The 57062-nt window shown below is 70.5% G+C and carries 54 protein-coding genes (2 of these 54 only partly in view); 19 read left to right on the top strand and 35 right to left on the bottom strand.

Features of this window, described 5'->3' with window-relative positions; genetic code table 11:
• Window positions 1–295, bottom strand: the 5' end (the start) of a protein-coding gene (locus IE173_RS08520) for a YlbL family protein (RefSeq protein ID WP_229841978.1). Its footprint begins 833 nt before the window's first position; 295 of the gene's 1128 nt are visible here — the first part of the coding sequence; its start codon is at window positions 293–295; its stop codon lies off the left edge, out of view.
• A gap of 76 nt (window positions 296–371) precedes the next feature.
• Here IE173_RS08520 and IE173_RS08515 point away from each other — a divergent pair, with 76 nt between their 5' ends.
• Together IE173_RS08515 and IE173_RS08510 are read left to right on the top strand one after the other, a co-directional pair.
• Entirely contained in the window at window positions 372–1757 is a 1386-nt protein-coding gene (locus IE173_RS08515) for a zinc-dependent metalloprotease (protein ID WP_191283010.1), read from the top strand.
• 120 nt (window positions 1758–1877) lie between these two features.
• The gene (locus tag IE173_RS08510; RefSeq protein ID WP_229841977.1) at window positions 1878–3116 is read left to right on the top strand and encodes an alkaline phosphatase PhoX; all 1239 of its coding nucleotides are present in this window, start codon (window positions 1878–1880) and stop codon (window positions 3114–3116) included.
• Window positions 3117–4000: 884 nt separating this feature from the next.
• Here IE173_RS08510 and IE173_RS08505 read toward each other — a convergent pair.
• A complete protein-coding gene (locus tag IE173_RS08505) occupies window positions 4001–5704 on the bottom strand; it encodes an ATP-dependent helicase (RefSeq protein WP_191283009.1) in 1704 nt (567 codons plus the stop codon).
• The gene (gene nudC, locus IE173_RS08500; RefSeq protein WP_191283008.1) at window positions 5701–6669 is read right to left on the bottom strand and encodes an NAD(+) diphosphatase; all 969 of its coding nucleotides are present in this window, start codon (window positions 6667–6669) and stop codon (window positions 5701–5703) included. The genes IE173_RS08505 and nudC overlap by 4 nt, the downstream gene beginning before the upstream one ends.
• A gap of 34 nt (window positions 6670–6703) precedes the next feature.
• On the opposite strand from nudC, the gene IE173_RS08495 reads away from it, so the two are divergent.
• A complete protein-coding gene (locus tag IE173_RS08495; RefSeq protein WP_191283007.1) occupies window positions 6704–7687 on the top strand; it encodes a phosphotransferase in 984 nt (327 codons plus the stop codon).
• Between the two features lie 81 nt (window positions 7688–7768).
• Here IE173_RS08495 and IE173_RS08490 read toward each other — a convergent pair whose 3' ends face one another.
• The 3 genes from IE173_RS08490 to IE173_RS08480 are packed head-to-tail and all read right to left on the bottom strand — an operon-like array spanning window position 7769 to window position 10677.
• Complete coding sequence (locus IE173_RS08490) at window positions 7769–8242, bottom strand: GNAT family N-acetyltransferase (protein ID WP_191283006.1); 474 nt, start codon at window positions 8240–8242, stop codon at window positions 7769–7771.
• 3 nt (window positions 8243–8245) lie between these two features.
• Entirely contained in the window at window positions 8246–9463 is a 1218-nt protein-coding gene (locus tag IE173_RS08485) for a Zn-dependent hydrolase (protein ID WP_191283005.1), read from the bottom strand.
• Window positions 9460–10677, bottom strand: coding sequence for a pyridoxal-phosphate-dependent aminotransferase family protein (locus IE173_RS08480; RefSeq protein ID WP_308433091.1), 1218 nt, complete (start codon window positions 10675–10677; stop codon window positions 9460–9462). Before IE173_RS08480 ends, IE173_RS08485 begins: the two co-directional genes overlap by 4 nt.
• Before the next feature lie 46 nt (window positions 10678–10723).
• Between IE173_RS08480 and IE173_RS08475 the strand changes: the two genes are divergently transcribed.
• Window positions 10724–11206 carry a GNAT family N-acetyltransferase gene (locus tag IE173_RS08475; RefSeq protein WP_191283004.1) on the top strand — a complete coding sequence of 161 codons (483 nt, stop codon included), beginning with the start codon at window positions 10724–10726 and terminating at the stop codon, window positions 11204–11206.
• On the opposite strand, the gene IE173_RS08470 is transcribed toward IE173_RS08475, so the two are convergent.
• Genes IE173_RS08470 through IE173_RS08445 form a run of 6 tightly spaced genes read right to left on the bottom strand, consistent with a single transcriptional unit; the run spans window position 11203 to window position 16105 of the window.
• Entirely contained in the window at window positions 11203–12339 is a 1137-nt protein-coding gene (locus IE173_RS08470) for an amidase family protein (RefSeq protein ID WP_191283003.1), read from the bottom strand. The two genes, IE173_RS08475 and IE173_RS08470, sit on opposite strands and share 4 nt — an antisense overlap.
• Window positions 12336–13454, bottom strand: a complete 1119-nt coding sequence (locus IE173_RS08465; protein WP_191283002.1) for an acetamidase/formamidase family protein — start codon at window positions 13452–13454, stop codon at window positions 12336–12338. The genes IE173_RS08470 and IE173_RS08465 overlap by 4 nt, the downstream gene beginning before the upstream one ends.
• 9 nt (window positions 13455–13463) lie before the next feature.
• A complete protein-coding gene (locus IE173_RS08460) occupies window positions 13464–14156 on the bottom strand; it encodes a sulfate/molybdate ABC transporter ATP-binding protein (protein WP_191283001.1) in 693 nt (230 codons plus the stop codon).
• Window positions 14153–14980 (bottom strand): ABC transporter permease, encoded by an 828-nt coding sequence (locus IE173_RS08455; RefSeq protein WP_229841976.1) that lies wholly within the window; start codon window positions 14978–14980, stop codon window positions 14153–14155. The genes IE173_RS08460 and IE173_RS08455 overlap by 4 nt, the downstream gene beginning before the upstream one ends.
• On the bottom strand, window positions 14958–15692 hold the full coding sequence (modA, locus tag IE173_RS08450; RefSeq protein ID WP_229841975.1) for a molybdate ABC transporter substrate-binding protein: 735 nt from the start codon (window positions 15690–15692) through the stop codon (window positions 14958–14960). The genes IE173_RS08455 and modA overlap by 23 nt, the downstream gene beginning before the upstream one ends.
• Before the next feature lie 2 nt (window positions 15693–15694).
• Window positions 15695–16105, bottom strand: coding sequence for a TOBE domain-containing protein (locus IE173_RS08445; RefSeq protein ID WP_191282999.1), 411 nt, complete (start codon window positions 16103–16105; stop codon window positions 15695–15697).
• A 214-nt stretch (window positions 16106–16319) separates the two neighbouring features.
• On the opposite strand from IE173_RS08445, the gene IE173_RS08440 reads away from it, so the two are divergent.
• From IE173_RS08440 to IE173_RS08425, 4 genes are read left to right on the top strand one after another with little or no spacing between them, the layout of a single operon-like run.
• Window positions 16320–17414 carry a ThiF family adenylyltransferase gene (locus IE173_RS08440; RefSeq protein WP_191282998.1) on the top strand — a complete coding sequence of 365 codons (1095 nt, stop codon included), beginning with the start codon at window positions 16320–16322 and terminating at the stop codon, window positions 17412–17414.
• A gap of 13 nt (window positions 17415–17427) precedes the next feature.
• Window positions 17428–18618, top strand: coding sequence for a molybdopterin molybdotransferase MoeA (locus tag IE173_RS08435; RefSeq protein WP_191282997.1), 1191 nt, complete (start codon window positions 17428–17430; stop codon window positions 18616–18618).
• The gene (gene moaCB / locus IE173_RS08430; RefSeq protein WP_191282996.1) at window positions 18615–19571 is read left to right on the top strand and encodes a bifunctional molybdenum cofactor biosynthesis protein MoaC/MoaB; all 957 of its coding nucleotides are present in this window, start codon (window positions 18615–18617) and stop codon (window positions 19569–19571) included. Before IE173_RS08435 ends, moaCB begins: the two co-directional genes overlap by 4 nt.
• The gene (locus IE173_RS08425; protein ID WP_191282995.1) at window positions 19564–19977 is read left to right on the top strand and encodes a molybdenum cofactor biosynthesis protein MoaE; all 414 of its coding nucleotides are present in this window, start codon (window positions 19564–19566) and stop codon (window positions 19975–19977) included. Before moaCB ends, IE173_RS08425 begins: the two co-directional genes overlap by 8 nt.
• A gap of 86 nt (window positions 19978–20063) precedes the next feature.
• Here the strand turns inward: IE173_RS08425 and IE173_RS08420 are convergent, their stop codons facing one another.
• Entirely contained in the window at window positions 20064–20300 is a 237-nt protein-coding gene (locus tag IE173_RS08420) for a MoaD/ThiS family protein (protein ID WP_229841974.1), read from the bottom strand.
• Window positions 20293–21360 (bottom strand): GTP 3',8-cyclase MoaA, encoded by a 1068-nt coding sequence (moaA, locus tag IE173_RS08415; protein ID WP_191282993.1) that lies wholly within the window; start codon window positions 21358–21360, stop codon window positions 20293–20295. The genes IE173_RS08420 and moaA overlap by 8 nt, the downstream gene beginning before the upstream one ends.
• Before the next feature lie 74 nt (window positions 21361–21434).
• On the opposite strand from moaA, the gene IE173_RS08410 reads away from it, so the two are divergent.
• Entirely contained in the window at window positions 21435–22607 is a 1173-nt protein-coding gene (locus tag IE173_RS08410; protein WP_191282992.1) for a hypothetical protein, read from the top strand.
• A gap of 8 nt (window positions 22608–22615) precedes the next feature.
• On the opposite strand, the gene IE173_RS08405 is transcribed toward IE173_RS08410, so the two are convergent.
• From IE173_RS08405 to nirD, 5 genes are all read right to left on the bottom strand, one after another.
• Window positions 22616–24202: an NAD(P)/FAD-dependent oxidoreductase gene (locus IE173_RS08405; RefSeq protein WP_191282991.1), complete on the bottom strand. Its 1587-nt coding sequence runs from the start codon at window positions 24200–24202 to the stop codon at window positions 22616–22618.
• The gene (locus IE173_RS08400) at window positions 24195–26324 is read right to left on the bottom strand and encodes a molybdopterin oxidoreductase family protein (protein WP_191282990.1); all 2130 of its coding nucleotides are present in this window, start codon (window positions 26322–26324) and stop codon (window positions 24195–24197) included. Before IE173_RS08400 ends, IE173_RS08405 begins: the two co-directional genes overlap by 8 nt.
• Window positions 26324–27727, bottom strand: coding sequence for an MFS transporter (locus tag IE173_RS08395; protein ID WP_191282989.1), 1404 nt, complete (start codon window positions 27725–27727; stop codon window positions 26324–26326). Before IE173_RS08395 ends, IE173_RS08400 begins: the two co-directional genes overlap by 1 nt.
• Before the next feature lie 101 nt (window positions 27728–27828).
• Window positions 27829–28569: a sirohydrochlorin chelatase gene (locus IE173_RS08390; protein ID WP_191282988.1), complete on the bottom strand. Its 741-nt coding sequence runs from the start codon at window positions 28567–28569 to the stop codon at window positions 27829–27831.
• Window positions 28566–28943: a nitrite reductase small subunit NirD gene (nirD, locus tag IE173_RS08385; RefSeq protein WP_191282987.1), complete on the bottom strand. Its 378-nt coding sequence runs from the start codon at window positions 28941–28943 to the stop codon at window positions 28566–28568. Before nirD ends, IE173_RS08390 begins: the two co-directional genes overlap by 4 nt.
• A gap of 219 nt (window positions 28944–29162) precedes the next feature.
• On the opposite strand from nirD, the gene nirB reads away from it, so the two are divergent.
• From nirB to IE173_RS08370, 3 genes are read left to right on the top strand one after another with little or no spacing between them, the layout of a single operon-like run.
• Entirely contained in the window at window positions 29163–31766 is a 2604-nt protein-coding gene (gene nirB / locus IE173_RS08380) for a nitrite reductase large subunit NirB (RefSeq protein WP_191282986.1), read from the top strand.
• 1 nt (window position 31767) lies between these two features.
• Entirely contained in the window at window positions 31768–32829 is a 1062-nt protein-coding gene (cobA, locus tag IE173_RS08375) for a uroporphyrinogen-III C-methyltransferase (RefSeq protein WP_191282985.1), read from the top strand.
• A 13-nt stretch (window positions 32830–32842) separates the two neighbouring features.
• Window positions 32843–34006, top strand: a complete 1164-nt coding sequence (locus IE173_RS08370) for a uroporphyrinogen-III synthase (RefSeq protein ID WP_191282984.1) — start codon at window positions 32843–32845, stop codon at window positions 34004–34006.
• On the opposite strand, the gene IE173_RS08365 is transcribed toward IE173_RS08370, so the two are convergent.
• The 8 genes from IE173_RS08365 to IE173_RS08330 form a co-directional block, all read right to left on the bottom strand.
• Window positions 33976–37242 (bottom strand): lamin tail domain-containing metallophosphoesterase family protein, encoded by a 3267-nt coding sequence (locus IE173_RS08365; RefSeq protein ID WP_191282983.1) that lies wholly within the window; start codon window positions 37240–37242, stop codon window positions 33976–33978. The genes IE173_RS08370 and IE173_RS08365 overlap by 31 nt on opposite strands.
• 69 nt (window positions 37243–37311) lie before the next feature.
• On the bottom strand, window positions 37312–38337 hold the full coding sequence (ilvC, locus tag IE173_RS08360) for a ketol-acid reductoisomerase (protein WP_191282982.1): 1026 nt from the start codon (window positions 38335–38337) through the stop codon (window positions 37312–37314).
• A 22-nt stretch (window positions 38338–38359) separates the two neighbouring features.
• Complete coding sequence (gene ilvN, locus IE173_RS08355; RefSeq protein WP_191282981.1) at window positions 38360–38869, bottom strand: acetolactate synthase small subunit; 510 nt, start codon at window positions 38867–38869, stop codon at window positions 38360–38362.
• 5 nt (window positions 38870–38874) lie between these two features.
• Window positions 38875–40677, bottom strand: a complete 1803-nt coding sequence (locus tag IE173_RS08350) for an acetolactate synthase large subunit (protein ID WP_191282980.1) — start codon at window positions 40675–40677, stop codon at window positions 38875–38877.
• 60 nt (window positions 40678–40737) lie between these two features.
• Window positions 40738–42459, bottom strand: coding sequence for a dihydroxy-acid dehydratase (ilvD, locus tag IE173_RS08345; protein WP_191282979.1), 1722 nt, complete (start codon window positions 42457–42459; stop codon window positions 40738–40740).
• A gap of 49 nt (window positions 42460–42508) precedes the next feature.
• Window positions 42509–43345: an aldo/keto reductase gene (locus IE173_RS08340; RefSeq protein ID WP_191282978.1), complete on the bottom strand. Its 837-nt coding sequence runs from the start codon at window positions 43343–43345 to the stop codon at window positions 42509–42511.
• 13 nt (window positions 43346–43358) lie between these two features.
• Window positions 43359–44174, bottom strand: a complete 816-nt coding sequence (otsB, locus tag IE173_RS08335; RefSeq protein ID WP_191282977.1) for a trehalose-phosphatase — start codon at window positions 44172–44174, stop codon at window positions 43359–43361.
• Window positions 44171–45661 (bottom strand): alpha,alpha-trehalose-phosphate synthase (UDP-forming), encoded by a 1491-nt coding sequence (locus IE173_RS08330; protein WP_191282976.1) that lies wholly within the window; start codon window positions 45659–45661, stop codon window positions 44171–44173. The genes otsB and IE173_RS08330 overlap by 4 nt, the downstream gene beginning before the upstream one ends.
• A gap of 98 nt (window positions 45662–45759) precedes the next feature.
• Between IE173_RS08330 and IE173_RS08325 the strand changes: the two genes are divergently transcribed.
• From IE173_RS08325 to IE173_RS08315, 3 genes are all read left to right on the top strand, one after another.
• Window positions 45760–46623 (top strand): sugar phosphate isomerase/epimerase family protein, encoded by an 864-nt coding sequence (locus IE173_RS08325; protein WP_191282975.1) that lies wholly within the window; start codon window positions 45760–45762, stop codon window positions 46621–46623.
• Between the two features lie 62 nt (window positions 46624–46685).
• On the top strand, window positions 46686–46877 hold the full coding sequence (locus IE173_RS08320) for a hypothetical protein (RefSeq protein WP_191282974.1): 192 nt from the start codon (window positions 46686–46688) through the stop codon (window positions 46875–46877).
• Entirely contained in the window at window positions 46877–47125 is a 249-nt protein-coding gene (locus IE173_RS08315; protein ID WP_191282973.1) for a hypothetical protein, read from the top strand. The genes IE173_RS08320 and IE173_RS08315 overlap by 1 nt, the downstream gene beginning before the upstream one ends.
• A 3-nt stretch (window positions 47126–47128) precedes the next feature.
• On the opposite strand, the gene IE173_RS08310 is transcribed toward IE173_RS08315, so the two are convergent.
• The 5 genes from IE173_RS08310 to IE173_RS08290 are packed head-to-tail and all read right to left on the bottom strand — an operon-like array spanning window position 47129 to window position 52123.
• A complete protein-coding gene (locus IE173_RS08310) occupies window positions 47129–47851 on the bottom strand; it encodes a FadR/GntR family transcriptional regulator (protein WP_191282972.1) in 723 nt (240 codons plus the stop codon).
• Window positions 47851–48624 (bottom strand): 3-oxoacyl-ACP reductase, encoded by a 774-nt coding sequence (locus IE173_RS08305; protein WP_191282971.1) that lies wholly within the window; start codon window positions 48622–48624, stop codon window positions 47851–47853. The genes IE173_RS08310 and IE173_RS08305 overlap by 1 nt, the downstream gene beginning before the upstream one ends.
• A gap of 3 nt (window positions 48625–48627) precedes the next feature.
• Window positions 48628–50007 (bottom strand): aldehyde dehydrogenase family protein, encoded by a 1380-nt coding sequence (locus IE173_RS08300; RefSeq protein ID WP_191282970.1) that lies wholly within the window; start codon window positions 50005–50007, stop codon window positions 48628–48630.
• Window positions 50004–50759, bottom strand: a complete 756-nt coding sequence (locus tag IE173_RS08295) for a gamma-glutamyl-gamma-aminobutyrate hydrolase family protein (protein ID WP_191282969.1) — start codon at window positions 50757–50759, stop codon at window positions 50004–50006. Before IE173_RS08295 ends, IE173_RS08300 begins: the two co-directional genes overlap by 4 nt.
• Entirely contained in the window at window positions 50756–52123 is a 1368-nt protein-coding gene (locus IE173_RS08290; RefSeq protein ID WP_191282968.1) for a glutamine synthetase family protein, read from the bottom strand. The genes IE173_RS08295 and IE173_RS08290 overlap by 4 nt, the downstream gene beginning before the upstream one ends.
• Before the next feature lie 199 nt (window positions 52124–52322).
• Here IE173_RS08290 and IE173_RS08285 point away from each other — a divergent pair, with 199 nt between their 5' ends.
• Genes IE173_RS08285 through IE173_RS08270 form a run of 4 tightly spaced genes read left to right on the top strand, consistent with a single transcriptional unit; the run spans window position 52323 to window position 54979 of the window.
• The gene (locus IE173_RS08285; RefSeq protein ID WP_191282967.1) at window positions 52323–53876 is read left to right on the top strand and encodes an amino acid permease; all 1554 of its coding nucleotides are present in this window, start codon (window positions 52323–52325) and stop codon (window positions 53874–53876) included.
• A 54-nt stretch (window positions 53877–53930) separates the two neighbouring features.
• Window positions 53931–54386, top strand: coding sequence for a hypothetical protein (locus IE173_RS08280; RefSeq protein ID WP_191282966.1), 456 nt, complete (start codon window positions 53931–53933; stop codon window positions 54384–54386).
• A gap of 9 nt (window positions 54387–54395) precedes the next feature.
• On the top strand, window positions 54396–54662 hold the full coding sequence (locus IE173_RS08275) for a hypothetical protein (protein WP_191282965.1): 267 nt from the start codon (window positions 54396–54398) through the stop codon (window positions 54660–54662).
• Window positions 54659–54979 carry a hypothetical protein gene (locus tag IE173_RS08270; protein WP_191282964.1) on the top strand — a complete coding sequence of 107 codons (321 nt, stop codon included), beginning with the start codon at window positions 54659–54661 and terminating at the stop codon, window positions 54977–54979. The genes IE173_RS08275 and IE173_RS08270 overlap by 4 nt, the downstream gene beginning before the upstream one ends.
• A 9-nt stretch (window positions 54980–54988) precedes the next feature.
• On the opposite strand, the gene IE173_RS08265 is transcribed toward IE173_RS08270, so the two are convergent.
• The 3 genes in view from IE173_RS08265 to IE173_RS08255 are tightly spaced (at most 22 nt apart) and all read right to left on the bottom strand, a layout consistent with a single transcriptional unit that may run on beyond the window.
• Window positions 54989–55750 (bottom strand): class I SAM-dependent methyltransferase, encoded by a 762-nt coding sequence (locus IE173_RS08265; RefSeq protein ID WP_229841973.1) that lies wholly within the window; start codon window positions 55748–55750, stop codon window positions 54989–54991.
• Window positions 55751–55772: 22 nt separating this feature from the next.
• Complete coding sequence (locus IE173_RS08260; RefSeq protein WP_191282962.1) at window positions 55773–56609, bottom strand: carbohydrate ABC transporter permease; 837 nt, start codon at window positions 56607–56609, stop codon at window positions 55773–55775.
• Window positions 56606–57062, bottom strand: partial view of a carbohydrate ABC transporter permease gene (locus tag IE173_RS08255; protein WP_191282961.1) — the 3' portion only. The gene runs 503 nt beyond the window's last position; the window shows 457 of its 960 coding nt (coding positions 504–960); its start codon lies off the right edge, out of view — the gene reads right to left on this strand; its stop codon occupies window positions 56606–56608. The genes IE173_RS08260 and IE173_RS08255 overlap by 4 nt, the downstream gene beginning before the upstream one ends.

Below are 57062 nucleotides of genomic sequence, written 5' to 3'. Positions count from 1 at the left end.
CGACGTACACCGTGAGCAGGTCGAGTTGCCCCGAGGTCGGGTAGGTGGTCTCATCGGGGATCTCGATGAGCGGCACCGGCTCACCGCTCGACCCGTCGACCTCGCCGAGGGTGTCGTACACCGGGCCCGGCCGCTCGACGACATACGGCGACGGAGCGGTCGCGAACAGCACCGTGCCGACGACCGCGGCGATCAGCAGCCCGAACCCGAGGTAGGTGGTCCACGGCGCGACATCGGATGCCGGCGGCCGCTCCCGGGGAGGGCGCTCGGCCGCGAGCAGATCAGACAGTGACACCGGCCATCCTTCGTGTTCGCTTGGGGCGCAGATGAGAGCCGGGCCAAGCCGAGATGCTCGGGCTAGCGTAGTCGTCATGGCCGATAACCCGCCCGCCGACCGCGACCCCGATGGGGGTGAAGACGGCAGCGGCGACGACGGCAGCGAGGAGTTCCGCGACATGCTGCGCGACTTCCTCGCCGGCAACACCGACCTCGACCCGGCGAAGCTGGCGAGCGCCGCCGGTCTGCCCGACGACCCCGAGATGGTGAAGCGGCTCATCGGGCAACTGCAGCAGGCGTTGCAGAACAGCGGCGACGGCATCAACTGGGGTCTCGCCACCGAACAGGCGCGCGCGCTCGCCGCCCGGTCCGCCGTTCCCGCCACCCCTGCCGAACGCAGCTCGATGGAGCAGGCGCTGCACGTCGCCGCGCTCTGGCTCGACGAGGCCACCGCGATCAGCACCCTCACGACCGAACCGGTGCTGCTCACCCGCGCCGGATGGGCCGAAGCCACCATGCCGGTGTGGACCCAGCTCGCCGAACCCGTCGCCAACTCGATCGCCGACGCCCTCACCGAGGTGCTCGAAGACCAGGCCCCCGAAGAGCTCGGCGGCATGCTCGGCGGAGCCGGCAAACTGATGCGCAACATCGGCGGCACCCTGTTCGCGATGCAGCTCGGTCAGGTCGTCGGGCAGCTCGCCGGCGAAGCCGTCTCCGGCGGGGATGTCGGCATCCCCCTGCTCGACGGCGACACCAAGCAGGCCGCCCTCGTGCCGCAGAACGCCGACGCCTTCGGTGCCGGCCTCGACATCCCGATCGACGAGATCCGGCTCTACCTCGCCGTGCGCGAACTCGCCCACGCCCGCCTGTTCCGGCACGCCAAATGGCTGCGGCTGCATCTGCTCACCCAGATCACCGACTTCGCCCGCGGCATCCACATCGACACCTCGCGCCTCGAAGAGCTCGCCGCCGACTTCGACCCGCAGAACCCCGAGGAGCTGCGCGCCGCCGTCACGTCCGGTGCGCTCATCCCGCCGAAGAGCGACGAGCAGCTCGCCGCCCTCGCCCGGCTCGAGACGATGCTCGCCCTCATCGAAGGGTGGGTGGATGTCGTCACCGCCGCCGCCACGACGCGGCTTCCGCACGCTCTCGCCATCGCCGAGACCGTGTGCCGGCGGCGCGCGGCGGGCGGCCCCGCCGAGTCGGCGTTCTCGACCCTCGTCGGACTCGAACTACGGCCCCGACGCCTGCGCGAGGCCGCCGCGATGTGGCAGGCCGTGCACGACGCCGTCGGCGCCGAAGGACGCGACGCGCTGTGGTCGCACCCCGACGTCGTTCCCGGCGAATCCGACATCGACGACCCGGCAGCCCTCGTCGCCCGCGTCTCCGGCGGCGCGTCCGAGCCCGACGACGTCGACCGTGCCTTGGAAGACCTCCTCGCCGACGACTCCGGCGACCGCCCCTCCGAACCCGCGGGTTGAGCGGTCGGCCACCGGTCGTTCACTGAGCAGCCGGTGACCGGCCACCACCCGTCACCTCTGCGTTACGCGCGCTCACTAGCGTTGCCGGCTCCAGCAACCCACTAGTTGAGGAGACTCTTCGTGCGTATTCGCATCTTCGCCGGCGCCGCCATCTGCGCGACGGCGTTCGGACTCATGCCGGCCGCGGCCGGCCACGCCGCCAATGGTCCGATGGGATTCGATCCCATCGACGGAACCCCGTATGCCGACGCGACGGCCGACTGGACGCAGCCGTTCGTGATCCCCCAGGGCTACACCCAGCAGCTTCTCGTGGATGAGACGACGCTCGACATCTACGGCGGCGGCGTCGACGACCTCACCGACATGAACACCGTCAACGAGACCGGCCCGAAGGCGGGCCGCTACCTGTACCGCACGCACGAGGTCGGCACCAACGGCTCGCTTTCGGTCATCGACCTCCAGACGGGCGAGGCGAAGGTCATCGCGCAGGACCCGAGCTGGCGCCGCCTCGACGGGTTGCGCTGGACCCCGTGGGGCACGATCCTGTTTGCCGAGGAGACCGCCGGCGGACACCTGTTCGAAGCCTTCCTCGACCCGAAGGACCCGACGACGATCGTCAAGGTCGAGACCCGCGCCGAGGTGGGCGTCATGCGCCACGAAGGCATCGAGGCGCTCGCCGATGGCACCGTCTTCGTCATCGATGAGCTCAACGGTGGGTCGATCTACAAGTTCGTGCCCACGACGCGAGGCGACCTCTCGGACGGCCAGCTCTACGCCCTCAAGCTCACCGGCCTCGCCGACGCAGCTCAGACGTGGAACGCCGCCACGGTCAACGACAAGGTCGGCGCCTTCGAGTGGGTCGCGCTGGACATGGACCAGGTCGTGGTCGACACGGATGCTGCGGCCAACGCCGTCGCCGCGACCGAGTTCGGTCGCCCCGAAGATGTCGAGGTGATCGGCAGCACCCTCTATGTCGCCAACACGACGGAAGACCGGGTCGTGGCCATCGACCTCAACCGCAACACGCTGTCGAGCTTCGTGCAAGCCGGAAGCAACGTTCCCCTTGAGAATGCGGCGGCCGGTGTCACCGGATTCAACAACCCCGACAACCTCGCACAGGGCCCCGACGGGCGCCTGTGGATCGTCGAGGACAACTACCTCTCGGATGTCTGGGTCGCGGGCCGCGACACCGACCACGACGGAGCCGCCGACTCGGTCGAGCAGTTCGCGTCGCTGAAGGACACCGGCGCAGAGATCTCGGGGATCTACTTCGGCAAGGACCCGAAGACGCTGTTCCTCAACGTGCAGCACCCCGACAAGGCGCAGGCCGACGGCACCTGGACGATCACGCAGCGCTAGAGGTAGGAGGGACGGGCGCCCCGCGCCCCCGGTAACTCGGGGTCGGAGTGGGGGGGAAGCGACCTCCGAGTGAAGAGAGCGGGGACCCCTACCCCGATTCACTCGGAGATCGCTTCCCCCCACTCCTGTGGATGACGTCCGGTGCGGGTCACCCCGGGTTGGCATTCTGGCGGGCATGGTGTTGCGTCTCGACTCGCGGTGGCCGCTGTTGTGGCGCTCGCCGACGAGCGTGCAGTTCGGGTCGGACGAGCCTGCGGCCGTCCTCTCCGAGGTTTCGGAGGGGGAGGATCGGTTGATCGCGACGCTCGCTGCCGGGATCTCGGAGACGGGGTTCGCGATGCTGGCCGAGTCGCTGGGGGTTTCCGCCGATCGGTCCCAAGCTCTCCTTGAGGTGTTGGCGCCGGTTCTTGAGCGCGAGGGGGAGGCGCCGTCGCGGGTCGCCGCGGTTCTGGGGGAATCGGCGCTGGCGCGGTCGGTCGCGGCACTGTTGTCGGCCTCGAGGGCGTTGGGGTCGCCAGAGGATGCGGCGGTCGTCGTGCTGGTGGCGGATTGGGTCGTGGCGCCGGCGGATCACCTGCGGTGGCTGAACCGGGATGTGCCGCATCTTCCGGTCGTCGTGGGGGAACGGGCGATCACGGTGGGGCCGTTCGTCGAGCCGGGGGCCGGGCCGTGCCTGTACTGCGTGCACCTCGCCCGGGTCGACGCCGATCCGGCGTGGCTGGCGATCGCGACGCAGCTGCTCGGGCGGGCGGCTCGCGAAGCGGGCGCGCTCGAGGTGGCCGAGGCGGCGACGTTCGTGACCCGCAGGGTGCTGGCCCGGCTCGATGCGAACCACCACGATGACGACAGCGGGATGTCGTGGCGGCTCGACGGCGACGGTGCGGTCAGCGCGCGCGAGTGGGGGCGGCATCCCGACTGCCGGTGCGCAGTTCCTGTAGGAACCGACTGGGCTGCCGTTCCCGATCACGCTGACCGCGCCGCGCCCACGACAGCGTCAGCCGTCGGCGCGCCCGTGTGATGCCGACGTAGAACAGGCGGCGTTCCTCGTCGACGGCCGCTTCGCCGCGGGCGTGCGACACCGGCAGCAGCCCCTCGGCGAGGCCGACGAGGTAGACCGACTCCCACTCGAGGCCCTTCGCCGAGTGCAGCGTGCCGAGCACGACGGCGCTCATCGGCAGCTCGCCCTTGGCCTGCTCGCGGTCGTCGAGTTCGGCCGCGAACCGGGCGAGCGTCACGTCCTCGGGTGTGGCTTCGGCGAACCGCACGATCGCGTCGAGCCCCGCCCAGTCCTGCGGGGCGAGTCGCGAGTGCGAACGGTCGACCGTCCACCCGGCCGCCCGGGCGGTGTCGGCCACGAAGCCGCGCACGGGATCGTCGGGAAAGCGCTGCGCCTGCACCGCGAGGGCCGAGGTGAGTTTGCGCACCGCCGGGATCTCGAAGAACGGCGTGCCGGCGAGCGATCGCGTGACGATGCCGCGTGCGCCGAGGGCATCCTCGAAGGCACGCGCCTGGTCGTTGACGCGATGCAGCACGGCGATCTGCTCCGGCGCCGTTCCGGCGGCGAGTTCGGCGACGACCGCCTCGGCGACGCCCGCGGCCTCGGCGGCATCGTCGTCGTAGGCGATCGGCTCGGACACCACCCCGCGCACGGCGGTCGCCGCCCGCAGGTCGAGGGCTCCGGGCCGGCCGCGCATCAGCCGGTTGGCGAGGTCGAGCACCTGCGGGGCCGACCGGTAGTTGCGTTCCAGCCGCACGATCTCGGCACCCGGATGGTCGCGCTCGAAGCCCAGCAGGTAGGCGCTCGACGCTCCCGCGAAGGTGTAGATCGTCTGGTTGGCGTCGCCGACGACGCACAGGTCGGTGCGATCGCCGAGCCACAGCTTCAGCAGCCGATGCTGCAGCGGCGAGACATCCTGGAACTCGTCGACCACGAAGTGCCGGTACTGGGTGCGCACCCGCTCGCGGGCGATCGGCTCCGAGTCGAGCATCCCGCAGGCGACGAGCAGCACGTCCTCGAAGTCGATGCGGCGGCGCTCATCCTTGAGCTCTTCGTACTGCTGCTGCACCTCCGCGACCGCGTCGGCATCCAGCCCTCGCGGCAGCGGTCGCCCGCGCGCCGCCGTCACGTAACCCTCGATGCTCAACTCGGAGGTCTTGCGCCACTCGATCTCGCCCGCGACATCCCGCACCGCGCCCGGGCCGAGCCGCATCTTCGCGCGTTCCGCCGCTTCGACGATGTAGCGCGACTTGTTGTCGAGCAGGCGGGGCGCCGAACCGCCGACCAGGTCGGGCCAGAAGTAGCCGAGCTGCGCGAGCGCCTCGGCGTGGAAGGTGCGCACCACCGCCCCCGGGGCGCCGAGCACCCGCAGCCGGTGCCGCAGCTCCCCCGCCGCCTTCGAGGTGAACGTGAGGGCGAGCAGGGTGCCGGGCGAGTAGACGCCCTCCTGGATGCCGTGCGCGATGCGGTGGGTGATCGCCCGGGTCTTGCCGGTGCCCGCTCCCGCGAGGATGCAGACCGGGCCGAGCAGCGTCTCGGCGGCGTGCCGTTGTTCGGCGTCGAGACCGTCGAGGATGTCGCTGGTGCTCATGCCCTCGACCCGTCGGCGATCTCGCCCCCGTACCAGTGCTCGATGATCGCCCGCGCGATCGACGTCGGGCCGGGCAGCAGCACCTCGCCGGCCTCGACCGCGGCGGTGAGTTCGGCGCGGCTGAACCAGCGCTGCGCGATGATCTCCTCGCCGTCGGGGCGACCCGTCGTGTCAGCGCCGGGCGCGACGCGCGCCTCGAACCCGACCATGAGCGATGCCGGGAACGGCCAGGGCTGACTGCCGAGGTACTGCGGATGTTCCACCCGCACCCCCGACTCCTCGAACACCTCGCGGATGACGGCGGCCTCGAGCGACTCCCCCGGTTCGACGAATCCGGCGAGCAGCGAGAAGCGGTTCGCCTCCCACGACGCGTTCGATCCGAGCAGCAGCCGGTCGTCGTCATCCAGCACCCCGACGATCACCGCGGCGTCGGTGCGCGGGAAGAACTCCTTGCCGGTCTCATCGCGACGCACCCATCCGGCCTGCGCGGGCTGGGTCTCGACCCCGGCGACCGGCGAGAACCGCGAGACGGTGTGCCAGTTCAGGATGGCGAGCGCCTGCGTGAACAGGCCGGCGTCGCGTTCGTCGAGCCGCGCCCCGATGCGGCGCAGGTCGCCCCACTGTGCCGGCCCGGCGGGGATGTCGTCGAGTTCGTCGAAGCCGTCGGTGGAGTCGACGGCGAGCGCGACGATCGGGGTGCCCTGCGGCAGATCGGCGGCGGCAGTCGTCGTGCGTCCCAGGTACACCGCGAGCGCCGCCTGCGGCACCACCGACGGCGGCAGGATCGCGAGCGTCGTCGGAGTGGCGAGCAGCGCGCGTCCCTCGTGCAACACGATCGCGCGGGTGCGGGCATCGTCGAGCAGTGCGTCGATGCCACCCGCTCGGCTCAGATGGTCGCGATCGAGGGCCGCCCGTGACAGCGGCAGCCGCGACGAGAAGCTACTGAGAGCGGGAGTGTCGGACATCCGGACTCCCTTCGGCCCGACCTACCCTGTGGACATGGCCAGATCCCATCTCACTCTAGCGGCGCTCGCAACGTCCGCCGTGGCGGACCTGGACCTCGTCGGCGCCCAGAGCTTCGGCTCCCCCGGCGGCGACTTCGACGCCGCCCTCCTCACCGGACGCGACGGCCGGCACTGGGTGATCCGCGTGCCCCGCAGCGAACGCGCGGAGCAGGAGCAGTCCGCCGACCTCATCGCGCTGCGCGCCCTCAGCGCCGGCGTGCGGGCCCGGCTGCCGTTCACCGTCTCCACCTTCGCCGGGCAGGTGCCCATCGACGGCACCCGCGCCGTCGTCTCGGAGTTCGTCTACGGCTCCAAGGTGCCGCTGGGTTCGATGACCATCGAGCTGGCGGCATCCATCGGATCGGCCGTCGCCGCCATCCACGCCCTGCCGCCCAACGTCGTCATCGACGCCGGGCTGCCCGCGCAATCCCCCGTCGAATCGCTGCGCGCCGTCGTCGCCGTCATGGACCGCGCCGCCGCCACCGGGCTCGTGCCCGCCGCACTGCTCAGCCGCTGGGAGCGCGCGAGCGAAGAAGCGACCCTCTGGCAGTTCACCCCCGCCGTCATCAACGGGGCGCTCAGCTCGGACTCGTTCCTGTCGGCCAACGACGACGTCACCGGGATGCTCGGCTGGCACGCCCTCCGCGTCGGCGACCCCGCCGCCGATCTGCAGTGGCTCGCCGGCGCCTCACTCGACGTCGCCGACTCCGCGTTCGCCGCCTACTCCCGCGTGCGCGGAGCCGTCGACCGGCAGCTGCGGCAGCGCGCGTCGCTGCTCTCCGAACTCGAAGTGGCGAAGTGGCTGCTGCACGGCACCGAGACCCGCTCCACCGAGGTCGTCGACGACGCCGTCGGGATGCTCTCCGCCCTCGTCGACGAAACGCAGCGCGACCTCATGAACCCGATCGGCGGGCCTCAGGTGCCGTTGGGGGTCACCGAAGTCGAAGCGTTGCTCGAGCGCACGTCGCGTCTTCGCTGAGTCGCAGCAAGTTGCTCCGCCGAATCCGCGTTGCTCCGCAAGAATCTCGCGGAGTAGGGCGGATTCGGCGGAGCAAACCCCTCAACGCACCATGCGGATTTCGGCGAGGTTCTCCCAGTCGGGAGCGACCTTGCGGGTGCCGTCGAGGGTGAAGCCGTTACGGCGATAGAAGGCAATCGCCCTCGGGTTGCCCTCGGCGACCCAGAGGAATGCCGGGCGGTCGCTGACGACGGCGTCGAGCAGCGCCTGACCGGTGCCCGAGCCGTGGGCGCGGGCGTACTGGTAGATGAACCACAGTTGGAGGTCGCGCGGAGGATCGGGTTCGTCCTCGAAGGGTGTCGACGCGCACGCGAAGCCGACGACATCCCCGTCGATTTCAGCCACGACGACCGGGGTGCCGTTCTCTATCGACGCGCGGATTCGAGCGGGGTTCGAAGTCATCTGCTCGAGGAAACCCGCGCTCAGCAGGTGGGCGTAGGTCTCGCGCCAGCCGGTCAGGCGGATGTCAGCGATCCTTTCCGCGTCGTCGGGGACGGCGGGGCGGACAGTGATCACGGCTCAGACCAGCTCGGTTGCCAGATGCCGCACGGCGGCTTCGAGGGCGTCGATCGCGAGGGCGACGTCATCCTCGCGCACCGACTCGTCGGCGTGGTGGCTGATGCCGCCCGCGCAGCGCACGAACAGCATCCCGATGTCGGTGAGGTCGGCGACGGCCATCGCGTCGTGTCCGGCGATGCTCACCAGATCGATCGGGCTCTCGTCGCCGGTGGTGCGGATGCCGGCGGCGATCGCCTCCCGCAGGTGCGGGGCACACGGCGCCTCGGGGGCGATGTGGGTCGAGGCGAACTCCAGGTCGAGGCCGCGGTGCACAGCGATGTGCTGCAGCTCGTGTCGGATGAGACCCCAGGTGGCGTCGCGGCGGTTCGCGGTGGCGTCGCGCAGGTCGAGGCTGAACTCCGCGAACCCGGGGATGACGTTGACGGCGTCGGGCTCCACCCGGATGCGGCCGACCGTTGCGTGGCTGCCCTGGTCACGCGCGATGCGTTCGACCGCGACGATGCCCTCGCTGGCGCCGAGCAGGGCGTCGTGCCGCAACTCCCACGGGGTCGCCGAGTGCCGGGCCTCGCCGCGGAACGAGATCATCCGCCGCTCCGCCGCCGCGATCGTCGTGACGACGCCGAGGGCGCGGTCGAGATCCTCGAGCCGCGGACCCTGCTCGATGTGGCATTCCAGGTAGCCGACGAGCGACCCCGGCGGCCGTGCCGCGGCGCCGATGTTCTCGGGGATGAGCCCGAACGTCGTCGCCGCCTCCCGCAGCGAGACGCCATCGGCATCGTGCAGGTCGAGCCAGGCATCCTGCCACCCGCCGGCGAGCGCACGCGACCCGAGCAGCGTCGTGCCGAACCGCGTGCCCTCCTCGTCGCCGAACGCGACGACTTCGAGGGCGAACGGCAGCTCGGCATCCCGCAGCCGGTCGGCCACCTCGATCGCGACCAGAACACCGAGGATGCCGTCGTAGCGCCCCGCGCCGGGCACGGTGTCGAGGTGGGAACCCAGCAGCAGCGCGGGCCGCTCGTCGTCGTCGATCTGTCGCCGCCCGCACACGTTGGCCGCCTCGTCGGGCCAGGAGCGCAGCCCGGCTTCGCGCATCCACGCGGCGGCGATCGCGTTCACCCGGGACTGCTCGGGCGTGAGGTAGGCGCGCAGGATGCCGTCATCCCACGCCGAGTGGAGGCTCAGTTCGTCGGCGCGAGCGAGGACGCGGGCGGCGGTCACAACCCGTAACTCTCGAGCGCCGCGTCGGTGCCCGCACCCGCCGCCACCTTCGCGCCCGCCCGCCGCAGGACCTGCTCGAGCGCGGCGAGGGTGGTGAGCACGGCATCCTTGCGCGCGTTGTAGCCCATCACGCCGACGCGCCACACCTTGCCGTGCAAGGGCCCGAACGAGGTGCCGATCTCGATGCCGTAATCGGCCATCAGAGTCGCCCGCACGCCGTCGGGGTCGACCCCGTCGGGGATGTGCACGCCGATGACGTTGTTCATGCGCACGCTCTGGTCGCCGAACAGCTTCAACCCGGTGGCGACGAGTCCCGCGGTCATCGCGGCGCCGTGCACACGGTGGCGCTCGACGGCGTTCTCGACGCCCTCCTCGAGCAGGATGCGGGCGCACTCCCGCGCGCCGTAGAGCATCGTCGTCGCCTCGGTGTGGTGGTTCAGGCGCTTCGGCCCCCAGTAGTCGAGGATCTGCGCGAGGTCGAAGTAGTTGCTGCGGATCGGCGCGGCGAGCACCGGATCGCCTTCGGTGCGGATGCCCGCCTCCACCGACTTGCGCGCCTCGATGATCGCGACGGCCCGGTCGGAGAGGGTGATCGGCGACGACCCGGACGACCCGGCGAGGCACTTCTGCAGCCCGGCGGTGGCGGCATCCACCCCCCACGCGTCGGCGAGGAAGGTGTTGCCGCCGAGACTGGCCGTCACGTCGGTGTAGAGCAGAGCGCCGTGCTTCGCGGCGAGCGCCCCGAGCTCGTCGAGCGGCTGGGCGACGGTGGTGCTGGTGTCGCCGTGCACGATGGCGAGCAGCTTCGGCTTCACCGTGCTGAGCGCCTTCTCGATCTCGGCGGGCGTGAACACCGTGCCCCACTCGCGTTCGATGACGTGAACCTCGGCGCCGCAGCGTTCCGCGATCTCGCGCAGCAGGCTCCCGAAGCGCCCGAAGACCGGCACGAGCACCTTGTCGCCCGGTTCGAGCAGCGACACGAAGACCGCCTCGATACCCGCCCGGGCGGTGCCATCGACGAGCAGCGTCGCGGCGTTGCGGGTCTGGAACACCCCGCGGAACAGCTCCTGCGTCTCGGCCATGTAGCCCGTCATCGCCGGGTCGTACTGCCCGACGAGCTGGGCGGACATCGCCCGCAGAACCCGGGGATCCGCGGTGATCGGCCCCGGCCCCATCAGCAGTCGGGCGGGCGGGTCGATCTGGTTCGCGGTCACCCCCTCAGGATGCCACCCCGGCGTTTCGCGCGGATAACGTGGGGTAATGGCACTCGAACTGCGAGCGGCGACTGAGGCCGACATCCCCCGCATCGCCGAGATCTGGGGGCCGGCCTGGCGCGACGGGCATCTCGGCGGCGTGCCCGACGAACTGGTGCGGATGCGCACCCCCGAGAACTTCGTGCAGCGCTCGGCGGCCCTCCATCCGAACGCGACGCTCGCCGTGCTCGACGGATCGACGGTCGGGTTCGTCGCGGTGCGCGACGACGAGATCGACCAGCTGTTCGTGGATGCCGCCGCCCGCGGGGCCGGGATCGCCGACGCCCTGCTGCGGGCGGGCGAACAGCAGATCGCCGCGGCGGGCCACCCGGGTGCGTGGCTCGCCGTCGTAGCGACGAACGCCCGGGCCCGACGGTTCTACGAGCGCAACGGCTGGAGCGACGGCGGAGAGTTCAGCTACACCACCGACGCCCCCGACGGCACCATCGAGGTGCCCTGCCGGCGCTACGTGAAGCAGCTCTCGGCCTAGCCTCTTCCGGCGAAGAGTGCCGCGAGGTCGACGAGGGCGAGATCGCTGCCGCGTGGGCCGACGAGGCAGAGGCCCACCGGCTCGGGCACCTCCAGCACCGGAACCGAGAGGCCGGGCCGACCGGTGATGCCGGCGATCGCGGTGAGGCGCAGGGTCGCGCCGCGCACGGCATCCAGAACCTCCGCGGACGCGTCGACTGACGGGGCGGCCGAGGATGCCGACGGCACGAGCAGCACCCGGTCGCCGAGGATGCCGTCGAGGCGCTCGCGGTGGGCGGCGAGGGCCGCTCGGGCTTCGGCCTCCTGCTGCGCGGTGACCGTCGCCGCGAATTCGAAACGTTCCTTCGTGCCGGGGCCCACGGCATCCGGATGTCCCGCGACCCAGCCGCCGTCGGAATCCCATGCTTCGGCGGCCTGCGTCACCCGGAACGCCTCGAACATCGCGGTCGGGTCGCCGAGGTCGATCTCCTCGACATCGAGGCCCTCGATGGCGCGCGCGAACGCCTCGCGCACTCCCGGTTCGGCCAGCGCGACGAGACCGGGGTCGACGACGAAGCCGCCCGGGTCGACGGTGGTGTGGCCGAGGGCGACTTCGACGACGCGGTGCAAGGTGGCGGCGTCGCGGGTCAGCCAGCCGACGGTGTCGAACGTCGGCGCGAGCGGCCAGACACCCGCGAGCGGCACCGCACCGTGCGTCGTGCGCAGACCCCACAGGCCCTGGTAGGACGCGGGCACCCGCACCGATCCCGCGGTGTCGGTGCCGAGGCCGATGCTCGCTTCGCCCAGTGCGACGGCGGAGGCGGGTCCGCTCGAGGAGCCGCCCGGGAGGCCGCCGGGCACGGCGGGGTTCGGCGGAGGCCCGTAGTGCGGGTTGGCTCCGGCGATCGAGTACGCGAACTCGTCGGTCTGGGCGATGCCTTGGATGTCGGCGCCGGCTTCGAGCAACTGCGACACCGCGGGTGCCGTGCCGACCTCGAGCGTCGCCTCGGCGAGGAACGTCGGGTTGCCGACCCCGACCGCGAAGCCTTCGATCTCGTAGAGGTCCTTCACGGCGACGGTCTCGCCGGCGAGCGGACCCTCCGGCGCTCCCGCCACGAGGGGGGCGCCGAGTTCACGCCAGACGCTCGAGTTCATCCGAAGTCCTTCTTCCTGATGCGCGCGTGCACACCCGTGACGCGGTCGACGACCTGCGAGATGTCGAAGTCGGTCGCCGCGGAGAGGTACGCGTAGGCGTGCTCCTCATCCATGTCGTACCCGCCGACGAGGAACGCGATGGCCGCGCGCACGGCCTTCTTCATCGACTCACGGAGGTCTTCGTCGAGCCCGGTCGGCACCCAGTACTCGGGCGTCTCGACGACGGGGCCGTACCGGTGCACGAACGGCGCGAAGTCGTCGTCGGCCGGCACGATCCGGAACCGCAGAGTGGCGCGCAGCGACGCCTCCATCGCGGTGAGTGCCACCTCGCCGTCGCCTTGCGCGAAGTGCGGATCGCCGACGTACGCGAGAGCGCCGGGCACGAGCACCGGCAGGTAGAGGGTGCTGCCGACGGTCAGCAGGTTGATGTCGATGTTGCCGCCGTGCATCCCCGGTGGCACCGAGTGCGGTCGCTCGTCGCCCGGCACGGCGACCCCCATCGTGCCGAGGAACGGGTTCGCCGGGAAGCGCACCCGCTCGGCGGCGCCTTCTCGCAGCGGTATGGATGCTGTTTGCCCGACTTCGTGCCTATCTGGCGTCTCGAAGGCACGATCTTGGGCAGATAGCCGATCATCGGGGGCATCGAGGGTCGCGAAGATGCTGACGGTGGCGTCGCCGCGGGGGAACTCTCCGGGGAGGGCGCCGCGGCCGTGCCGGTTGGAGATGACGCCGTACGGCACCCGCGGCAGCAGCTCGACGACCTCGATCGCGAGGAGGTCGCCGGGCTGGGCCCCGCGCACGAAGATCGGGCCGGTGACGACGTGCGGGCCGTCGTCCGGGTTGCGCGTCCGGGTGGTCGTGAGGGCGACGGCATCCCGAAGCACATCGTCGGGGGCGACGCCGTGCGCCGCGAAGAACGCGATCGGGTCGGATCCCTGATCGTCGAGCACCCCCTCGTGGCTGATCGTGTCGATCGTGACCTCGACGCCGGGGTCGACCTCGAGCACGGGTGCGTCGGACGCGCAGGGCAGTCGACCCCAGAACACCGTCTCCGGGTCAGCCGGCAGGTACACGCCACGCATCGGCCCTTCGCCGGGCTGGAGGATCGCGGTCATCACCCCACGCTATCGGGCGAAGCGCTCGACCCACGGAGTGGCGGGGGCGGCCGCGAGTTCGGCGAGCGTTCCGCGCTGCACGACCCGGCCCCGCTCGAGCACGAGCACCTCGTCGGCGAGCGCGGCGGCATCCTCGCGGTCGTGGGTGACGACGATCGCAGGCCCGCCGAACTCGCGCAGGTGACGGGCCAGGTCGGCGCGCACGTCATCCCGGATCTCGACGTCGAGCGACGCCATCGGCTCGTCGAGCAGCAGCACCGCGGGCTCGGCGGCGAGCGCGCGGGCGACGGCGACGCGTTGCGCCTGCCCGCCCGAGAGGGCGTCGGGATGCCGCTGCGCCAGCTCGGTCAGGTCGAAGCGGGTGAGCCACGGGTCGGCTTTCGCTCGCGCCGCGGTCCAGCCCCCACCCCGCACCCGGGCCGCGAAGGCGACGTTGTCGAGCACGCTCAGGTGCGGGAACAGCAGGAAGTCCTGGAACACGACACCGATCCCGCGCCGCTGGGCCGGCACCGCGAGGAGGTCGGTCTCGCCGAGGCGGATCGCCCCGCTCGCGTCGACCAGCCCGGCGATCGCCGCGAGGAGGCTCGACTTGCCCGCGCCGTTCGGCCCGACGATGCCGAGTACGCGGCCGTCGGGCACCTCGAACGCCGCGCGCACGTCGAACGCGTCGCGGGAGACGGTGACGTCGACGGTGAGCGTCATTTCACAACCCCGGGCAGCCAGCGGTCGCGCAGGCCGAGCAGCACGACGAGCGACACCGCGAGCAGCACCAGGGCGAGGGCGATCGCGGTGTCGGGGTCGGAGTTCATCGCGAGGTACGAGGCGATCGGCAGCGTGCGGGTGACGCCGGGGAACGAGCCGGCGAACGTGATCGTCGCCCCGAACTCCCCCAACGCCCGGGTGAAGCACAGCACCGCCCCGGCGGCGATCCCCGGCGCGACGAGCGGCAGGGTGACGAGCCGGAAGGTCTGCCCCGGCGTCGCGCCGAGCGTCGCGGCCGCGAGTTCGCTGCGCCGGTCGGCGGAGCGCAGAGCCCCCTCGACGGCGAACACCAGGAACGGCATCGCGACGAAGGTCTGCGCGATGACGACCGCCCCCGTCGTGAACGGGATCGTGATGCCGATCTCGGCGAGCCACTGCCCGACGATTCCGCGGCGCCCGAGCAGCAGCAGCAGCGCGATGCCGCCGACGACGGGAGGCAGCACGAGCGGGATCGTGATGGCCGCTCGCAGCAGCCGCCGCGGCACGACACCCCAGTGCACGGAGTGCGACAACAGCACCGCGATCGGGATGCCGAAGGTCAGGCACAGCACGGTCGAGACGGCGGCGGTGCCGAGCGAGAGTCCCAGGGCCTGCAGCACCGCCTCGCTCGCGAGCAACCCGGGCAGCTCCGCCCACGGCGCGCGCAGCAGCAACCCGAGAAGCGGCAGCACGAGGAGCGCGAGGCCGACCGCCGCGAGCACGGCGACGACGGGGCCCGCACGGCCGCTTCTGCCGACGTGCTTAGGGCGCGACGAAACCCGCACGCTCGAACACCTCCCGCCCCTCGGCCGACCGCAGGAAGTCGAGGAACTCCTGCGCCGCGGCGGGGTCAGCGGCATCCGCCAGCAGAGCCACGGGGTACCGGTTCACGACGCTCGCCGCCTCGGGGATCTCGATGCCCTCGACCGCGTCACCGGCGGCGGCGACATCGGTGCGGTAGACGAGGGCCGCATCCACCTCGCCGAGCGCGACCTTGGTGAGCGCCGCCCGCACGTCATCCTCATAGGTGTCGACCGACGCGGTCACCCCGGCGAGGTCGAGCAGCTGCACCGCGGCCGCACCGCACGGCACCGACGGGTCGCACAGGGCGACCACCAGCTGAGGGTCGGCGAGGTCGGCGAGCCCGCGGACCTCCCCCGGGTTGCCGGCGGGCACGACGAGCTCGAGGGTGTTGGTCAGCAGCACCTCCGGGTCGACCGCGAGCGAGGCGTCGACGACGGTCTGCATCGTCGCCTCGTTCGCCGCGAAGAAGACGTCGGCCGGGGCGCCCGACACGATCTGCTCGGCGAGCGCCGAACTGCCGCCGTAGCCGACGACGATCTCGACGTCGGGGTGCTCGGCCCGGTACGCGGCGGATGCCTCGTCGAGGGCGTCCGTGAGGGATGCCGCGGCGAGCACCGTCACGGTGCTGGTCTGGGGGGCGGCGCATCCGGCGAGCACGACGACGCCCGCCGCGACGGCGATCAGGCGCAGCACCCTCAGCCCTCCGCCGGGGTCTCGACGCTCACGACGGTCGCCTTCGCGCTCGCGACGGCGAGCATCCCGGGTTCGAGCCCCAGGTCGTCAGCCGCCTCGCGCGACATGAGCGACACCACCCGGAACGGACCCGCCTGGATCGCCACCTGCGCCATCACCCCGTCCTTCACGACTTCGGTGACGATGCCGGTGAGGCGGTTGCGGGCACTCGCCTTCGCCAGCGGGAACGCCGCGGCGAGAGCGGATGCCGCCTCCGGCTCGCGCAGGAGCGGCAGGAGGTCGCGCCCCGCGATCACCTGGCGGCCGCTGTCGGCCTTGCGGATGCGCAGCTTCCCGGCATCCCCCCAGCGCCGCACGGTGTCGTCGCTCACCCCGAGCAGCGCAGCTGCTTCTTTCACCGTGAACTCGTTCATCCCCGCCTCCGCAAATGCGTACTCAAGCCGTCAGATTACCCGCATGTGCGGGTCACTGGGGGAAGGTCATGCACGAGGGTTCGACCAAATCAAGGAAATGCGTGGACGCTGCGTCCCTCCACCACGGCTCCGGACCCGTCCACGGCCGGATCTCCTTGATTTGGTCGAGGCCCACCCGACAGCTGCGCCGGGGTCCGCCTGAAAGAATCGAGACATGTCCCTCGATCCCGCGTCGCCGCGCTTCGCGCGCCAGCGGATCCTCGCGGGCTTCGGCTCCGACGGCCAGGCAGCCCTCGCGGGCGCGCAAGTGCTCGTGATCGGGGCGGGCGGCCTCGGCAGCGCGGTTTTGCCGCTGCTCGCGGCGGCGGGGGTCGGCATCCTGACGATCGTCGACGACGACACCGTCGCCGAGTCGAACCTGCACCGTCAGACGCTGCACACGGCCGGCGACCTCGGTCGCAACAAGGCCGAATCGGCAGCCGACAGCCTCCGGCGCCTCGCCCCCGACGCCGAGATCCGCGCGCTCGCGCAGCGCTTCGAACCTGGGATGACGTTCGACCTTCTGCTCGACGTCGACGTGCTCGTCGACGCGACCGACAACCCGGCCACCCGCTATCTCGCCAACGACACCGCGACGATCCGCGGCATCCCGCTGGTGTGGGGGTCGGCGCTCGCCTACGCCGGCCAGGTCGGCGTCGCGTGGGACGAGAAGGGGGTGGACTACCGCGACCTCTTCCCAGAAGACGAAACCGATGAGGGCGACACCTGCGACGTCGTCGGGGTGCTGCCCAGCGTCTGCGGAGTCATCGGGGGGATGATGGCCACCGAGGTGCTCAAGCTGCTCACCGGAGTCGGCGAACCGCTGCTCGGCCGGGTCGCCGCCTACGACGCGCTCACCGGCCGCACCCGCGAGATCGAATACCGCCGCGACCCCGAGGCTCCGCGCCCCGGGTCGCTCGAGGAGAGGACCGCGCCACCCGTGGACGCCCCCACCCGCACCATCACCCCCGAAGCCCTGCACGACGCCCTCGCCGGGCCGACGCCGCCGGTGCTGCTCGACATCCGCGAGCCGTGGGAGGCCGAACTGGTGCAGATCCCCGGGTCGGTGTTCATCCCGATGAGTCACATCCCGGAACGCATCGGCGAACTCGACTCCGACGTCGAGATGGTCGTCTACTGCCACCACGGCGTGCGCAGCGCGCGGGTGCTCGAATACCTCGAGCAGAACGGGTTCGCCCACGCCCGGCACCTCACCGGCGGCATCGACGCCTACGCCGCGAAGGCCGACCCTGGGTTGGCGCGCTACTGATGGTTCGGTCCTGATGGCCCGCACCCCGGTCGCCGAGCACGAGGAACGCGTGCGGGCGCTGCTCGCGCCGCTACGCACCCGGGATGCCGAAACGGTTCCGCTGCACGCGGGGCTGGGGCGGGTGACGGCGGTCGACATCGTCACCCCGATCCCGCTGCCGCCGTTCCGCAACTCGCAGATGGACGGATTCGCCGTTCGCGCCGCGGAGGTGGCCGGTGCCCCCGTCGACCTCCCGCTGGTCGGCGAGATCGCGGCGGCGCCCGGTGAGCCTGCCCCGCTCGCTCCCGGCACCGCCGTGCGCATCATGACCGGCGCGCCGTTGCCGACCGGGGCGGATGCCGTGGTGCCGGTCGAGGACACGACCGTGAGCGGCTCCCTCGTCAGCATCCGCGCGCCCCGCGTCTCCGGCGAGTATGTGCGCGACGTGGGGTCGGATCTGGCGGCAGGCGACGTCATCGTTCCCGCCGGGACGCGACTCGCGTCGCGCCACCTCGGCGCCCTCGCGGCGTCGGGCATCGCCGAGGTCGAGGTCGAGGCCCGGGTCCGGGTCGACGTCATCAGCACCGGCAGCGAACTCGTCGATCTCGGCGACGCTCTCGGGCCGGGGCAGATCTTCGACTCGAACAGCACCGCGCTCGCCGCCGCGGTCGAAGCCGCCGGCGCCGAACTGGTCAGCACGGCCCGGGTGGGCGACCAGGCCGAGTTCTTCCGCCTGCTTCTCGACAGCTCGGTCGATGGCGGAGCAGAACTGATTCTCACGAGCGGCGGCATCTCGCAGGGTGAGTACGAGGTGGTGCGCGAAACCCTCGAGCCGCTCGGCGCGCACGTCGACGTGCTCGCGATGCAGCCGGGCGGGCCGCAGGCGACCGCGGTCTACCGCGGCGTTCCCGTCGTCTGCTTCCCGGGCAACCCGGTGTCGAGTCAGCTCTCGTTCCTGCTGTTCGTGGAGCCGGTGCTGCGGGAGATCGCGGGGCTGCCCCCGAGGATGCGCGCGCCGCGCATCCTCGACACGCCCCTCAGCTCGCCGCCCGGCAAGCGGCAGTTCCTGCGCGGGCGGGCGCTGCCGGCCGGCCGCGTCGCAACCCTCGGCGGCCCGTCGTCGCATCTGGTCGCCGCTCTGGCCGCCGCCGACGTGCTGCTCGACATCCCGGAAGACGTCACCGAACTCCCCGCGGGCGCGACTGTGGAAACCTGGGAGCTATGACCGAGCTCTCGCATCTCGACGCGGAGGGCCGCGCCCGCATGATCGACGTCGGCGGCAAGGCGGTCACCCGCCGGGTCGCCGTCGCCACCGGCCGCCTCGACACGACGGCGGAGGTCGTCGCGCTCGTCGTCGCCGACGGGCTGAAGAAGGCCGACGCCCTGGCGACGGCGCGCATCGCCGGCATCCAGGCCGCGAAGCGCACGAGCGACCTCATCCCGCTCGCCCATCTGCTGCCGCTCGAGTCGGTGACGATCGAGTTCGAACCGGGCGAGGCATCCATCGGCATCCGCGCGACGGTCGCCGTCACCGCGAAGACCGGCGTCGAGATGGAGGCGCTCACCGCCGTCGCGGTGGCCGGGCTCGCGCTGCACGACATGATCAAGGCCGTCGACCCGGCCGCCGTGCTCGGCGACATCCGCCTCGTCGAGAAGACCGGCGGCAAGAGCGGGCATTGGACTCCCGAACCCTCCGTTGCCGAAGCCCGCGGCACCGCCGTCGTCATCGTCTCCTCAACCGGGGCCGCCGCGGGCACCCGCGAGGACCGCACCGGCCCGCTCATCGTCGACTGGCTGACGGCACACGGCTACACCGTCGACTCCCCCGTCGTGGTCGCCGACGCCGACATCGAGGGGGCGCTCGGCGGCGCCGTCGCGGGGGCACCCGCGCTCGTCATCACGACCGGCGGCACCGGCATCCATCCCCAAGACCGCACTCCCGAAGCCACCCGCACGGTGATCGACCGCGAACTGCCCGGGGTGGCCGAGGCGATCCGGGCGGCGGGACGCGCCGTGACGCCGACCGCCGTGCTGAGCCGGGCGCTCGCCGGCGTCGCGGGGTCGACGATCGTCATCAACCTTCCGGGGTCGCCCGGCGGGGTGCGGGACGGGCTCGCGGTGCTCGAAACCCTGCTGCCCCATCTGCACGACCAGATCGCCGGCGGTGGCCATGAGTGAGCCCGTCGCCCTCATCGTCGACACCCCGATCGACCGCGCCTGGCTCGAGCAGCAGGTACTGACGGATGCCGACGGCGCGCTCGTCGTGTTCGAGGGCGTCATCCGCGACCACGACCACGGCGCGGGAGTGTCGAGTCTCGACTACCAGGCCCACCCCGACGCGGAGCGCTTCCTCGCCGACGTCTGCGCCGAGGTCGCTACGGCGGCCGGTCTGCGGGTCGCCGCGGCGCACCGCATCGGCCACCTCGAGATCGGGGATGTCGCCCTCGTCGCCGTCGTCGCCGCCCCGCATCGCGCCGAAGCCTTCGCCGCGTGCGCGAAACTCGTCGGCGAGATCAAGCAGCGCGTGCCCATCTGGAAGCGCCAGCACCTCGCCGACGGCCCGTCGGAGTGGGTCGGCCTCTAGCCCCGCGGCGCCGGCATCCGCGTTTTGCGTCCCGCCCCCGCAATCACAACGCGGACGCCGACGCAAAACGCGGGATGTCGGCGGGTTCAGCCGCCGGAGAAGGGCGGCAGCACGTCGACGCGGGCGCCGAGGGTGCGGGCGGGGTCGCGCGTGACGACGCCGTCGACGAGGAACGAACCGCGCTCGAGCACGGCCGCCATGGCGGGGTAACTCGCGAGGAGGGTGTCGCGCAGCTCGCCGACGGTGGATGCCGTGAGCCGTTCTTCTTCGCGGCCGGCGGCATCGACCGCGGCGGCGAAGTACCGCACGAGCACGTCAGCCACCGATCGCGCCCATCGAGCGCACGGGCCGGATGAAGTCGTCGGCGTCGATGCCGTGCCCGGCCTGCTTGTTCCACATCGCACCGCGCCAGCGCTCGGCGATCTCGGCATCCGTCGCTCCGCCGCGCAGCAGGGCGCGCAGGTCGGTCTCGTCGTCGCCGAACAGGCAGGACCGCACCGTGCCCTCGGCGGTGAGCCGGGTGCGGTCGCAGGCTTCGCAGAACGAGCGGGTCACCGAGGCGATGATGCCGACGGTCGCGGGGCCGCCGTCGACGAACCAGTCTTCCGCCGGAGCGGACGGGTCGTCGCGGCCGGCGGGCGTCAGCGTGAATCGGCGGCCCAGTTCGTCGAGCAGCTCCTGTGCCGAGACCAGGTTCTCGCGCCGCCAGGTCTCGTCGGCATCCAGCGGCATCTGCTCGATGAACCGCAGCCGCACGTCGTGGTCGAGCGCCCAGGCGAGGAGGTCGCCGGCATCCGCCAGGGTTTCGCGCAGCGCGACGGCGTTGATCTTGATCGGACCCAGCCCGGCGGCGCGAGCCGCGTCGAGTCCGCGCAGCACGGCGGGCAGCCGGTCGCGCCGGGTGACGGCGGCGAAGTGCTCGCGGTCGATGGTGTCGAGCGACACGTTGATGCGGGTCAGCCCCGCCTCGGCGAGCGCCGCGGCCTTGCGGTCGAGGCCGATGCCGTTGGTGGTCATCGCCAGCGGGATGCCGGGGGCGATGTCCGACGAAGCCCGGATGAGGTCGACCAGGTCGGGGCGGGTGAGCGGCTCGCCGCCGGTGAATCGCACCTCGCGCACCCCGAGATCGTGCACCGCGATGCCGACCAGCCGACCGATCTCGTCGGCCGACAGCAGGTCCCGCGACGGGATGACGGGCAGCCCCTCGGCCGGCATGCAGTAGGTGCACCGCAGCGAGCACGCCGAGGTGATCGACACCCGCAGGTCGCGAGCCACGCGTCCGAACCGGTCGATCAGGTCGGCGGTGTGCGGACGCCCCTCGGTCGACGGCGCGGCAGCGGGATCACGGCGGAACGCCGGGATGCCGAGGGCGACAGGGGGCATCCCCCCAGCCTACGGCGCGGATAATCGCCCTCGCCGGTCAAGGTGAGGTTGACTGTCACTAACAGGGAGGTCGGATGCGACGCGACTCTGCCCGTCGAAAAGGGGCACGTCGGCCGACGGTACGCCGGATCGCGGCGGTCGCCGTCGTCGGCTTCGCCCTGCCGCTGACCGCGTGCTCGACCAGCGCGGCGAGCGGCGTCGGGCTGACGCGCGACGGCTGCCCGGCCGACATCCGCATCCAGACCGACGACATGCCCCGCGTCGAGTGGGGCTTCCTCTACGGGCTGCTCGACCCCGACCAGATCCGCATCGGGGTGAACTCGGTGAGCGCTCCGCTGCTCATCGACGGCGAGGAGTCGGGATCGCAGCTGACGATCCTGCTCGGCGACCCCGACGACGGGGTGAGCGCGAACGTCGAACTGCATGACGACCCGAGCATCCTGCTCGGCGCCGTCGACACCGACATCGCGATCCTCGACGCCCGGCGCTACCCCACCGTGGGCGTCTTCGCCCCGCTGCTGCGTGACCCGCGGATCGCCTACTGGGATGTGCGCGTGCACCCGGGCATCCCGACGGTGCAGGCGATCGGCGGTCAGGCGACTCCCGACGGCACGGCGCTGCTGCCGTTCGTCACGACGCCGGGCGACCCGTTCAGCGACTACGCGGTGGGCGCCCAGTTCCTGACTCCCGAGCAGATCCTGACCGACCCGCCCCCCAGCATCCAGGGCCTCATCGACGCGGACGGGGTTCCCGCGCAGACGGGCGACCTCCTCACCGACCCCTACCGCTTCGAGCAGCTCACCGAGTCACCCGAGTCGCTCGCCTGGCAGCTGATCGACGACGCCGGGTACGAACGCGACGCCGGGGTGCTGTCGGCGCGCCCGCAGTCGCTCGTGCGCTACCCGGAGTGCCTCGCCGTGCTCGTCCCGGTGCTGCAACAGGCGCTCGTCGACTACCTCGACGATCCCGACGAGACGACCGCGCTCGTGGTGGAGCTGTCGGCCCGGCTCGGCGACGTCGAGTACGGCGCCGCCCTGGCCGCCGCCGCTCTCGAGCTGCTGCACGCGGAGGACATCGTCGGAAACGGCGGAAACGCCGCCATCGGCGACATCGAGCTGGGTCGCCTGCGCGACCTCTTCGAGATCGCCGTCCCCGCGTGGAAGCGCGCCGGCGTCGACGTCCCGAAAGGCGTCGTGCCCGACGATGTCGTGACGAACCGGTTCATCGATCGCACGATCGGCCTCTGACCCGCCGCTCAGGTCGTGACGGCGACCTCGAGCAGTTCGGCGATGCGACCGCGGCAGCCGCCGCACCCGGTGCCGGCGCGGGTCGCCCCCGCGATTCCGGCGACGGTCGGCTCGCACGTCTTCGCCGCCTCCAGGATGCGTCCCGCCGTGACGCCGTTGCACCAGCACACGGTCGCCGTCGGGGAGAACGCCCCTTCGGCTTCGGTCAGGCCGTCCGGCCCGTCGAACCGCAGCAGCACCGAGGCGTCGGAGGGCAGTTCGCTGCCGCGCTCGAACAGCAGCGTGAGCTCGGCCGCCGTGCGCGGCATCCCGACGCTGACGAAGCCTTCGAGCACGCCGGCGCGCGCCACGAGCTTGACGTAGCGACCGTGTGCCGGGTCGGCCCACTGGGCGACCGTGCGCCCGGCCGCGCACCCGTCGGCGTGCGGCGCCGACTCGTCGTCGTCCCAGGGATCGGGCGTGACATCACCGGCGGCGACGAGGTCGACCCCCTCGGCCTTGAGCATGACGAGGGCGGGACGCTCGACCACCGCCGGCTCGAGCGCGCTGCCGGCGAGTTCGGCGGCGAACCGCCGGGCGAGCCACTCCGCCTGACGCCAGCCCGCGCCGATCAGGCCGCTCGGCGCACCCCGCGGCGTGCGGTCGTGTGCTTCCCGATCGGCGATGTGGGCGCAGTCGCCGATCGCGTAGATGTCGGGGTCGCCCCAGGAGCGCAGTTCGGCGTCGACGAGCACGCCGCGGGCGACCGGCAGACCGGCGATCCCGGCGAGCTCGGTGCGGGCCGCGACGCCGCAGGAGAGCACGAGCAGGTCGCCGTGGATGACCTTGCCGTCGGCGCAGACGAGGGCGTCGAACCGGGCGCGACCGTTGTCGTCGTGGGCGAGCAGCACCGACTCCGCACGGGTGTGGGCGATCGTCGCCACCCCGGCGCGGCGTGCGGCCGCGGCGAGCACCGTGCCGGCTCCGCGATCGAGTTGACGTTCCATCGGCACGGCCCCGTGGTGCACGACGCACGCCTCGGCCCCCTGGGCCACGGCGGCGAGCGCGAACTCCATGCCGAGAACACCGGCGCCGAGCACGACGATGCGTCCGCCCGCGTCGACGGTCTCACGCACCCGTTCCGCGTCGGCGAGGTCGCGCAGCACGGTCACCCCGTCGGGGAACCGCACCCCCGCGGAGTCGAGGTCGCGCGCGTCCTCGGCGGGGATCAGCCCCTCCCGCCGGATGCGCCGCACCCCGTCGAGGGTCGGCACGAACGCGCGGGCGCCGGTGGCGAGCACCAACCGGTCGTAGGGCAGCTCGGTGCCGTCGGCGAGCCTCACCGTGCGGCGCGACCGCAGCAGGGCACGCACGGTCATGCCGGTCAGCACCACCACTCCGGCCTCGCGCAGGTCGTCGGCGGCGCACACGGTGAGCGATTCCCGGTCGACGCTGCCGACGGCGTACTCCGAGACGAGCACGCGGTTGTAGGCGTCGTCGCCCTCGGCGCCCACGACTGTGAGCGCGACGTCACCGCTGCGCACGAGGGGGAGCAGCTCTTCGGCGAAGCGGGCACCGACCGGGCCGAAGCCGACGAGAACGACGCGTTCAGGCATTCCGGGCCTCCACGAGGTTCGCCTGCACGAGTCGCATCTGCACGACGGTGCGCTTGAACTCGGGCATGCCCGAGATGGGGTCGGTGTCGGATCGGGTCACCAGGTTGGCACTCTCGAGATCGGGGTAGTGGAAGGGCAGGAAGACGGTGTCGTGACGGATGTCGGGGCTCAGTCGCACGAGGGCCTGCACCGTTCCGCTCGGGCTGGTCAGTTCGGCGAGGTCGCCGTCGGTCAGCCCGAGGCGTTCGGCGGCGACCGGATGCAATTGGGCCTCCATGTGCGGATGCACCTCAGCCAGTTCGGCCACCCGGCGCGTCTGCGTGCCCGACTGGTAGTGCTCGAGCAGGCGTCCGGTGATGAGCGTCAACGTGCCGTCGACCCCGGCCGGCTCGGGCCGCGACGCCGGGCGCACGCTCACCAGTCGAGCCCGGCCGTCGTCGTGGGCGAACCGTTCCCGGAACAGCCGCGGCGTGCCGGTGCTGCCTGTCGGGTAGGGCCAGTGCACGGCGGCGCCCGAGTCGAGCAGCGGATAGCTGATCCCCGAGTAGTCGGCGGGCCCGCCGGCGGTGGCCCGGCAGAGTTCGTCGAACACCGCCTCGGCGTCGAGGTCGAACCGTCCGGGGGCGTCGAGCCGCCGCGCGAGTTCGCTGAGGATCCAGAGTTCGTCGCGCACCCCCGGGGGCGGGTCGATCGCCCGACGGCGGCGCAGCACCCGGCCTTCGAGGGAGGTCATCGTGCCCTCCTCTTCGGCCCACTGCGGCACCGGCAGCACGACGTGGGCTTCCTGCGCCGTCTCGGAGAGGAAGAAGTCGCTCACCACGAGCAGGTCGAGCGCCCGCAGTCCCGCGCGCACGGCGCCGGCGTCGGGGGCGGAGATGACGACGTTGGAGCCGTGCACGAGCAGGGCACGGATGCGGCCGGGCACGCCGAGTTCGCCGAGCAGTTCGACGGCCGGCACGCCGGGACCCGGGATGATCTCGGGCTCGACGCCCCACACCCGCGCGACGTGCTCGCGTGCAGCCGGATCGGTGATCTTGCGGTAGCCCGGAAGCTGGTCGGCCTTCTGCCCGTGCTCGCGGCCGCCTTGCCCGTTGCCCTGCCCGGTGAGCGTGCCGTAACCGGAGGTGTCCGAGCCGACGAGGCCGAGGAGGAGTGCGAGGTTGATCGCCGACGTCGCCGTGTCGGTGCCGTCGGCGTGCTGCTCGACCCCCCGGCCGGTGAGCACGTAGGCGCCGTCGGCGGCGGCGAGGCGACGCGCCACGTCGCGAATCGTCGCCACGGGAACCCCGGTGACGCTCTGCACGCGCTCGGGCCACCAGGCCGCGACATCCCGCCGTACCTTCTCGAGGCCCACCGTGCGCGCCTCGAGATAGGCGAGGTCGGCGAGTCCTTCGGCGAGCACGACGTGGGCGAGGCCGAGCAGCAGCACGAGGTCGGTGCCGGGCGCGGGCTGCACGTGCAACCCCGCTCCGTCGTCGGTGAGCCGTGCGGTCGGGGTGCGCCGCGGGTCGACGACGATGAGGCCGCCGCGGCTGCGCACCCCTTCGAGGTGGCCGATGAACGGCGGCATCGTCTCGGCGACGTTGGTGCCGAGCAGCAGGATCACGTCGGCGTCGTCGAGCGCCTCGAGCGGGAACGGCAGCCCGCGGTCGAGACCGAACGCCCGCATCCCGGCGGCTGCGGCCGACGACATGCAGAACCGGCCGTTGTAGTCGATGCGCGAGGTGCCCAGGGCGAGCCGGGCGAACTTGCCGAGCTGGTAGGCCTTCTCGTTGGTGAGCCCGCCGCCGCCGAAGACCCCGACCGCGTCGGGGCCGGACTCCTCACGGATCTCGTGAACCTTCGCCGCGACGAAGTCGAGCGCCTCGTCCCAGCTGGCGGGCCGGAACGTGCCGTCCTCGGTGCGCAGCAACGGCTCGGTGAGGCGATCGGAGGAGCTGAGCACCTCAGCGGCCGTCCAGCCCTTCTTGCAGAGGCCGCCACGGTTGGTCGGGAAGTCCCGGCCGGCGACGCTCAGCGTGACATCCACCGGGGTCGAGACGCGCGTCAGCGTCATCGCGCACTGCAGGGCGCAGTACGGACAGTGCGACGCGGTGTCGACCCCGGTGGATGCCGTGCTCATCAGACGCGCTGCCCCAGCTTGCTGCCGCGGCGCATGTAGAAGAACAGCGTCATGGCGATGAAGACGACGTAGGCGCCGACGAAGCCGTAGATGGCCGTCGCGTAGCTGCCGGTCGACCCGAGCGACGCGCCGAGCACCTGCGGGATGATGAACCCGCCGTAGGCGCCGATCGCCGAGATGATGCCGATCGCGGCGGACGTCTTGCGGGTGGTGCTGACGTCGCCGGAGTTGTTGTGGGCATCCTCGACGCCGCTGCGGGCCGAGAAGATGCTCGGGATCATGCGGTACGTCGATCCGTTGCCGATTCCGGTCGCGGCGAAGATGAACAGGAACGTTCCGAGGAACAGCCAGAAGTTGCCCACCGGGAGGGTCAGCACGACGGCGAGGGCGCCGACGGCCATCGCGGTGAACGCGAACACGGTGATCTTCGCGCCGCCGAACCGATCGGCGAGCTTGCCGCCGAACGGCCGCGACAGCGATCCCACGAGAGCGCCGAGGAAGGCGAGCGTGATGCCGGCGGCCCCGATCTGGAAGTTCGAGAGCTCGGGGAACTGCGTCTGGATGACCTTCGGGAACACACCCGCGAACCCGATGAACGACCCGAACGTGCCGATGTACAGGATCGACATGATCCAGGTGTGCGGGTCGCGCAGCGCGGCCGCCGACGCCGCGAAGTCGGCCTTCGCGTTCGACAGGTTGTTCATGAACTTGTAGGCGCCGAAGATCGCGATGAGGATGAACGGGATCCAGAACCACCCGGCGAACGCGAGGTTCTTGGTCGTCCCGACGGCGCCGATGATGATGACGAACGGCACGACGATCTGGGCGACCGCGACGCCGATGTTTCCACCGGCCGCGTTGAGGCCGAGCGCGTAGCCCTTCTCCCGCTGCGGGAAGAAGAAGTTGATGTTCGACATCGACGAGGCGAAGTTGCCGCCACCGAAACCGGCGAGCGCCGCGATGAAGAGCATCACGCCGAACGGCGTCTCGGGGTTGCTCACCGCGAACCCGAGCGAGATCGACGGGATCAGCAGGAGCGCCGCCGAGATGATCGTCCAGTTGCGACCGCCGACCTTGGGCACGAGGAAGGTGTAGGGCAAGCGCAGGGTCGCGCCGACCAGGGCCGGCATCGAGATCAGCCAGAAGGTCTGGCCGATGTCGAAGGTGAAGCCGGCGGCCGGAAGCTGCACGACGACGATGCTCCAGAGCTGCCAGACGATGAAGCCGAGGAACTCGGCGAAGATCGACCAGCGCAGGTTGCGTTGGGCGATCGCGCGACCGCCGCCCTCCCACTGCACGTGGTTCTCGGGGTCCCAGTTGTCGATCACTCCACCCGGTCGGTGGACGAGTACCGGCGCAGCGACGGCCGGTGCGGTGCTTTCTGCTGCTGTTGTTGACGCCATCAGTAATCCTTCGTCGAGGTGAGGGAAGCGGATGCGGTTGACGCTAGCCATGCCGTGTTTCGGCGACTCGCGGTTGCCGTTACCGTTCGGTCACCACCTGCTCACACCCTCGCGGCGAGGTCGAGAGAGGCTTGTAACACGCTCGACACATGAGCCGCCCGGTGCCGCTCGAGCACGATGTCGACCAGCTCGGAGGGCACGGGTTCTCCGGTCGCGAGCAGCGGTGGGGTCGTGAGGTCGCCGCCGGCCGCCGCCGCGAGGTCGGCGAAGTAGCCCGGGGCGAGCAGATAGCTGAGAACGATGACCCGGTCGGCGCCACCCTCGCGAGCCTGCGCGATCGCCGATCTCAGTTCCGGCTGGGCCGCGGAGATGAAGGCCGCCTCGACCGGCCGACCGGCGCGCTCGGCGAGCGCATCGGCGATGGCCCGGCAGTCGTCGACCGCACGCCCGTCACTGGATCCGGCGGCCGCGAGCACGAGGGCGTCGTCGGCGGCGAGAGGGATGTCGGCGAGCTTGCGCTCGAGGAGCGACACGAGTCGCGGGTCGGGACCGAGAGCCGCGGCCACCACGACCGAGGGGTTCTCGGCGGCCTTCGCGGCACGCGCGAGATCGACCCGCACGTGGTACCCCGCCGACAGCAGAAGGGGAACGACGACGACCGGGTCGGTGGGGATGCCGTCGAGCACCGTCGGCACGTCGGGGGCTTGGACGTCGACGAAGGCCTCGCGCACGTCGACATCCGGCGCCCGCTCGGCGACGGCGGCGACGAGCGCGGCGACGGCACGCTGCCCCGCCGGGTCACTCGTCCCGTGCGGGGCGGTGACCAGCACGGCGGCGGTCACGCGGCGAACTCCTCGCCGGCTTCCGGGACGAGCACCTCGAGGCGATCGTCGACCACCCGCACCGGGTAGCTGCCGAGCCCCGGCCCCTCGGCGCCGAGGCGCTCGCCGGTCTCGAGGTCGTAGACCTCTTTGTGCAGCGGGGATGCGATCGTCGGGCGGTCGCCGCGCGAACCGACGATGCCACGCGACATGACGTACGCGTCGGCGATCGGGTCGAGGTTGCCGACCGCGTAGACCCGGTCACCGGGCAGCCGCACGATGGCGATCTGGTGGCCGACGACGAGCGCCGCCTCACCCCAGAAGGGTTCGAGATCGGCGAGGCCGCAGACATCCATCCATCGGGCGGCGATGGCCGTCATCTGGGTATCGGTCATCGCACACTCCTCTTAAGTCTTGGCGAGGAGCCTAGGGAGCCCGCGTTTCGGGCAACCGCATCCACCGTGACGAATGTGTGACAACTGCCTCACAGTCGCGGCCGGGAACGGTGAGGCGTCAGTCACACACCGTTACACGGGTGCAACGGCGACGAAACGCGAGCCACCTACCGTGGACCGCAACGGCCCGTGAGCACACAGGGCCCGGGAGGAACGGGCATGAGCCAACACGACGGCACGCCTCGGCGGGTGATCGTCGTCGGGGGCGGCCCCGCAGCCCACCGTCTCGCCGATGCGATCGCCGCGCGCGACCTGGTCGACGGATCCCGCGACCTCGATATCACCGTGCTCGGCGACGAGCCCCACCTGCCGTACGACCGCGTCGCGCTCTCCCGCCGACTCGACGACCCGACCGCCGACCTGACGCTCGCCGACGGGTCCGTCTGGCAGCACCCCGCCATCCGCTACCGCGGCTCGAGTGCGGTGGTCGCGATCGACCCCGAAGCCCGCACCGTCAGCCTCGCCGACGGCGAACTCCTCGGCTACGACGACCTCGTTCTCGCCACCGGCTCCTGGGCGACGGTCCCCGCCATCCCGCACGCCGACGCCGGGCGGGTCTACCGCACGATCGACGACGTCGACGCCATCGTCTCCGAGATGCTCGACCTGCGCACGAGCCTCGGCCGCTCCCCCAACGTCGTCGTCGTCGGCGGCGGGCTGCTGGGGCTCGAAGCGGCCGGCGGCCTCGCCCGGCTCGGGGGTCGCGTCACCGTCGTGCACTCGGGCGGCTGGCTCATGTCGGCGCAACTCGACGAAGGCGCCGGCCAGGCGCTCGGCCGCCTCATCAAAGCGCAGGACATCGAGCTCGCGCTCGGTACGCGGCCGTCCGCGGTCACCCTCGCCCCCTCGGGGAAGGTCGTCGGAGTCGAACTCGGCGACGGCCGCGCGCTGCACGCCGACCTCGTCGTCTTCGCGATCGGCATCACCCCCCGTGACGAACTCGCCCGCGACGCCGGCCTCGAGATCGGACCGCGCGGCGGCGTCGTCATCGACGCGGCGTGCGCGTCGTCGGCTCCCGGAATCTGGGCGATCGGCGAGGTCGCGAGCATCGACGGGGTCTGCGTCGGGCTGGTCGCCCCGGCCAACGCCATGGCCGAAGTGGTCGCCGACCGCCTGTCGGGCGGAAACGCCGAGTTCCCCGGCATCGATGACGCCACCAAGCTCAAGCTCTCGGGCGTGGAGGTCGCCTCCTTCGGCGATGCGCGGGCCCTCTCGCCCGGCGCGCTCGAGGTCGTCTACGCCGACCCGGCGCGCGGTCTCTATCAGAAGGTCGTCGTCTCCGACGATGCCACCACCCTGCTCGGCGGCATGTTCGTCGGCGACGCCGCGCCCTACACCTCGCTGCGCCCGCTGCTCGGTCGCGAGCTGCCCGCGGAACCCGGCGCCTACCTCGCTGCGGCGGGGGCCGAGCCTCCGGCGGGCGGCGAACTGCCCGACGACGCTCCCCTGTGCTCCTGCAACAACGTCTCGGTCGGCACCGTCCGCGCCGCCGCGAGTGGAGACCACGGGAGCCACGGCGAGGCGTGCACCGACCTCGGTGCCCTCAAGGCCTGCACGCGAGCCGGCACCCAGTGCGGCTCGTGCGTTCCGCTGGTCAAGAAGATCCTCGAGACCGAGCTCAGCAAGGCGGGCATCGAGATCTCCCGAGCCCTCTGCGAACACTTCGAGCTCAGCCGCAGCGAACTCTTCGAGTCGGTGCGCATCCTCGAACTCACCTCGTTCGAGCAGATCATGGAACGCTTCGGCACCGGCTACGGCTGCGACATCTGCAAGCCCGCCGTCGCCTCGATCCTCGCCAGCCAGCACTCCGAGTACATCCTCGACAACGGCCGCGGCGCGCTGCAGGACACCAACGACCGCGCCCTCGCCAACATGCAGAAGGACGGCACCTACTCGGTCGTGCCGCGCATCCCGGGCGGCGAGATCTCGCCCGAGAAGCTGCGTGTCATCGCCGAGGTCGCCGCCCAGTTCGACCTGTACACGAAGATCACCGGCGGCCAGCGCATCGACATGTTCGGCGCCCGCCTCGAGCAGTTGCCCGACATCTGGCGCATCCTCGTCGATGCCGGCTTCGAGTCGGGCCAGGCGTACGGCAAGTCGCTGCGCACCGTGAAGTCGTGCGTCGGGTCGACCTGGTGCCGGTTCGGCGTTCAGGATGCCGTGGGCATGGCGATCGAACTCGAGCTGCGGTACCGCGGGTTGCGGTCGCCGCACAAGCTCAAGTTCGGAGTCTCAGGCTGTGCGCGCGAGTGCGCCGAGGCCCGGGGCAAAGACATCGGCGTGATCGCCACCGACACCGGATGGAACCTCTACGTCGGCGGCAACGGCGGCTTCCAGCCCGTGCACGCCGAACTGCTCGCGCAAGACCTCGATCACGACACCCTCATCCGCTACATCGACCGGTACCTGATGTACTACATCCGCACCGCCGACCGCCTGCAGCGCACGGCGCGCTGGCAGGAGGAGCTCGACGGCGGGCTGGAGCACGTGAAGGCCGTCGTCTGCGACGACAGCCTCGGCATCGGCGCCGATCTGGAACGCGCGATGGCCGAGCACGTCGACAACTACGAAGACGAGTGGGCGGCCACCCTGGCCGACCCCGAGCGGCTGCGCCGGTTCCGGTCGTTCGTCAACGCACCCGAGACGGCCGACCCCGGCGTCGTGCAGGTGCGCGAACGCGGTCAGCCGCGTCCGGCCACCCCCGAAGAGCGCGAATCCGTGCTCATCGCGGGCGCCACCATCCCGCGGCGGGAGGCGGACTGACATGCAGCTCGACCTCGATCTCGCCGGACGCACCGTGCTCGTCGTCGGCGGGGCGGCATCCGCCCGGCTCGCCGTCGCCCGTTTCGTGCAGGCCGGCGCTGCCGTCTCAATCACCGCGACGGATGCCGGATGCCGGTCGGTCGAGCGCCCGAAACACCTCGCGGGCTGGCGCGACGTCGTCGACGGCATGGACCTGGTCGTGCTGGTGGACGCCGACGCCGAGGAAGAACGGATGATCCGAGCCGTCGCCGGTCGACGCACCTGGATCCTCAGCGAGGCACCCGCCTCCGCGGAACCCATCGGCACCGTGACCCTGATCGGCGGCGGCCCCGGCGACGACGGGCTGCTGACCCTCGCCGCACGCGACGCCCTCGCCCGTGCGGACATCATCTACGTCGACCGGCTCGCTCCGCAGCAGCGGTTGCGCGAGTTCGCGCCCGGCGCCGAGATCGTGGATGTCGGCAAGACCCCGGGTCACCACGCGATCCCGCAGCACGAGATCGAACGGCGCATGGTCGCGAGCGCTCTCGAGGGCCGCACCGTCGCACGGCTCAAAGGCGGCGACCCCTACGTCTTCGGCCGCGGCGGCGAAGAGGTCGCCGCCTGCCGCGCGGCCGGTGTTCCGGTGACCGTCATCCCGGGGGTGACGAGCGCGATCGCGGTGCCCGCGGCCGCCGGCATCCCCGTCACCTACCGCGAGGTGAGCCGCATGTTCACCGTCGTCTCGGGGCACGCCCCGCTCGACGACGCCCAGCTCGCGCACCTCGCCGGTCTCGGCGGAACGATCGTCGTGCTGATGGGGGTGAGCAACCTGCCCCACCTGACCGCCGGGCTGGCCCGCTTCGGCATGCCGGCCGACATGCCGCTGGCGATCATCGAACGCGGAACCCAGCTGTCGCAGCGCACGACCGTCACCACCGTCAGCGACGCCACCGAGGTCAGCACGCGGCTGCGAGTTTCGTCACCCGCCGTCATCGTCGTCGGCGAGGTCGTACGCTTGATGCACCACGGCGAGGAAGCCGACCGGATCTCCCGGGACGTGATCGCCCTCGCCGGCGAATAGCACCGTTCCGCCGATGAACGGAGTGATCGTGGCCGATGTCGAGACGGACGCGGGGTTCGCCGCGGGTTTCCGTCCCGACCAACTCGAGGGATTCCGCATCGGCGTCACCTCCGACCGACGCAGCGAAGACCTCATCGCGGCCTTCGAGCGACGCGGCGCCGAGGTGCTGCACGCACCCGCGATCCGCATCGCCGCGGTCGACGACGACGCCGAACTGACGCGCGACACCGCAGCGATCATCGAGGCGCGACCCGACCTCATGCTCGCCACGACGTCGTACGGGGTGCGGCGCTGGTTCGAGGTCGCCGACGCCGCCGGACTCGGCGCCGAACTCACCGAGGTGCTCACCCGCGCCCGCATCCTGGTGCGCGGCCCGAAGGCGCGGGGAGCGATCCGCGCCGCCGGGCTGGAAGACCGAGGGATGAGCGTCGACGAGACCACGGCGTCGCTCGTCGACCAGGTGCTCGAAGAAGGCGTCGACGGCCTCACGATCGCCGTGCAACTGCACGGGTTCCCCGACGTCGCTCAGATCGACCGGCTGCGCGACGCCGGTGCCCGGGTGCTCACGGCGGCGCCCTACCGCTGGAGCCTCCCCGAGGACTCGACCCGCGTGCTGCGGCTCGTCGACGCGATCTGCACGGGCTCCGTCGACGCGGTGACCTTCACGAGCGCTCCCGCCGTCGACGCCCTGCTCGCGACCGCCGAGCAGGCCGGAAAGCTCGGCGCCGTGCTCGACGCCTTCGCCGACGGCGTCACCGCAGCAGCTGTCGGACCCGTCACCGCGGCGCCGCTCGAAGCCGCCGGGATCCGGCCGATCGCGCCCGAGCGTTTCCGTATGGGCGCGCTCATCCGCCTCGTCTGCGAGCATCTGGAGACCACCGCGATCCGTCGCGTCGCGACCCCGCAGGGCACCGTCGAACTGCGGGGGCGGCTCGTCGTGGTCGACGGTCGCAGCGCCTCCCTCTCCCCGACCAGCCTCGCCCTGTTCCGGCTGCTGCTCGCCGACCCGGGGCGCGTCGTCGCCCGCTCCGAACTCGCGACCGCACTGCCCGACGACCCCGACGATCACGCCGTCGACATGGCGATCAGCCGCCTGCGCCGTTCGCTGCCGGTGCCCGACCTCATCGCCACCGTCATCAAGCGCGGCTACAGCATCCCGGTGCGCAGCCTCGACTGAGCGACGGCGATGGGCCGGTCGGCGACGACGCTCACCGTCTCGACCGACTTCTCGTACTGGAAGGCCACCTGGGCGAGGAACTCGTCGTCGGCCTCGGTGTAGCGGTTCTGCAGACCCGACTCCACGATGCGCCAGGGTCGCACGTTGGACGGGGTCACCGGCGAACCGGTGTCGGGAACGAACTGCCGGTAGTCGTAGTCGAGCCCGTACGACTCCTCGAGTCGCAGCGAGAAGGTGTCGACGGCGATGACCCCGCCGGCGAGGTCGAGCTGCAGCATCCGCTGGAACCCCGTCGCGCGCTCGCCGGTGTGCGTGCGGTACTCCTGGTAGTCGGCGAGGATCTCGACGACATCGTGGCCGGGGATGCCGCCCGCATCCTCGGTGCGCAGCAGGCCCAGCCCGTGGAAGTGGCCCGACAGCACGACGACGACGTTGCGGTTCGGGGCGATCACCCGCTCCCACAGCTCGTCGCCGCGTGAGGTCCAGCGGTTCGAACCGGCTCGATGGGCCGTGCCCTCGAGGGTCAGCGGCATGACGTGCTCGTGGGTCGAGATCACGACGTTGTGGTCGGGGTGACTCGTGACGACCTGCTCGGCCCAGGCCATCTCCTCCTCGCCGTAGGCGTAAGGCAGCGACAGCATGAGGAACCGCGCCCCGCCCGCCGCGAACGTCGAGAAGTTCGCGCGGTTGTCGCCGGGAGCGATCGAGCCGCCGTATTCCGGCATCTCGGCGTAGCGATCGGGACCGAAGTACTCGTTGAACAGCGAGTTGTCGGCGCCGCGCTTGTTGTCGTGGTTGCCGGGCAGCACGCTGTTGGGCACCCCGGCGTCGTCGAGGATCGCCTGGATGTCGCTGGCCAGCTCGTACTCGCGCCGGGCGCGTTCCTCGGTCTGTTCGGGGTCGACCCAGTTCTCGACCATGTCGCCGGTGTGCGTCGCGAACTCGATTCTGCGGGTGGCGGCGTTCGCGGCGATCCAGCTCACCATGCGCGCGTAGACCTCGGGGTACGACTCGGAGAGGTACTGCGTGTCGGTGATGTGCGCGATCGCGAGGTCGTAGTCGGCGGGGTCTTCGAGGCGCGCGTCGCGCTCGTCGACGATGCGCGGCTGGGTGCGCGGTCCGTTCTGCACGAGGATGCTCACCGCGCCGTCCCGGATCTCGCCGTTCTCGAGCGTTCCCGTCAGCACGACGTCGTCGCCCACGTCGGCGTCGAGCAGACGCCATGACGAACCCGTCCACACCGAGAGCTGCAGTTCGGTGGTGCCGCTGCCGTGACCGCTCCAGGTCACGCGCGATCCGGGCGAGAGACCGGAGGCGTCGAGCACGAGACGCTGGTAGGGATAGCGGTAGCCGTCGTCGGACGCCGGCCCGGCGTCCGACGGGTCGAGACGGGTCTCGTCGTCGCCGCGTTCGGCCGTGAGCGGGCCACCGTCGGTCGAGCCGGCCCAGGCTTCGATCACCTCGACCGGGTCGCCCGACACGACAGCGGGTTCGGTCTCGGCGACCTCCGCGATCGCGTCGGGCGCCATCGGCACCCGCGCGGTCGGGTCGGCCCAGGGCACGAGGTCGATCTCGCCCGGAGTCGCCTCGGCCACCGTGAAGTCGTCGGCATCGACGCCGGTGAACCGGGTGCGCTGGAACGTCTCGCTCAGCAGCCGGTCGGGAAGGTGCACCGCGAGCGCGAGACCCTTCGTGCACGGGCTCAGCGCGATGTTCGCTCCGTCGAAGACGCTCTGCGCGTAGACGCCCATGCTGTCGACCCGCTCGCCGTCGGCATCCGCGATCCACACTCCCGTGCCGAGCAGGCTGAGTGCCGTGTCGTAGACGACGTCGGCGTCGGCGGCCGCCGCCGTTCCCGCGAGGGCCGCCAGGAACGTCGCACCGGGCTCGAGCATCGTTCCGCCCGGGATGCGGAACTGCGGGTCGACCGCGCGCGGCCCGTCGACGGTGCAGCGGTAGGCCGTCCACCCGCCGATGTCGACGGGTTCGTCGCCGTAGTTGCCGAGTTCGACGAAGTTGCGCGGCGTCCACCCGGCGGGGAGCCCGTCGGGGCCGGGGTCGTTCGCGATCTCACTGATCGCGACGCCCGGATCGGGTTCGCCGTCGCCCCCCGGGTAGGCGAAGCCGGTGTCGAACACGGAGTCGTCGGTCGTCGCGTTGGCCGCCCCGGGGGTGCGCGGTGCGAGCACCCAGCCGCTCGACGTGCGCTGGTACGACTCCCCCGCGACCGCGTCGAGCACGGGCGGCAGCTTCGGATCTTGGCACGCCGAGTCGCGGATGCCGGCGATCGCGACCCGGTCGACGAGCGCGCCGTCGGCATCCCGCAGCAGCGCCCCGGAGGTCGCATCGGCGAGCGACGTGGCGTACTCGGCGTCGGCGTCGCCGGTGAACCCGGGGCCGCCGGCGACCCAGCGTTCGCCCGGATCGAGCCGCGTGCCCTCGGGGATCGTCAGCTGGAGCGTGTCGGGTCGCACCCGGCCCTCGGCGGTACAGCGGAAGAGCTCCCAGCCCGACAGGTCAACGACCGACGTGCCGTCGTTGCGCAGCTCGACGAAGTCGTCGCCCGATCCGCCCGGCCCCATCGAAGCGATCTCCGAGACGACGACCTGCGACGACGCCGGGCTCAGCGACCGGGTCGCGTTCGCCTCCCCGAGAGTCGCCGGGGCGACCACCCAGTCGCGGGCCGGGTCACCGGTTGCGGCGACGCGCTGCCAGCTCTCGCCCTGTGCGAAGTCGAGCACGTTCGGCAGATTGCCGCCCTCCGGGGTGCACTCGGTCGTCATCGCGTGCGGTTCGTTCGGGAACACCCCGACGAGATCGACCGGTTCGTCGTCGGGATTCTCCAGGTAGAGCCCGAATCCGGTGACGTCGAAGCCGGCGAGGAACCGCGCGTCGCCCGGCATCCCGACACGACTCACCGTGACGATCTCGCCCGGTTGCAGCACGATTCCGCTGAGGTCGCCCTCGGTGCGGCCCGCGTTGCTGCGCAACCCCGCGAACGTGCAGCGGAACACTTCCCAGCCGGTGAGGTCGACGGCGGTGTCGCCCCAGTTGCGCAACTCGAAGAAGCTGTCGGCATCCGAGTGGGCGGATGCGCTTGCCACCTCGTTGATGAGCACGGCGGGCACCGCGCCGGGGTCGGGCTTCGGCAGCTCGGCCGCGGCGGGTGGGGAGGCGGCGAGGCCTCCGCCCGCGAGGACGACGACGGTCAGAAGGGCGACGCAGACCCGGAGCACGCCGCCAAGGTTCCCGACCGGGGGTGAACGTGCGGAAGACACGCACCCCCGTGTCGGGTTAACGAACGGCTAGCGAGCGGCGCTGCCCTCGGTGTAGTCGGCGTCGGTCTGCTTCCACGCGAAGAGCGCGCGCAGCTCCCTGCCGGTGGACTCGATCGGGTGGGCGGCACCCTTGGCCCGCAGTTCCAGGAACTCGGGGGCGCCGGCATCCTGGTCGGCGATGAAGCGCTTCGCGAACGCACCCGACTGGATGTCGGCGAGCACCGCCTTCATGTTCTCCTTCACCGACGGGGGAAGCACACGGGGGCCCGAGACGTAGTCGCCGTACTCGGCCGTGTCGGAGACCGACCAGCGCTGCTTGGCGATGCCGCCCTCCCACATCAGGTCGACGATGAGCTTCAGCTCGTGCAGCACCTCGAAGTAGGCGATCTCGGGCTGGTAGCCGGCTTCGACGAGGGTCTCGAAGCCGTACATCACCAGCTGCGAGGTGCCGCCGCAGAGCACGGCCTGCTCGCCGAACAGGTCGGTCTCGGTCTCTTCCGTGAAGGTCGTCTTGATGACGCCCGCGCGGGTTCCGCCGATCGCCTTCGCGTACGACAGGGCGACATCCCAGGCCTGACCCGACGCGTCGCGTTCGACGGCGATGATGTCGGGGATGCCGCGGCCGGCGACGAACTCGCGACGGACGGTGTGGCCGGGGGCCTTCGGGGCGACGAGGATGACGTCGACGCCTTCCGGGGCGTCGATGTAGCCGAAGCGGATGTTGAAGCCGTGCGCGAAGGCGAGCGTCTTGCCTTCGGCGAGGTTGTCCTTGATCGACTCGTTCCAGATGCCGCGCTGGTGCTGGTCGGGCGCGAGGATCATGATCAGGTCGGCCCACTGGGTCGCGTCGGCGACGTTCTTCACCTCGAAGCCGTCCTCCTTCGCCTTCGCGGTCGACTTCGAGCCGTCCTTCAGCGCGATGACGACCTCGACGCCCGAGTCGCGCAGGTTCTGCGCGTGGGCGTGGCCCTGCGAGCCGTAGCCGACGATCGCGACCTTCTTGCCCTGGATCAGGGCGAGGTCGGCGTCCTTGTCGTAGAAGATCTCAGCCAATGTGTTTTCCTTCGTTTCTCGGTTAGTTCTTGAAGACTCGTTCGGTGATGCTCTTGCTGCCGCGGCCGATCGCGAGGAGGCCGCTCTGCGCGATCTCCTTGATGCCGTAGGGCTCCAGCATCCGCAGCAGCGCGTTGACCTTGCCGCTGTCGCCCGTCACCTCGACGACGAGGGAGTCGGGGGCGACGTCGACGACGCGCGCACGGAACAGCGTCACCGCCTCGAGGATCTGCGAACGGCTGTTGCCGTCGACCTTGACCTTGATGAGCAGGTGTTGGCGCTGCACCGAGGCGTCGGGGTCGAGCTCGACGATCTTGATGACGTTGATCAGCTTGTTGAGCTGCTTGGTCACCTGCTCGAGCGGGAGGTCTTCGACATCCACCACCACGGTGATGCGCGACAGACCCTCGATCTCGCTGTGGCCGACGGCGAGGGATTCGATGTTGAAGCCGCGGCGGGCGAACAGCCCCGCGACGCGGGTGAGCAGGCCCGGCTTGTCCTCGACGAGGAGAGAGAGCACGTGAGTCGACATGGCGGTTACTCCTCTTCCCAGGTCGGGGCCAGATCGCGGGCGTACTGCACCTGCGAGTTGCCGACGCCCTGCGGCACCATCGGCCACACCATGGCGTCACGGCTCACGATGAAGTCGATGACGACCGGACGGTCGTTGGTCTCGATCGCCAGCTTGATCGCCGGGTCGATCTCCTCCGGCTTCGTCACCCGGATGCCGAGTGCGCCGTAGGCCTCCGCGAGCTTCACGAAGTCGGGGATCATGCGGGTCTGCTCGCCCACCTTCGTGTGCCCGGTGTCGAGGTCGGTGAACGAGTGGCGGCCGTCGTAGAACAGCGACTGCCACTGGCGCACCATGCCGAGCGAGGAGTTGTTGATGACGGCGACCTTGATCGGGATGTCGTTGATCGTGCAAGTCGCGAGTTCCTGGTTGGTCATCTGGAAGCAGCCGTCGCCGTCGATCGCCCAGACCAGACGGTCGGGCTGCGCGACCTTGGCACCCATCGCGGCGGGAACCGAGTAGCCCATCGTTCCGGCGCCGCCGGAGTTGAGCCAGGCGTTGGGACGCTCGTACTTGATGAACTGCGCCGCCCACATCTGGTGCTGGCCGACACCGGCGGCGTAGATCGCCTCCGGTCCGGAGAGCTGCCCGATGCGTTCGATGACCGTCTGCGGCGCGAGCAACCCGTCGTCGGGGTCGTCGGTGTAACCGAGCGGATAGTTCGCCTTCAGCTGGTTCAACCGCGTCCACCATTCGGCGGTATCGGGCTTCGCCTTCTTCGCGACCGACTCGTAGGCGTCGAGCAGTTCGGGCAGCACGTCTTTCAGGTCGCCAACGATCGGAACGTCGGCGTGCTTGATCTTGCCGATCTCGGCCGGGTCGATGTCGACGTGCACGACCTTCGCGTCGGGAGCGAACTCGGCGACCTTGCCGGTCACGCGGTCGTCGAAGCGGGCGCCGAGGGCGACGATGAGGTCGCTCTCCTGCAGGGCGAGCACCGCGGGCACCGTGCCGTGCATGCCCGGCATGCCGAGGTGGTGCGGGTGCGAGTCCGGGAACGCCCCTCGGGCCATGAGCGTCGTCACGACAGGCAGCCCGGTGCGATCGGCGAGCTTCAGCAGCTCCTTGTGGGCTCCCGCCCGCACGACACCGCCACCGACGTAGAGCACCGGACGCTGTGACTCGAACATCAGCTCGGCGGCGGCCGTGATCTGCTTGCCGTGCGCCTTCGTCACCGGCCGATAGCCCGGCAGGTCGAGCTTCGGCGGCCAGTGGAACGTCATCTGGCCCTGCTGCGCGTCCTTGGTGATGTCGACGAGCACCGGACCGGGGCGACCGGTGGAGGCGATGTGGTACGCCGACGCGAGCGCCGCCGGCACGTCCTCGGCACGCTTGACGAGGATCGAGTGCTTCGTGATCGGCATCGTGATGCCGACGATGTCGACCTCCTGGAAGGCATCCGTTCCCATCGAGGTCGAGAACACCTGCCCGGTGATCGCCAGCAGCGGCACCGAGTCCATGTAGGCGTCGGCGATCGCGGTGACGAGGTTGGTCGCGCCGGGGCCGGAGGTGGCGATCGCGACGCCGACCCTGCCGGAGGCGGCGGCGTAGCCCTCGGCCGCGTGGCCGGCGCCCTGCTCGTGGCGCACCAGGATGTGGCGGATGGTGGTGGAGGCCATCAGCTCGTCGTAGAACGGCATGATCGCGCCGCCGGGAAGGCCGAAGACGTCGGTGACACCGAGCTTCTCGAGCGAGGCCAGGATGGCGCCCGAGCCGGTCATCACGTTCTTGTCGCGTGGGGGTGCAGCGGGTGAAGCATCCGCAGTCATGCTGTGTCCTTAGAAGGCTCAGGCCCTTTTGTGAAGCGATGGATGTCTGGAAGCGATCGACTACCCCGTGACCGCGCCTTCGGCTGCCGAGTGCACGAGCTTGGAGTACTTCGCGAGAACGCCACGGGTATAGCGCGGAGGCAAGGGAGCCCAGCCGGAACGGCGGCTCTCCAACTCGGCCGGATCGACTTCTAGGTCGATCGACCGGGCTGCGATATCGACCCGTATCAGATCACCATCACGCACGAAGGCGATAGGACCTGCGTCCACTGCTTCCGGAGCGATGTGGCCGATGCACAGGCCGGTTGTGCCGCCTGAGAATCTGCCGTCCGTCAATAGTAGGACATCTTTTCCTAAGCCCGCGCCCTTGATGGCGGCGGTGATGGCGAGCATCTCGCGCATCCCCGGGCCGCCCTTCGGGCCTTCGTAGCGGATGACGACGACGTCGCCGTGCTTGATCTCACCCGCGGCGAGCGCATCCATCGCCCCACGCTCGCGCTCGAACACGCGGGCCGGGCCCTCGAAGACCGCCGCGTCGAAGCCGGCGGTCTTCACGACCGCACCCTCGGGCGCCATCGATCCCTTGAGGATCGTGAGCCCGCCGGTCGCGTGGATCGGCTTGTCGAGGGGCTTGAGCACCTCGCCGTCGAGCGCGGGAGGATTGAGTTCTTCGAGGTTCTCGCGCATCGTCTTGCCGGTCACCGTCATGACGTCGCCGTGCAGCAGGCCGGCATCCAGCAGCGCCTTCATCAGCACGGGCACCCCGCCGCGGCGGTCGACGTCGTTCATGACGTACTTGCCGAAGGGCTTGAGGTCGCCGATGTGCGGCACCTTCGCGCCGACCCGGTTGAAGTCGTCGAGCGTGAGATCCACCTCGGCTTCGTGGGCGATCGCGAGCAGGTGCAGCACGATGTTGGTCGAGCCGCCGAGCGCCATGCCGACCGCGATGGCGTTCTCGAACGCCTCCTTGGTGAGGATCTGCCGCGCGGTGATGCCCTTGTTCAGCAGGTTGACGACGGCCTCGCCCGAGCGGTGCGCGTACATGTCGCGGCGACCGTCGGAGGCGGCGGGGCTCGCGCTGCCCGGCAGGCTCAGCCCGAGGGCTTCGGCGACCGACGCCATCGTGTTGGCGGTGTACATGCCGCCGCACGCGCCCATGCCGGGGGCGAACGCGCACTCGATGCGGTGGGCATCCTCGAGGCTCATCGTGCCGGCCAGCACCCCGCCGACCGCCTCGAAGGAGTCGATGATCGTGATGTCCTTCTCGGTGCCGTCGCTGAGGCGCACCCAGCCCGGGGCGATCGACCCGGCGTAGAGGAAGACGGATGCCAGGTCGAGTCGCGCGGCCGCCATCAGCATGCCGGGGATCGACTTGTCACACCCGGCGAGCAGCACGGAGCCGTCGAGCCGCTCGGCCTGCATGACGACCTCGACGGAGTCGGCGATGACCTCACGCGACACGAGCGAGAAGTGCATCCCCTCGTGGCCCATCGAGATGCCGTCGCTGACGCTCACCGTGCCGAACTGCAGCGGATACCCGCCGCCCGCGTGCACCCCCTCTTTCGCCGCGCGGGCGAGGCGGTCGAGGCTCAGGTTGCACGGGGTGATCTCGTTCCACGACGACGCGATGCCGATCTGGGCCTTGTCCCAGTCGGCGTCGCCCATGCCGACGGCGCGTAGCATCCCGCGGCTCGTGGTGGCTTCGATCCCGTCGGTGACCGTGCGGGAGCGGGGCTTGTGGTCGATCGCGGGCGTGCCTGTCGGGAGCGGTGTTTCCGGCATGTGACGAGGGTACCGTCCGCCCGCAGGGGTCGCTGCGCGCGGTCTGGGGTCAGTGGCCGCCGCGGTCGGAGTCGACTCCGGCGTCGGGACCGGCGTCGAGGGTCGCGAGCGCGGCCATGTCCTCGGCGGAGAGCTCGAATGAGAAGAGGTCGAGATTCTGGGCGAGGCGCACCGGGTCGGTGCTCTTCGGGATGACGACGAGCCCCTGCTGCACGTGCCAGCGCAGCACGACCTGCGCCGGGGTGCGTTCCAGCCGCGACGCGATGCCGACGATCACCGGTTCGGCGAGCAGCGATCGCGCGCCGCTCCCTCCGCCGAGCGGGCTCCACGACTGGGTGACGATGCCGTGCGCGGTGTCGTAGGCCCGCTGCTCGAGCCGCACGATCTGCGGACTGATCTGGATCTGGTTGACCGCGGGCACCACCGAGGTCTCGGCGGCGAGGCGCTCGAGGTGGGCGGGCGTGAAGTTCGACACCCCGATCGCTCGGGCGAGCCCGTCGGCGTACAGCTTCTCGAAGGTGCGCCAGGTCGACACGTACTGGTCGCGCTGCGGCAGCGGCCAGTGGATGAGCAGCAGGTCCACGTACGACATGTCGAGCCGGTCGAGCGCCGCCCGCAGCCCGTCGATCGCCCGGTCGTCGCCCTGGAACTCGCCGTCGAGTTTCGTCGTGACGAACAGCTCCTCACGGGCGATCGCCGAGCGATGGATGCCTTCGCCCACACCGGTCTCGTTGCCGTACCGGGTCGCGGTGTCGATGTGGCGATAACCCAGGCCGATCGCGGTCACGACCGCGTCCGCCGCCTGCGCGTCGTCGAGCGGCCAGGTGCCCAGCCCGACCTGAGGGATGACGGCGCCGGTGTTGAGAGGGATCGACGGGATGCTCATGCCCCCATCCTGCCTACTGTTCGTGCACGTCGCCTTCGCGGAACGTCGCGAGGGTCTTGAGCACGAGGGCGACCTCCTCGGGACCGGCGACGCGGAACGCGGCCTCGGTCGGGCCGGGGCCGCTCTTCACCCCGACATCGTGCGACAGCAGGGCCGCGAAGGCATCCTCGTCGGTGACGTCGTCACCCGCGTAGAAGACGGCGTCGGCGGCCGTGTACCGGCGCAGATGCTCGACCGCCTCGCCTTTCGTCGTCGAGCGCACCGCGAATTCGAGCACATTCTTGCCCTGCCGCACGGTGAGGTTCTCGATCTCGGCCTGCGCCTCGGAGAGGGCGACGAGGTGGGCGAGCCGCGAGTTGTCTTCCGTCGCGAGCCGGGTGTGCAGGGCGAAGCCCGCGGGCTTGGACTCCAGCCAGACCTGATCGATCGAGTCGGCGACCTCGCCGAGCACCTCGTGCAGCACCTCGACCTGTTCGATCTCGGCGGTGTCGAGGCTCACCCGGTCTTCGGGATTGTCGAGCCGCAGTTCGATCCCGTGCGAGCCGACCAGCAGCACGCTGTCGGGGAGGTCCGACACCTCGATGAGGCTGCGCAGCGCGCGACCCGACACGAGGGCGACGCGGGTGTTCGGCAGCTTCAGCAGCGCGAGCACGGCCTCGCGGGCTTCGGGGATCGCACGTGCCTTCTCGGGGGAGTCCACCTCGGGCGCGAGGGTGCCGTCGAAGTCGAGGGCGACGAGCAGCCGGCGGGTGCGGGCGAGTTCGCGCAACGCGCCGACGAGCGACGAGGGGAGGGGGGCCGCGGCGGCGCGGTGCCGGGGTTCGTTCACGGTTTCGGGGGGCGCTCGACGGTCCACTCGAGGTCGCCCAGCGGGTCGAGGTCGGCACCGAGACGGTCGATGCCTCCGCTCGCATCGCTCAGGGCGCGCAGGAAGCTGCGCGACCAGTGGCCGACATCGTTCTCGCGCACCCGCTTGCGCAGGGCGCGCATCCGCTTGCGCCGCTCGGCTCGCGGCATGTCGACGGCCTGCATGATGGCATCCTTCAGCCCGTCGATGTCGTGCGGGTTGATGCGCAGTGACGATCTGAGCTCGTCGGCCGCCCCGGCGAACTCGCTCAACACGAGCACGCCGTCTTCGTCGTGCCGGGCGGCGACGTACTCCTTCGCGACGAGGTTCATCCCGTCGCGCAGGGCGGTCACCAGCATGACGTCGGAGGCGAGGTAGAGCGCCGCCATCTCTTCACGCGGAAAGCCGTGGTGCAGGTAGTTGACGGCCTGGTGCCCGATCGTGCCGAAGTCGCCGTTGATGCGCCCGACCGTCAGCTCGATCTCGTCGCGCAGGTGCTTGTAGGTCTCGACCCGTTCGCGGCTCGGGCTGGCCACCTGCACGAGCGTCACATCGGCGACGTTGAGCCGCCCCTCATCGAGCAGCTCCGAGAAGGCTTTGAGGCGGTGCCCGATGCCCTTCGTGTAGTCGAGGCGGTCGACGCCGAGCATCACGGTCTTCGGGTTGCCGAGCTCGGCGCGGATCTGGTCGGCGCGGGCCTGCACGGCGGGGCTGCGGGCGAGTTCCTCGAACGCCTCGACGTCGATCGAGATCGGGAACGCCCGGGCGATGACCCGCCGAGCCGGCAGGTCGTCGGTGCGCGGCACCTCGATGTAGGGGCTGCGCGTCGTGTAGCCGAGCAGCCGGCGCACGGCGCGCGAGAAGTTGCCGGCATCCGACACCCGCTGAAGGCCGACCACGTCGGCGCCGAGCAGGCCTTCGATGATCTGGGTGCGCCACGGCAGCTGCGAGTACAGGCCGTAGGCGGGGAACGGGATGTGGTTGAAGAATCCGATGACCAGGTCGGGTCGGGCGAGCCGCAGCATCCGCGGCACGAGCTGCAGCTGGTAGTCGTGCACCCACACCGTCGCCCCGATGTCGGCGACCGCCGCGGCCTGGTCGGCGAACCGCTGGTTGACGGCGACGTAGGAGTCCCACCATTCGCGGTGGTAGGTCGCCGGCACGATGACGTCGTGATAGAGCGGCCAGATGGTGTCGTTGCTGAAGCCCTCGTAGAAGTGCTCGACCTCGTCGGCGCTGAGCGCCAGCGGAACGATGCGCAGGCCCGAGTGGGTGAACGGCTCGAGGATGATCTCGGGCTGCCCGATCCAGCCGACCCACGCCCCTTCGGTCTGGCGCATGACCGGTTCGAGCGCCGTGACCAGACCGCCCGGCGACTGCTTCCAGGAGGCGGAGCCATCCTCGGCGACCACACGGTCGACCGGCAGGCGGTTGGAGACGACGACGAAGGCGAAACGCTCGTCGGCCATTCGACGACGGTATCAGCCGCCGCTGGGAGCAGTTCCCGAATCCGTCACACGCCGGACACATGGTCGCGTTAGATTGAAGCGCGATGATTCAGATCGGCATGAGCACATCCTGCAACATCCTCTTGGGTGTGGAGCAGTCGTTCCGGCTCGCACGCATCGCCGGGTACGACGGTCTCGAGATCATGGTGACGACCGATCCGGTATCGAGGGATGCCGCGGCGCTGAAGCAGCTCATGGAGCGGTACTCGCTGCCGATCCTCTCCGTCCACGCCCCGTCGCTGTTCTGGATGCAGCTCATCGGGGGTCGCGACGCCCAGGTGAAGCTGGAGAAGTCGGCCGAACTGGCCGCCGAGGTCGGCGCATCGAGTGTGGTCGTCCATCCGCCGTTCCGGTGGGAAGCCGGCTACGCCAAGAACTTCGAACGCATCGTGCGGCAGACCGCGCAGAACACCGGCATCGAGATCTGCGTCGAGAACATGTTCCCGTGGAAGGTCGCCCACAAGAACCTCAAGGCCTACGCGCCGAGCCCCGACCCGCTCGACCTCGACGTCGATGCGATGACCCTCGACTTCTCGCACGCGTCGCTCAGCGGTCGCGACTCGCTCGAGTACGCGATGGCGATGGGCGACAAGTTGCGACACATCCACCTCTGCGACGGCCGCCGCAGCGTCGACGACGGCAACATGCACGACGAGCACCTCGTGCCCGGCCGGGGAACCCAGCCGGTCGCCGAGACGCTCACCTACCTCGTCGAGAACGGCTTCACCGGCCACGTCGTCGCCGAGATCGGGCTGCACAAGATCCGCAACCCGCAGGTGCGCCTCGACATGCTCGTCGAGACGGTCGCGTTCGCGAAGCAGTACATCGGGCAGGAGCACGCGACCCGCGAGCCCCTCGCGGTCGGTGCCCGCATCAATGGCCGCAGCGTGCGTCGGGCCCGCAAGGCCGCATCCCGCCCGTAGTCAACCGGGTACCCGGCTTCGCGGTCGCGGGGTAGCGTGAGAAGCACGACCTGGGAGGCTGCATGCGCAAGTTCATCTTCAACTTCAGCGTGCTGAGCGCGCTGTTCGGCGCCGTCGGTCTGGTCAAGACCACGACCCAGGGGCCGCGCGACTGGCGCCTCATCCTGTTGTGGATCGCCTGGGGCATCAACGTCGCGATCGCCGTCGGCACGGTGGCCGAACAGGCGAAGGAACACGAACTCGAGGAGTGGTGATGTTCGGCGACCGATACGGCATGGGCTGGTTCTGGCACGTCGGCACGTTTCTCGGCGGGGTGGTCCTCACCGCCGCGATCGTCGTCGTCGCCGTGCTGCTGGTGCGCTACCTGATCGTCGCGACCCGCGCGGCTCAGTTGTACCTCGACACGCACGCCACGACGCCTCCCGCGGCAGCCGAGCCGCCGCCCGCGACCCCACCGGCGAAGCCCACCCCGCGCACCCCGAAGACCCCGCCCACGGCCTGAGGCTCAGGCGAGGAAGCCGCGCAACAGCACGGCGGAGGCCTCGAGGTGTTCGCGCATCGCCTCGGCCGCGCCCTGCTCGTTGCCGGCCAGGATCGCGAACACTATTCGCTCGTGCTGGCGGTTGGAGTGCTCGATCGTGCGGGCGAGCAGCGGAAAGGTGTCGAGCAGTTCGTTGACCCGCGAGCGGTTGTCGGCGAGCAGGGTGACGAGCGACGGCACGCCGACGATCTCGGCGAACGCGAGGTGCAGCCGGGAGTCGAGGCGGCGGTAGTCGTCGGGTGCCGCGGCCTGCACCTCGCCGAGGCGGGTCCAGAGCAGCGCGCGCTCCTCGGCGCCGAGGCTGCGGCTTGCGGCGGCCCGCACCGACCCGACTTCGAGGATCTCGCGCAGGCCAACGACATCCTCGATCTCGGCCGCGGTCGGGGTGACGGCGGGCACGACCGGTGGCGGCGGGAGCGGGTCGGCGACGAAGGTGCCGCCGTAGCGGCCGCGCTTCGAGGTCAGGTAGCCGGCCTCCGAGAGCTCGCGGATCGCCTCCCGCACCGTGTCGCGTGACACCGAGAATCGGGCGGCCAGGTCGCGCTCCGACGGCAGCGCCTGCCCCGGGGCGACGACCCCGAGGCGGATGGTCTGCATGAGCCGGGCGACGGTGTCTTCCAGCGAGTTGCCGCTGCGAACCGGCCGGAAGACCGCCTCGTCGACGAGCGACACCGGCTCGTCGGCCATCAGAGCGGGGTGACGTAGGCGGCGGAGATCCCGCCGTCGACGAGGAACGTCGAGGCGGTGATGAAGGATGCGTCGTCGCTCGCGAGGAACGCGACGGCGGCCGCCAGCTCCTCGGGTTCGGCGAATCGTCCGACCGGCACGTGCACCAGCCGTCGGGCGGCACGCTCGGGATCCTTTGCGAACAGCTCCTTCAGCAGGGGCGTGTTGACCGGGCCGGGGCAGAGCGCGTTGACGCGGATGCCTTGGCGGGCGAACTGCACGCCGAGCTCGCGGGTCATCGCGAGCACCCCGCCTTTTGAGGCGGTGTAGGAGATCTGGCTGGTGGCGGATCCCAGGACGGCGACGAAGGATGCCGTGTTGATGATCGAGCCGCTGCCTTGCGGCACCATGTGGCGCAGCGCCGCGCGTGAGCACAGGTAGACGCTGGTGAGGTTGACCAGTTGCACGCGATCCCATGCCTCGAGCTCGGTGGTCTCGATCGAGTCGTCGTCGGGCGGTGAGATGCCGGCGTTGTTGAACGCGATGTCGACCGACCCGTACTCGGTCGCGGCGGTGTCGAACAGGGCATCCACCTCGGCCTTGTCGGCGACGTTCACCTTGACGAACAGGCCGCCCACCTCGGCGGCGGCCTTCTCGCCCGTCACCGGATCGAGGTCGCCGATCACGACGCGGGCGCCTTCGGCGGCGAAGCGACGCGCGGTGGCCAGGCCGATACCGGATGCACCGCCGGTGATCACGGCGACCTTGCCGGCGAGTCTCTGGGTGAGGTCCATCGGTTACTCCTGACTGAAGAAGACGTTCTTGGTTTCGGTGAAGGGCAGGGCGGCGTCGGGGCCGAGTTCGCGGCCGAGGCCGGACTGCTTCATGCCGCCGAACGGGGTGCTGTAGCGCACCGACGAGTGCGAGTTCACCGACAGGTTGCCGCTCTCGACGCCCCGGGCGACACGGATGCCGCGGCCGAGGTCGCGGGTCCAGATCGAGCCTGAGAGGCCGTAGATCGACGAGTTGGCGAGGGCGATCGCGTCGGCCTCGTCGTCGAACGGCAGCACGCTGACGACCGGCCCGAAGATCTCCTCGGTCGCGACGCGATCGGTGCGGGCGGGCAGCAGCACCGTCGGGGCCATCCAGAACCCCGCACCCTCGGGGGCGGTTCCGCGGAACGCGATGGGCGCATCCTCGAGAAACGCCTGCACCGACTCGCGGTGTGCCGCCGACACGAGCGGCCCCATCTCGGTCGCCTCGTCGGCCGGGTCGCCCACCTTCCACGCCTGCACCGCCGGCTCGAGCAGATCGAGGAACTTCGCCAGCACCGAGCGCTCGACGAGCAGCCGGGAGCGGGCGCAGCAGTCCTGCCCCGCGTTGTCGAACACCGAGCCCGGTGCCGTGGCCGCGGCCTTCTCGAGGTCGGCATCGGCGAAGACGATGTTGGCGCTCTTGCCGCCGAGCTCGAGGGTGACCGGTTTCACCTGTTCGGCGCATCCCGCGGCGACACGCTTGCCGACCGCCGTCGACCCGGTGAAGACGATCTTGCGCACCTCGGGATGTGTGACGAAGCGCTCCCCGACCACCGAGCCGCGCCCCGGCAACACCTGGAAGAGATACTCGGGAAGCCCCGACTCCAGCGCCAGCTCCCCCAACCGGATCGCGGTGAGCGGCGTCCAGTCGGCGGGCTTGAGCAGCACGGCGTTGCCGGCGGCGAGCGCCGGAGCGAACCCCCACGACGCGATCGTCATCGGGAAGTTCCACGGCACGATCACCCCGACCACCCCGAGTGGTTCGTGGAAGGTCACGTCGATACCGCCGGCGACCGGGATCTGCGCCCCGATCAGCCGCTCCGGCATCCCCGAGGCGTAGTTCAGCACGTCGCGCACGTGGCCGGCCTCCCACCGAGCCGAACCGATGGGATGCCCCGAGTTGCGCACCTCGAGTCGCGCGAGTTCTTCGACCGCGCCGTCGACCGCCTCCGCGAACCGCCGCAACGCGCGAGCGCGGTCGGCGGGGGCGAGAGCCGCCCACGACCGCTGGGCGACCACCGCCCGGGCGACCGCCTCATCCACCGCCTCGAGCGGGGTGTGCGGCACCTCGGCGATGACCGACTCGTCCGTCGGGTTGATGACGGTGGTCGAGCCGCCGTCCTGAGCCTGTCGAAGGGTCATGCCTTCGCTCCCGCGTACGTTCTCGCGGCATCCACGAGACCGGCGAACAGCCGGGCGTCTTCGGCGGCATCCTCTTCCGGATGCCATTGCACGGCGACCCCGAACGGCACGCCTTCGAGCTCGACCGCCTGCACGATGCCGTCGTCGGTGCGGGCGGTGACGCGCAACCCGTCGCCGACGGTGTCGACCGCCTGATGGTGGTAGCTCTTCACCGGCAGCTTCGCGCCGACGAGGGCGTCGAGCTCGCTGCCGGGCTCGACGACGACCTCATTGGTGGCGAACTGGCCCTTGCCGATGCGGTAGCGATCGTTGCCGACGAGGTCGGGAAGGTGCTGGTGCAGCGACCCGCCGCGGTTGACGTTGAGCACCTGCATGCCGCGGCAGATGCCGAGGAACGGCAGCTCGCGGTCGATCGCGGCGGAGAGCAGCGCGTCCTCCCAGGCGTCGCGCTCCAGGTGCGGCTTGTCGGTCTCGGGAGCCGCATCCTGGCCATATCGAGCCGGATCGACATCCGCTCCCCCGGTGACGATGAGGCCGTCGAGGCCGTCCAGCACCCGGCCCACGATCTCGGCGTCCACCGGCTGCGGCGGAAGCAGCACCGGGATGCCGCCCGCGCGCTGCACCGCCTCGAAGTACACGGCGGGCAGGAACGCGGCGGTGACGTCCCACACGCCGGTCTGCGCGCGCTGCTTGTAGGTGGTGAGTCCGATGACGGGGCGAACCCCCGTTCCCTGAGCCTGTCGAAGGGTCACAGTCGCTCGAACCCCCGCACGCGCTCCCAGTCGGTGATCGCCGCGTCGTAGGCGCGCTGCTCGATCCGCGCGTTGTTGAGGTAGTGCGCGACGACTTCGCCACCGAACGCGTCGCGAGCGATGTCGGATGCCGCGAACAGGTCGGCGGCATCCCGCAGCGTCGCCGGCACCCGCGGCTTGTCGCTCGTGTAGCCGTTGCCGACCAGCATCGGCTCGAGCTCGAGAGAGTTCTCGATGCCGTAGAGCCCGCCGGCGATGATCGCGGCGACCGCGAGGTAGGGGTTGACGTCGCCGCCCGGCACCCGGTTCTCGACCCGCAACCCATGACCGTGACCCACGACCCGGAGTGCGCAGGTGCGGTTGTCCATGCCCCAGGCGACGGCGGTCGGCGCGAACGAACCCTCGACGTAGCGCTTGTAGGAGTTGATGTTCGGCGCGAAGAACAGGGTCATCTCGCGCATCGTGTGCAGCAGCCCGGCGATCCAGTGCTCCATGAGCTTGCTCATCCCCTTGCCGTCCGCCATGACCGGCGACCCGTCGGTGCCGCGCACCGAGAGGTGGATGTGGCAGGAGTTGCCTTCGCGCTCGTTGTACTTCGCCATGAAGGTCAGCGACTTGCCGTGCGCGTCGGCGATCTCTTTCGCGCCGTTCTTGTAGATCGTGTGGTTGTCGCAGGTGGCGAGCGCCTCGGCGTAGCGGAACGCGATCTCCTGCTGCCCGAAATTGCACTCGCCCTTGACGCCCTCGCAGTACATGCCGGCGCCCTCCATGCCGAGGCGGATGTCGCGCAGCAGCGGTTCCATGCGGGTCGAGGCGAGCAGGGCGTAGTCGATGTTGTAGTCGGATGCCGGGGTCAGCTCCCGATAGCCCTTCGCCCAGGCGGCGCGGAACGAGTCGTCGAAGACGATGAACTCCAGCTCGGTTCCGACGAACGGCACGAGCCCCTTCTCAGCGAGCCGGGCGATCTGGGCCTTGAGGATCTCGCGCGGCGACACCGTGACCGGGGCCGCGTCGGGCGTGCGCAGGTCGGCCATCACGAGCGCCGAACCCGGAAGCCACGGGATGTGGCGCAGCGTGTCGAAGTCGGGCACGAGCACCATGTCGCCGTATCCGGTCTCCCACGACGAGATGTCGTAGCCGCCGACGGTGTTGTTCTCGACATCGACCGCGAGCAGGTAGTTGCAGGCCTCGGCGCCGTGCTCGGCGACATCCTCGCGGAACAGCCGGGCCGCGACCCGCTTGCCCACCAGGCGGCCCTGCATATCGGCGAACGCGACGATGACCGTGTCGATCTCCCGCTTGTCGATGAGGCGGTTGAGCTCTTCGAGCGTCAGGTTTCCCGAGCCGGTGGGCGTGCTGGTCATCGACGGTGCCTCTCCTCGCGGTCGCGGATTCGACCATTACAGCCTAGGGCGACCCGAAGGCGGCCCAGCAGTTGTAACGAGTCGTTAACACCCAAAGGTAGACACCAAGTACCAATGAGGGCCATAGTCGTCGGCAAGCGTGGACGCTGGCGTTCCCGGTCGTCCGCGTACCCCACCGTTGGAATTCGGAAGGAACGTGATGGCTGAGACCAAGGGCACAGGCGGTGTGAAATACACCAGCGCCGGCGCCGAGTACTTCGAGAAGCGCAAACTCAAGAGAAGCGCCGGCGTCTGGGGACTGTGGGGCCTCGCGGTCGCCGCCGTCATCTCCGGTGACTTCTCCGGCTGGAACTTCGGCATCGCCAGCGCCGGCTTCGGCGGGATGGCGATCGCCTTCGTCATCCTCGTGGTCATGTACTACGGCCTCATCTTCTCCATCGGCGAGATGGCAGCCGCAATGCCGCACACCGGCGGCGCCTACTCGTTCGCGCGCTCCGCGATGGGACCGTGGGGCGGCCTCATCACCGGACTCGCCGAGACGATCGAGTACGTCGCGACGACGGCGGTCATCGTCTTCTTCTCAGCGCAGTACCTCAATGGCATCACCACGGAACTGCTGAGTTTCGACCTCAGCGGGAGCATGTGGATCTGGTGGATCGTCCTCTACCTGGTCTTCATCGCGCTGAACTCGGCGGGAGCGAGCATCTCGTTCAAGTTCGCCATCATCGTCTCGATCATCTCGATCGCGATCCTGCTGGTGTTCTCGGCGATGGCGTTGATCTCGGGCAAGTTCAACTGGGACAGCCTGTTCAACATCGCTCCCGACCCGGCGGCCTTCGGCTCGTCCGACTTCCTGCCCGGCGGCCTGCTCCCGATCCTGTTCGTCCTGCCGTTCGCGATGTGGTTCTTCCTCGGCATCGAGGAGCTGCCGCTCGCGGCCGAGGAGTCGCACGCTCCGGCGAAGGACATCCCGCGGGCGGGCATCATCGCCCGCGGCACGCTGATCGTCACCGGTGTCCTGGTGCTCGTGCTCAACACGGGTGTGCTGGGGGCCGAAGCGACAGGGGCCTCGCTGGAACCGCTCCTCGACGGCTTCCGCGCCATCGTGGGCGACCAGCTCGCCGCGCTGCTGGCGATCTTCGCCCTGATCGGCCTGCTCGCCTCGCTCCAGGGGATCATGTTCGCCTACGGGCGCAACATGTACTCGCTGTCTCGCGCCGGTTACTACCCGAAGTTCTTCTCGCTCACTGGCAAGCGCCAGACCCCGTGGGTCGCGCTCGTCGTCGGCGCGGTGTTCGGGTTCGTCGCCCTGGTCGTCGTCGACGTCCTCGCGAGGACCAACGAGGGCGCCGGAGGCGTCGCGGGGGCGATCGTGCTCAACATCGCGGTGTGGGGCGCGGTCTTCGCGTACTTCGCGCAGATGGTGTCGTTCATCATCCTGCGACGCCGCTTCCCGAACGCGAACCGTCCGTACAAGAGCCCCTGGGGCATCCCCGGCGCCGCGATCGCAGCGCTCATCGCACTGTCGATCTTCGTGGGCCTCCTCGTGCAGGAGCCGTATCGCATCGCGATCGTCGCGATCATCGCGGTGTATCTTCTCGTGCTGCTCGGGTTCGCGATCTACGGTCGACACCGCCTGGTCCTGTCGCCCGAAGAGGAGTACGCCCTCTCCGGCGGCCTGCACGGCGACCCGCAGAAGGAGGGCTACGACGCCATGGAAGGCGACGTGCCCGGAACCGGCTCGAAGAAGTAGCAGCACCGTTTCACCGACGGCCTCCCTCCGCTACGTTGGCGGCGGGAGGCCGTCGTGCGTGTTCGAGCAACCGTCGCCGCACTGGTCACTGTCGCAGCGGTGGTCGGGATGCTGACCGCCTGCGTGCGGTCCGAGATCTGCGTGTTGTGGGTCGACTACGAGACCCCGCAGCAGGCCTACGACGACGCCACCCTGGTCGTCGTCGGAACGGCGGAGCCGACTGGGTCGACCCGTGACGTGCTCGGGGTGTCGATGCCGGTCTACGTGATCGACGTCGCCGAGACGCTGAAGGGCGAAGCCCCCGACGCCCTCGAGATCACCCCGACCCCGCTCACCTGCATGGGTGACGCGAGCGAGTTCCCCGACGGGGTGGACCCCCTCGCGACCGACGACGACCTCGTGCTGTTCCTCGACCGTGACGACACCGGCTGGCGTCCGATCACCCCGTACGACGGCGTGCTGTCGGTACCTGCCGACGGGGTGCTGCCGTTCGAGACCACCGACCGCTAGGTTGTCGGCGTGGCCAGTGATCAGGAAGACATCGCCGAGCTCAAGGCACAGGTCGCGCACCTGACGCAGCTCGTCGAGCAGCTCTACTACCGGTCGGGTTCCGCGATGCCGACCTCGGGCATCCCGTCCCTCGACGCGCCGCCCGCCGACATCCTCGATGCCCTGCGTTCGGGGCAGAAGATCACCGCCATCAAGCTGTGGCGGGAACGGACGGGCCTCGGCCTCGCCGAGGCGAAAGACCAGATGGATGATCTCGAAAGGCGGTTGGGACTGTGACGATCTCTGCGGGGCCGGGTTCGGAACCGGTGGATGAGGAGGCTCCGGCGGTCGTCGTCGTCGGGCGCACGATCGGCGGCATCCTGCTGGTGGTGGTCGGGGGCGCGCTCGCGCTCGCCGGCGCGTTCTGGTACTTCATCGTGCCCTGGTTCGGCTGGGCGATGGAGGGCTTCTGGTACGCGATGGCCGACTGGGCCGACCTCGGCGGCATGGCGGTCGGCGTCATCGGGCTCGTGTTGCTCATCGTCGGCGGCGCGCTGGTTCAGCGGGCGCGCAAGAAGCGGTTCGACGCGTTCATCGACGTCTCGCAGTCCTGACGCCCCTCGTCACCGCTTGCGGGCGACCCAGATCTCCTCGGCGGGCCACTGGCGGCCCCACTCGGCGGTGACGATCCTGGGAGTCGCGGTGGTGTGCTCGGGTGCCTGCAGCTCGTGCAGGTCGATCACCTCGAAGCCGTTCTCGCGCAGCAGCCGGATCCAGCGGCCGTGCTCGAGCGTGAACGACACCGAGCCGTCCTCCCACTCGGTGGAGTGGAGGCCGAAGGAGGGTCGCTGCAGCTGCTCGGTCGCCGGATCGTCGTCGCCGGCACCCAGCGGAGTGGTGAGGATGAGCTGCAGCCCGTTCACGAGGAACGCCAGCGTGCCCCCGGGCCGCAGCAAGCGCGCCGCCTCCGGCACCCACGCGTACGGGTCGCACCAGATGGAAGCGCCGTACTCGCTGATCGCGAGATCGAATGACGCGTCGGGCAACGGCACGTGTTCGGCGTTGCCTTCGATCAAGGGAAACGGAAGGTCAAATCGGGTCTGCATCGCCCGGGCCGTCGCCAGCTGGGCCGGCGACAGATCGATCCCGACCGGTCGCGCACCCCGCCGGGCCAGCCACCCCGAGAAGTAGGCCGTGCCGCAACCGAGCTCGATGACATCCAGACCCGCGAGATCCTCGGGCAGTACGCGCAGCTGCGATTCGGGAACCGGCCAGAATCCCCAGGTGATCTCCTCCGACGCCCATGCGCCGGCAGCCCAGGTGGCGTAGTCGACCGACTTGCCCTGCCACACCGCGAGGTTCTTGCTCAGGTAGTCGGCGTTCACGAGCGCCACTCTAGGGCGCTCGTCAGCTCTTGAGACCGCCGCTGAAGCCTTGGATGAACTTCTTCTGCATGATCAGGTACAGCACGGTGATGGGCAGCAGCGCGACGATCAGCACCGCGAAGATGTTGTTCCACTGCACGATGATGCCGTTCACGTAGGAGTAGACGACCACAGGAAGAGTCGCCGAATCCGACCCGTTGAGGAAGATGAGCGGCGTGAAGAAGTCGTTCCAGACGATGAGCCCCGTCAGGATGGCGATCGTGCCGGTCGCCGGCGACAGGAGGGGGAAGACCACCTGCACGTAGGTGCGCAGCGGACTCGCCCCGTCGATCGTGGCCGCCTCTTCGTATTCGGTCGGCAAGGCGCGGATGAAGCCGCCATAGAGGAAGACCGCCAAAGGCGTCAGCATGGCGACGTAGATGACGGCCATCCCGAGCGGACTGCCGAGCAGGCCGACCGTGCGGGCGCCGATGTAGAGCGGAACCAGCCCGAGCTGAGCGGGAACGACGATCCCGGCGAGAATCAGGTAATAGAGCCAGGTGCTCACCCGGGAGAGTCGGCGGGTCAGTACATATGCCGTCACGCCGCCGACGACGATCAGCCCGATCACGGCCCCCGCGGTGATCACGGCGCTGTTGAAGAGCCCGACGAAGATGTTGCTGGTGCCGCCGGTCTGGAAGATGGCGATGAACGAGTCGAAGGTCGGACGCAGCGCGGGCTCGAAGGCCGGCGTGCCGATGGCATCCGCCGGAGTCTTCAGTGCCGTGTTCACCAGCAGGTAGAAGGGCAGGAGCATGATGACGGCACACACCCACATCACGATCTCGCGAGCCAAGGTCCATTTCGTATAGCGGATCATTTCGCCTCCCTCCGGCTCCGGTCGCGGGTGATGAAGAGCTGGAAGGCTGCGGCTGCCAGCACGAGAACGGTGAACACCAGCGAGAGGGCCGCGCCGTAGCCGAAGTTCGCGTTCGCGAACGTCTCGGTGTAGATGACGGTCGACAGGGTCTCGGTGGCTCCGTAGGGGCCACCTCGAGTCATCGCCTGAACCTGGTCGAAGACTTTGAGACCCTGGGTCAACCCGAGTGTGGTGGCGATCGCCACCGAGGGCTGGATCATCGGCAGGGTGATGTGCCAGAACCGCGAGAACACGCCGGCACCATCGATGGCGGCGGCCTCTTCGATCTCGTGCGGGACGGTCGCCAGGCCGGCGAGGTAGATGATCATGGCGAACCCGACGTTCTGCCAGACCATGACCGCGAGAATCGTGTAGATCGCGAACTCCGGATCGGCCAGCCAGGGGCGCTGCCAC

It is taken from the genome of Pseudolysinimonas yzui, from assembly GCF_014653215.1.
GTDB lineage: Bacteria > Actinomycetota > Actinomycetes > Actinomycetales > Microbacteriaceae > Pseudolysinimonas_A > Pseudolysinimonas_A yzui.
The sequence above is the reverse complement of the archived record's forward strand: the minus strand, read 5'-3'. Positions and strand labels throughout refer to the sequence as shown.

Bases quoted from the DNA above. Each gene is read 5' to 3' on its own strand.
- IE173_RS08515 (WP_191283010.1), top strand. From the start codon at position 372: ATGGCCGATAACCCGCCCGCCGACCGCGACCCCGATGGGGGTGAAGAC.
- IE173_RS08505 (WP_191283009.1), bottom strand. From the start codon at position 5,704: ATGAGCACCAGCGACATCCTCGACGGTCTCGACGCCGAACAACGGCAC.
- nudC (WP_191283008.1), bottom strand. From the start codon at position 6,669: ATGTCCGACACTCCCGCTCTCAGTAGCTTCTCGTCGCGGCTGCCGCTG.
- IE173_RS08495 (WP_191283007.1), top strand. From the start codon at position 6,704: ATGGCCAGATCCCATCTCACTCTAGCGGCGCTCGCAACGTCCGCCGTG.
- IE173_RS08475 (WP_191283004.1), top strand. From the start codon at position 10,724: ATGGCACTCGAACTGCGAGCGGCGACTGAGGCCGACATCCCCCGCATC.
- IE173_RS08470 (WP_191283003.1), bottom strand. From the start codon at position 12,339: ATGAACTCGAGCGTCTGGCGTGAACTCGGCGCCCCCCTCGTGGCGGGA.
- IE173_RS08465 (WP_191283002.1), bottom strand. From the start codon at position 13,454: ATGACCGCGATCCTCCAGCCCGGCGAAGGGCCGATGCGTGGCGTGTAC.
- IE173_RS08460 (WP_191283001.1), bottom strand. From the start codon at position 14,156: ATGACGCTCACCGTCGACGTCACCGTCTCCCGCGACGCGTTCGACGTG.
- IE173_RS08445 (WP_191282999.1), bottom strand. From the start codon at position 16,105: ATGAACGAGTTCACGGTGAAAGAAGCAGCTGCGCTGCTCGGGGTGAGC.
- IE173_RS08440 (WP_191282998.1), top strand. From the start codon at position 16,320: ATGTCCCTCGATCCCGCGTCGCCGCGCTTCGCGCGCCAGCGGATCCTC.
- IE173_RS08435 (WP_191282997.1), top strand. From the start codon at position 17,428: ATGGCCCGCACCCCGGTCGCCGAGCACGAGGAACGCGTGCGGGCGCTG.
- moaCB (WP_191282996.1), top strand. From the start codon at position 18,615: ATGACCGAGCTCTCGCATCTCGACGCGGAGGGCCGCGCCCGCATGATC.
- IE173_RS08425 (WP_191282995.1), top strand. From the start codon at position 19,564: ATGAGTGAGCCCGTCGCCCTCATCGTCGACACCCCGATCGACCGCGCC.
- moaA (WP_191282993.1), bottom strand. From the start codon at position 21,360: ATGCCCCCTGTCGCCCTCGGCATCCCGGCGTTCCGCCGTGATCCCGCT.
- IE173_RS08410 (WP_191282992.1), top strand. From the start codon at position 21,435: ATGCGACGCGACTCTGCCCGTCGAAAAGGGGCACGTCGGCCGACGGTA.
- IE173_RS08405 (WP_191282991.1), bottom strand. From the start codon at position 24,202: ATGCCTGAACGCGTCGTTCTCGTCGGCTTCGGCCCGGTCGGTGCCCGC.
- IE173_RS08400 (WP_191282990.1), bottom strand. From the start codon at position 26,324: ATGAGCACGGCATCCACCGGGGTCGACACCGCGTCGCACTGTCCGTAC.
- IE173_RS08395 (WP_191282989.1), bottom strand. From the start codon at position 27,727: ATGGCGTCAACAACAGCAGCAGAAAGCACCGCACCGGCCGTCGCTGCG.
- nirD (WP_191282987.1), bottom strand. From the start codon at position 28,943: ATGACCGATACCCAGATGACGGCCATCGCCGCCCGATGGATGGATGTC.
- nirB (WP_191282986.1), top strand. From the start codon at position 29,163: ATGAGCCAACACGACGGCACGCCTCGGCGGGTGATCGTCGTCGGGGGC.
- cobA (WP_191282985.1), top strand. From the start codon at position 31,768: ATGCAGCTCGACCTCGATCTCGCCGGACGCACCGTGCTCGTCGTCGGC.
- IE173_RS08370 (WP_191282984.1), top strand. From the start codon at position 32,843: ATGAACGGAGTGATCGTGGCCGATGTCGAGACGGACGCGGGGTTCGCC.
- ilvN (WP_191282981.1), bottom strand. From the start codon at position 38,869: ATGTCGACTCACGTGCTCTCTCTCCTCGTCGAGGACAAGCCGGGCCTG.
- IE173_RS08350 (WP_191282980.1), bottom strand. From the start codon at position 40,677: ATGACTGCGGATGCTTCACCCGCTGCACCCCCACGCGACAAGAACGTG.
- ilvD (WP_191282979.1), bottom strand. From the start codon at position 42,459: ATGCCGGAAACACCGCTCCCGACAGGCACGCCCGCGATCGACCACAAG.
- IE173_RS08340 (WP_191282978.1), bottom strand. From the start codon at position 43,345: ATGAGCATCCCGTCGATCCCTCTCAACACCGGCGCCGTCATCCCTCAG.
- IE173_RS08330 (WP_191282976.1), bottom strand. From the start codon at position 45,661: ATGGCCGACGAGCGTTTCGCCTTCGTCGTCGTCTCCAACCGCCTGCCG.
- IE173_RS08325 (WP_191282975.1), top strand. From the start codon at position 45,760: ATGAGCACATCCTGCAACATCCTCTTGGGTGTGGAGCAGTCGTTCCGG.
- IE173_RS08320 (WP_191282974.1), top strand. From the start codon at position 46,686: ATGCGCAAGTTCATCTTCAACTTCAGCGTGCTGAGCGCGCTGTTCGGC.
- IE173_RS08315 (WP_191282973.1), top strand. From the start codon at position 46,877: ATGTTCGGCGACCGATACGGCATGGGCTGGTTCTGGCACGTCGGCACG.
- IE173_RS08310 (WP_191282972.1), bottom strand. From the start codon at position 47,851: ATGGCCGACGAGCCGGTGTCGCTCGTCGACGAGGCGGTCTTCCGGCCG.
- IE173_RS08305 (WP_191282971.1), bottom strand. From the start codon at position 48,624: ATGGACCTCACCCAGAGACTCGCCGGCAAGGTCGCCGTGATCACCGGC.
- IE173_RS08300 (WP_191282970.1), bottom strand. From the start codon at position 50,007: ATGACCCTTCGACAGGCTCAGGACGGCGGCTCGACCACCGTCATCAAC.
- IE173_RS08290 (WP_191282968.1), bottom strand. From the start codon at position 52,123: ATGACCAGCACGCCCACCGGCTCGGGAAACCTGACGCTCGAAGAGCTC.
- IE173_RS08285 (WP_191282967.1), top strand. From the start codon at position 52,323: ATGGCTGAGACCAAGGGCACAGGCGGTGTGAAATACACCAGCGCCGGC.
- IE173_RS08260 (WP_191282962.1), bottom strand. From the start codon at position 56,609: ATGATCCGCTATACGAAATGGACCTTGGCTCGCGAGATCGTGATGTGG.